This window comes from Paenibacillus faecalis, from assembly GCF_900289175.1.
Lineage (GTDB): Bacteria > Bacillota > Bacilli > Paenibacillales > Paenibacillaceae > Paenibacillus_AQ > Paenibacillus_AQ faecalis.
In genome coordinates this window covers 3,486,308-3,543,978 of the sequence record NZ_LT985747.1, presented here as the reverse complement: position 1 = coordinate 3,543,978, position 57,671 = coordinate 3,486,308, and the positions used below count along the sequence as shown (strand labels likewise).

Genomic DNA, 57,671 nt, shown 5'->3' with positions numbered 1-57,671 from the left:
GAGCAGGAGAAAAATGGGCGAGTAGAAAAAGATGAGCAAGTAAAAAAAGAAGGACAAGAGAAAGAAGAAGAAGACCAAGAGAAATTGATTAGAGAGTATATGCAAGTATTAATAGATAAGCAGCTAAAAATCCCAGTTGTTATATATGTAAAGTCAGGGAGACTGAACGGAAAAGACGAAGAAAAGGTTAATGAATACCCTTTTACTGTTATAGCAAATATGCCCACAACACTAACGGGCAATATGATATCGCTCGCGACTGTATTAGCCTATGAGAAGAAAGCTGGGAAGTAGCGAATATATCAGTGATAGATGTGAGGGCAGTCGTGCTCAATCAGACCTCGTGGAAAGAGATTAGGCAAGGCGACTGCCCTCTCGCTAATAGCTGGAGGATAAGTGCGAATGTGAAGCGAACATGATTTCCCCGGGAGGTTCGCACCTCTAAAAAGCCTAAATAAGTCTATTTTTACAAAAAAAGCAATTGTTTTTCGGTTTTTTTACATATACCGAGTAAATATAAACTAAAAAGTGAATTTTTGAGATGGTTTTGCTCAAAAATCGGAGTCGCACCCTATATGGGTGCGTGGATTGAAATACCAGGCTTATTGTTAGTCACCGATACATCCACGTCGCACCCTATATGGGTGCGTGGATTGAAATGCAATCATGTGATCGGCTTTTTTGAGATTTTCAAGTCGCACCCTATATGGGTGCGTGGATTGAAATAAATATTCCCATAATTAAGTGAAGGATGCTTTGTAGTCGCACCCTATATGGGTGCGTGGATTGAAATCTTGCTTAGTTTTCTCTCAACACTCATGCAAGCTCTCGTTGCACCCTATGCGGGTGCGTGGATTGAAATAGGTGAAACAGTAAAAATAGTATAATTGACTAGTAGCACAGTACATGAATAAATCATCCTCATCAAAACTCTGTTTGCTGCAGCAAAGTATGTCTAAAGTATGGCGATGATTTAATCCGATGGGGCGATGTGGCCTTTCACGCTGTCTTATATACTATAGTTATATCTGAAACGACTTACAGTTTATGGATTAGATATAGCGATATAGGATAGGGCGAGGGAGGCAAAGAACAGCTTGGAAATTCGCGTAACAACGGAAGAACTTGAAGGTTTGCATCGTCGATTCCGAAATACCGAAAATGTATTGCATTAAGTTGCTTACTCCCTGGAGCAAGCTTGGCGTAGTGTGGATTATGAAGGTTCACAGAGGTCCGAACTGGATGCAACTTGGGCCGAAATTGCTTCAATATTCAAGCAACTGATACAAGAGTATGAGCAAATGGCCGTATTTCTCGGCAAGAAAGCTAATGCCTTTGAAGAAGCAGATTATGCGTGGATGCCGTATAATATGGGAAGCCTGATGAAGTGGAAGCCGGTCGTGCTGGCGTCCCTTCCTTTTTTGCCGGTAGTAGGACATTTAAAAGACGTGGCCAGCGCAGCGCTTCGGCCGGAAATATATGTTGGTCAAAAGACCGGGCAAGAGCGGATATTGGCACTGCTTCAGGCTATAAGCGAGGAAGTTCAAGCCAGTGCCAGAGTCATGCAGTTTGTGGCTGAACAGGAAGCAGGAAAGACGCTTTTATTTACAGATCAAGACGGGAACGTCATTGCACAATTCAGAAGCGACTCCAAGCTTGAAGATATATTGGGAGAGTATGCGGAAGATGGGGAAGGCCGTGTGTTCTTCAATTTCGAGAACGGGTCATCGATTCCAGTAAATACGGGAAATCTGGATCGATTACTGAAGGAGTACAAGATATCAAGGAGTTTTTCACTCGCCCTGAAATTTTGTATCAAGGGAGGCAGGGGCGAGATGAATTTTTGGCATATGCACTGTCTCAAGGATATGATCCGATAACCTTTGAGAAGGAACAAGATTTTTCAAACCCGAACGCGCAAGCATACATCGAATTGAATCGTTTTAAGGACGAGGTTAACCACAAGATACATAATGCATCGTTTCAAGATGGTCTGAAACAAGGTGCGAACACCGCGCTGGACATGCTTCCGTTCATTGGTACCGGTAAATCCATAGCGGAGCTATATACGGGAAAGAACCTGATCACAGGCGATAAATTAACAGATACAGACAAGGCACTCACAGTGGTGTCCATGATCCCATTGGTAGGCTTCCTCAAGCCGGGCGCCAAGCTTCTAGGGAAGAGAGATAGCGGGGCTGACGCGATTGGTGGAGTCACTAAGGCAGAAAAAGCGATTGATGATGGTGGAGGAGCTGGGAAGTCTGGGAGTGATTTAGTAGAGGGGACACCAAAAGCTTCGAGTGTTGGTAGTGTAGTTAGGGACGGAAATAAAACGAAATATACGAATCCCTCAGGTAATGAACTGACTTGGGTTGATCAACATCCGAAAAATATTAGTCGTGATATTGATCATAGTTTAACCAGTAAAGACCCGGGAAAAGCTACTGAGGCGAAAGTAGCTTCCGCTGTTAGAGAAAATAAAGAAGTGACAGGATTCGGACAGAAAATTCAATGGGCAGATAATAGTCCAGCGGGTGATTTAGATATAGTGCATGAAATTATTGAAGTTAAGAAATCATTAAAAGCCGTTTACAGATGTTGAACAGTTTGATAAATACGTTAATGTAAATCATAAAAGTTATTTTAACATGATCAGAAGAATGTTATTTTATATATTGATAAGTTATTGACAAATTTACATCCGAACGATCTGAAAAAATTAGAAGCTATTAGATCTAAAGGTGTTACAATCGTAAACTCTATAAATGAACTTAAGGGGGTATTAAAATAAAAATGGGGACACCAGCTGTAATTTTAACGAAGCAAGAGAGATACTCTCCTGAGAAGTTACTAGCAGATACTATAGTTGCGGTCTTTCATTCGGATGCGTCACTCTATTTTCACAACAAAAAAAATTACTCAGATAAAGGTAGCTTTTCGTATACTACACTAAATATTAATAGTAAATCGTTTGCGGAAACAAATGAAGGTTCATTCATATTTTATGTTCATAGTGTTATTAGTCCAAGCATTGATTTTTACTACCACGGAGACTTAGGTTTAGATACAAATTTATTGCTATATCAAGTGGGGCATATTGAAGACATTTATGGTGTTCAAGAGTTAATATTCAATTTTATTTACGAATACCTCAAGTTAAACCCCGATGATTACTTTTGGGTCGCAGATTATAATTGGTTCTATAGTTGGGAAGATATACAGAAATTAAAATCGCTACCGTATGACCCAGATTGGTGCTACAAGAATCCTAAAATGATTTAGAATTTATTGAAGCGGTGCTTCCAGAAACAAACCAAAACTTACTAACATAGTAGACTAACTCTTAAAGGCGATCCCATTGGTAAACAGAGAGTTAATCCTTTCGGCTTTTTTGGTGTCTAAAAAAATTGGAAACGATGAAAATACATATTCCCGCGATAAATAGGACGATGCCTAATGTATAATTGAGTTCTTCTAATATTAAAAAGGTTATGCCAACGGATGAAAGAAAAGTAGCTATATATGTAAGCCATTTTCTTATTTGGGCTGGGTTGCTCATCAACATCATCCTTTCAAGATTATTTTTCATTAGGTCCCAAAGAAAGGTAATTTCAGAAGTTGTTTTCAAGAGCCATGGGGTAAGTGCTAACTTTTTTTATCGTTATAGTAGTTGCGGAAGATTTTCCGAGATTATGTTCCATTTATATGCTTTTGTTGGATCTCTCGGTCATGGAGTGAACTGCGTATTTTACTTATCAATCTATCTTGGTTACAACATTATTATTGAAAGGTCCAAAATTTCGTTTTAGTGGTTTCGTTTTGAAAGTTTGTGGATGATACAATTTTTAATTGTAAGAATCAATATTTGAGGTATAAGCACACATGTTATAAAAAGCAAAATAATAAATGGAAGAGATGCAGAAAAAATGGCGGCACCTTGGCCTTCTCTACTTTCAATAAAAAAATACCATAATGGGATGGCTACAATCCACATTAAAAGTGTAGAGATGAATAAATAACGCAAGTTTCTCCAAAGTAAAGCAAATGAGAGCATAATCAATATAGGGATAAGCCAAGAACCTTCACCGATACTTAATATAGTAAAGACAGCAATAGGATATAACATAGTAATTATAACTTGAATTTGGATAGTTTTATTTGTTTGAATCTTCAATCACACTCCCATAAAGTGTTCATAAGATCGCATCGTACCAAGTATATCGAAAAATTTTTTTATATGCACTGTAGTTTAGTATCAACACACCAGTATCTGAATGTAATTTTCTGTATATATTATATATCAATTTTTTTATTGTCTCAAAATATTTTGGATAGAGATGTATGGTATGATTTATTCAGTTAGTGCCTTTTATTAAAAATTAGTGCTAATGTGAAGCGAACATGAATTTCCCGGGGATTCGCACCATAATTTCCATTAATAATTGGGTTTTATGTTAATTATTACAAAGTTGTTTATCTCCTAATGAGCTATTAATCTAACGTTTTTAAGGGAAAATACAATTTTTGACCTGTTTAGGTTTGAAAAATCGGAGTCGCACTCTATATGAGTGCGTGGATTGAAATTTTCCGGAATTATACTGCTAGCTGTTTTACAGCGTCGCACTCTATATGAGTGCGTGGATTGAAATCCAATCTGGCTCATTAGGTTTTGGGTCTGGTTTAGTCGCACTCTATATGAGTGCGTGGATGGAAGTAACAGTGGGTACTGGATCATAAATGTTGAACCCTGGCACTTGAATTTATGATAATTGCAGGGTGCGGTTTTTTACTAGTCCTTGAGCCCTTAATGAGGGCTATACACCTCAAAAAAACCGAAAAACTTTTTTTGAAAAACCCCCTCACCATTCATCTGAATTTGTTTTTTTGAACAAAAAATCCTCATCCTTGCTGAGGAATGAGGATTGCATTTTATCGTTTTCCGACAGAAGACTCCCACTTTAAGGAATGTGTAGGGCGTAGCCCAATGAGTAAGTGAGAGATGAATGTCAGTTAGGCGTAAGGCTAAAAGTTGTCTCTTTTTTACGCTATGATATAATCAGTCTTATACAAAAGAAAGGCTGATTATATCCATGAAATTAGATAGTAATAACCATTCAGTGTTCTTGATGTACTACCACCTTGTATTCGTTGTTAAATACCGTAGAAAAGTCTTTGACGACGAAATGTCTGACTATGCAAAAGATATGTTTATAAAATTAGGCAAGAAATACAACATATCATTAGTTGAATGGAATCATGATTTTGACCATATTCACATTCTATTCAAAGCACATCCAAACACTGAATTATCAAAATTCATTAATGCTTACAAGAGTGCAAGTTCTCGAATGATTAAAAAGGACTTTCCACAAGTAAGAAAAAAATTATGGAAAGAAATGTTTTGGTCAAGAAGTTTTTGTCTACTAACTACGGGTGGTTCTCCCATCAACATAGTTAAAAAGTATATCGAAAATCAAGGACTAAAGTGAGGTGAAAAGCAATGTTGGTCAACAAAGCATACAAATTCCGTATCTACCCAAACAAAGAACAAGAAATCTTAATCGCAAAGACTATTGGCTGTTCTCGTTTCGTATTTAATCGCTTTTTAGCACGTTGGAACGATACATATAAGGAAACAGGCAAAGGATTAACTTACAATTCATGTTCTGCCGAATTAACGCAGTTGTATCGATTCTTGCTGAAACAGAAGTGCAACCATTAGAAGAAACAGGTTCTTCTGTCGGTATTGACGTTGGTCTTAAAGATTTTGCGATTCTTTCGACAGGGCAAATATTTGGCAACCCTAAATGGTTTCGCACATTAGAAGAAAAACGAGTAAAAGAACAACGTATTCTGTCTAGACGACAGGAATTAGCAATAAAACGAAAATGTAAACTAGATGAAGCAAAGAACTATCAAAAGCAAAAACGTAAAGTAGCGCGTATTCACGAAAAAATAGCTAATGCAAGAACAGACTATTTGCAAAAAATCACTACAGAAATCATCAAAAACCACGATGTAATCGGTATCGAAGATTTGCAAGTGTCAAAAATGCTAAAAAACCACAAGTTAGCAAAAGCAATCAGTGAAGCATCATGGTCGCAATTTAGAACCATACTTGAGTACAAAGCAAAATGGTATGGCAAACAAGTAGTTGCTGTATCCAAAACATTTGCTTCCAGTCAACTTTGCTCGTGCTGTGGCTACCAAAATAAAGACGTTAAGAATCTCAACCTTCGTGAGTGGGATTGCCCTTCTTGTGGCACGCATCACGATAGAGATATTAACGCAGGACAAAATCTTAAAAACGAAGCTATAAGGCTTCTAACCGTAGGAACTACGGGGATAGCCTAATCAATAACTGGCGGTTACGCTGGTGTTCTTAGGAATCACCCACTTCAAACAGCTCGTAAGAGCGTTAAGTGGGGGTAGTTCAAAGATTAATGATCTTTACTAAGCCTGTTTCTTTTACATAAACGGTTTTGAATTGCTCTTGGTCGTTTGCATCTTTAAAAAGGATAATGCGTTTATTTCTATTGTCTTCAACAATATGAGCGCTATAGCCGGATAGATCTGTTTTAGCTGCTAATGTTTTATATTCAGGCAGTTGCGTAATTGTATTTGAAATTGATGCTTTTGTCTCCGGAGCTTCTTGTGTGTTTTTCGCAGTATTTTTTTGGATGTGGTCATTGAAGATTAATCCGCCGCGAAAATCAATGATTTTTAATCGGTCTTCTTTTTTAACGAACACGCTTTTGTAGCGCTCCTTACCGTTTACATCCGTTAGTATAATAACGCGATTATTCGGGTTGTTCTCAGTAATTCTTGAAGTGTAGTTTGATAAGTCAATTTCTGCAGCCAAAGTTTTATATTCAGGCAGTTTTTTTATATCCGATGTTAATTCATTTCCTTGTTCGATATTTTTATTGGAAGGGGAAGTTAAGGTCTTTTGTACGGATGTTTGTGCTTGATCTCCGCCGTTTGCTGCATACATTCCACCTGCAATTAACATGATGGCTCCCAATGCTGCTGCTAATAATGTTTTCATCTGCAATCTCTCCTCGTGGTCGGATATTTTTCTTACCCGATTTATTTTACAGGAGGTTTATGAGAATTCTCTGAGAAAACAAAAAAAGTTTTATTTAAGCGACAAATGCTTACTTTTGGAAAAATGGGGTACCATTATGCAATAACTGTTGTTGAATTCCTTCAAGCTATAGATCATACTTGGGGTATATAGCCCAATTCTCTATTGATACGGGATTTGTGCAAGAGACGTTTCAGCAGGGAGTCAAACAAAACTTATTCGGAAATTTTTTAAAATGTACCTTTTTGGTAGATAAAACGTGTATAAGAGCTGATGATTTTGAAGTGCGAATGTGAAGCGAACATGATTTTCCTGGGGGGTTCGCACCACTAAAATACCTTAATAAGTATATTTTTACAGATGAAGTAATTGTTTTTCGGGCTTTTTAGTCTGTTTTTGGGTGGGAATGATCTAAAATTCTGGTTTTTTGGGATGTTTTCCTCAAAAAACGGAGTCGCACCCTATGCGGGTGCGTGGATTGAAAACTGAACCCCGACTGATAAAGTAGTTGGCCATATCGTGTCGCCCCCTATGCGGGTGCGTGGATTGAAAACTGAACCCCGACTGATAAAGTAGTTGGCCATATCGTGTCGCCCCCTATGCGGGTGCGTGGAGTTGAAAAGTTCAAAGGCTAGTAAAATCGCAGCAGCAATATCGTCGCACCCTATGCGGGTGCGTGGATTGAAATCTGATTCTCCGATGACTCGGATGTTTCCGACACCGGAGTCGCACCCTATGCGGGTGCGTGGATTGAAATTCACATGAATACGACAATATCCAGTCCCAGCAATAGTCGCACCCTATGCGGGTGCGTGGATTGAAATGCATTTCTACCATACACATCCGCGAGTCCGTAAAATGGGTCGCACCCTATGCGGGTGCGTGGATTGAAATCGACAATATTAAAGGCGGTACGACTATTTTCGGAGTCGCACCCTATGCGGGTGCGTGGATTGAAATTATGCTAGAATAAGGTACGAGAACAGTTTTTAAAAGCTGCACCCTATACGGGTGCTCCGTTTGAAATCGCTACTTGAATCCCTAAAGGGATGATTTCTCTATTAGCCAATGCAGAAGGTTGATACTTTCACAGAATATTGGAGAAATGGTTACCAGATTTAGGGCTGTGTCATAAGTCGATTTATAATTTTCTAGCTCCTTTTAGAGTTGAATAAAAAAGGACCTTAATCTCTATGGTGGGATTGGAGGTCCTTTTTGCTTCATTTTTGGGACGCTCCCGTTTTATGCGAACACTTGGGAGACAGCGCAAATTGGTTTGGTTACAGTGAGAAAGGTTGTCACCTAGGCCAGACGATGATTTAGCCTGACATTTGTGCAAATAGAAGTAGAGACACGGAATCCCGCGCCTTCAAGACTTCGTTGCAAAAAATTCTATAAAATCCCATAAAATTCAACAGTTTTCATTTATTCTAAGCCAGTAATCACAAGTTGATATAGAAGAATGGTGATACAGTACTGCCCTGTATCGCCATTTTTATTGAAAAGCCAGTGTATTCCCGGCAAGATTATTTTTAAAACATTCTATATCCGTTTTAATTCATCTTAGGTTGAAGACCTACGATTCCTGCAGATGTCCTTCTTTTCGGATCGAGAAGTTTTAGGGGGTTACGAACTTACAGAAGTTGCTGGTTTAATGGATGGGACTTGCTTGGTTCGCACGCTTGCAAACAAGCTGAACAAAACTAAAGCAAGATTTAATGCAGCATAGCGTGATCCAAAAATACTTTTCGAAGAAGACAACCTGTTCACCTTCCATCATGTATTCTAAGTATTTGTCGTCGTATCCGGATAGACTTTTCATTTTGACTTTGTCAATATTTTTCTTTATAATCCTGGTGTAATAACTATTCTGTATCGTTTAATCCAATCTGTAGGTGAATGAAATGAAAAAGATGAAATCGCCCGCTAAAGAAGGTTCTGAAAGAACTAGAAGATCCATCGTCAAGCTACTCAAACATAACGGATCGATGGATGCGCTCTCATTGGCGAACGAGCTTGGGCTTACCGGGATGGCGGTTCGGCAGCATTTATACAGTCTTCAAGAACAAGAGTTGGTTACCTATAAAGAAGAACCGAGGACGATGGGACGGCCTGCGAAAATGTGGTCTTTGACATCGGAAGCAAATCGGCTATTTCCGGACGGATATGCCGATCTTACGATCAACTTGATCGATTCCATGAAAGAAGCTTTCGGAGAGGAAGGCCTGAACAAATTGCTGGACATTCGCAACCAGAAACAGATTGTGGATTACCAGGGAAAGGTGCCGGCAAATCTACCGCTGAAGGAAAGATTGTTGATTTTCGCGGAAGCTCGAACGTCTGAAGGGTACATGTCTGAGGTTGTAGAGAACTCTGACGGTTCCTTTGATTTTGTGGAGAAGCATTGCCCGATTTGCGAGGCAGCGAAAGCTTGTTCACGTCTTTGCAAGAAGGAAATGGAGATGTTTCAGCATGTCATTGGTGATGATGTTGAGATCACAAGAGGCGACCATATTTTAAAGGGCGATATCCGTTGTGTGTATTTGATTAGTCCGAAGAAGGCTCCGGTGTAATATTGCATAGTCAAGGTAAACGGCTTTACCGTCTTTGACGGGCACAGCTTACGTTTCACGAAAGAAATCTAAGATTAAAGGGCCGTGCCAAACTTATACTTTCTGACGAATTGAAGAAAACGCCCGATTTCGGGCGTTTTTGAATCATTTTTTTGATTTCGTGTCAGTGGCAAGATCCAGGAAAGCAATTATTAAAGACAGAATGACCTCCGTATGCACCATTAGTTTAATCGATCGAAAAAGCTCATCAAGTATAGAGATCATAGCCCAGTTGACAAAGAAGGATATCAGTAAGAAATGGATAGCGACTTGGGCGTGACTCCATTTTTTTGACGTGTTCATGAATGTAACGCATATTTTAACAAACAAATCACCTATTATGGCGAACAAAAAATACGCTAAGACAAACCAAAGAAGAGACCACAGTGAAGTATACTCGACACCGAGTAAACGAAATAAACCTAATATGCCAAAATAAAAGGCTGCGATGACAATAGCAATAGCTCCTGCAATGAGCAAGGTGATTGTCGCAATAACCAAAAACTTGGTACCCCACGATTCTTCCTTGAAAGATTTTTTGTTATCCACTTCTATTCTCCTCAAAAATTAAGAGTCTTTCTTTTATACGCTTCTGTTCAAGGATTGTTTCATATTTTCATTTAAGGAAAAAGAAGGAGACGATAGCCGAACTGTATACCTCCATTCTCAATCCTAATTTCACGCTTTTCGCATATACATGGTATGGAGAGGAGTGTGATTTGGTATGGAGACAGCATTAAAGCGATACTATCAATTAAAGCAAAAGCAGAAAGAAATTGAACAGGAATTAACAGAGTTGAGGAGAGTGGTCATTGATTATTGTCAAGAGCATGATATATCCGATCTGGAGGCAGGTGGCTATAGAGCTAAAATTGTTCTCCAGGAACGACGAGAATATGACGATAACAAGCTGTATGAAGCGTTTTCTGATCTTGAATTGTGGCGGCTGCTTTCGAAGCCGGACCCTTCTAAAATCGCTGGCCTGGTCACATTGAATGTCATTTCAGAAGAAAAGATTAAAGATACATATTCGAGCAAAAGCGTATCCTTGCTGCATGTAAAGAAAAAGTGAATGCTAAAGGCTTTTTCTCATCATAGCTTAGTGGTATAAGTGTGTGCGATAATAGTGGAAGCACGTAAAAATAACGACTTGGAATTGGAACAACATATTCGAAAAAGTCGCATGACGATGAGGAGGATGCTGGATGGAATATCGTAGACTTGGCGCAAGCGGATTGAAGGTCAGTGAGATCAGTCTGGGAAGCTGGCTTACTTACGGTGGATATGTAGAACGGGAAAATGCTGTTCAAGCTATTAAAACCGCTTATGACCTTGGCATTAATTTTTTTGACACGGCGAATGTATATGAGAACGGGGCAGCTGAAGTTTTAGTTGGTGAAGCGTTAAAGGCTTATCCGCGTGAATCATATGTGCTCGCTACAAAAGCTTTTTGGCCGATGGGAGACGGTCCGAATGACCGTGGTCTGTCACGCAAGCATATTATGGAGCAGGCTCATGCCAGCTTGAAGCGGCTCGGCCATGATTATGTCGATATTTTTTACTGCCATCGTCATGATCCGGAAACACCGCTTGAAGAAACGCTGCGAGCGCTGGATGATCTTGTCCGTCAAGGGAAAGTGCTTTATGTAGGCGTTAGCGAGTGGAAGGCTTCCCAGATCGCTGAAGCGATGAGGGTGGCAGATCGCTACTTGCTGGATCGGATTGTCGTGAATCAGCCTATTTACAATATGTTTGAACGCTATATTGAAGAAGAAGTGATGCCGCTTAGCGAGAGCCTTGGTGTTGGGCAAGTTGTGTTCTCCCCGCTGGCACAGGGTTTGCTGACAGGAAAGTACCTTTCGGCATCGGATATTCCGGAGGGCAGCCGCGCCGCGAAGCTGGAATGGATGCGTAAAGGCATTACCGAAGAGAAGATTGCCAAGGTTAAAGAGCTGGCGGTCATCGCGGAGGAACTGGATATGACCGTAGGTAATCTGGCGCTAGCCTGGATTTTGAGTCATTCGAATGTGGCCAGCGCCCTTGTAGGTGCAAGCCGCCCGGAGCAGGTCATTGAGAATGCGAAGGCAGCCGGTGTAAAGCTGAGCGAAGATATTTTAAACCGAGTTGAAGAGGTTCTCAAGGCGTGAGTTGGTGTTAATGAAATGCTCGGATAGAAGCTTGGCTATTGAAATAGGTGCCTTCTGATGTAATCAGGGGGCATTAATTTTATATCCTCTTTCAAGATGAACTACGACACCGTACTCGTAACTACGATTCATAAAATTTATAGCAAAAGGATGAAGGCAACAGGATGATACGTTCGTTTAGATTAGATGATATAGATTACATCATTCATTCGCATTATGATCTTTTTAACAAGGAGTTCAATTACGATTTGTCGTTCCGGGAATTTGTTGCAGAGCGAGTAAAAGGCATTGTGGACAGGTCTGATCGCAAAGAAAACATTTGGATTTTGGATATCGAAGGAAAACAAAGCGGTTCAATATGTATTACAAAGGTGAATGAGGAAACCGCTCAATTAGGTTTATTTCTTGTTGATCCTGATATACGAGGTGCTGGCTATGGGCAGCAGTTGATCCAAACGGCCTTGGATTTCTGTAAGGAACTTGGTTTTAAAAGCATCATTCTCTGGACGAATACCGAACACGTATCCGCAAGACGGATGTATGAGCAAAATGGTTTTGAGTTAAAGGAGACACGAACCGAAACACTTTCTAACAAACAATTAATCGAGGAGAAGTGGGAGTTAATCATAGCGTGACCCACTCATTATTTCCCGAGAAGGAGGGCGTCAATGACCATGGATAAAAACCAATTATCGAAGCGGTTCATTCGATTCGCGGAGGAATGTCAATCATCCAGTACGTTGTACGAGCACTTATCTCATCACATCGCCCACGATGAAGATTTACTCGAATTAAGCTCCTATGCACAAAAAGGTCAGCCGGTTCCGAATTTGTTCTTTGCGGCAGTCCATTACCTATTGTTGAACGGAAAGGAGCATAAACTGAAACAATATTACCCCAGTCTCGTAAAACAACCGGAAACGGAAGGTGTATTTGCTTATTTTAAAGATTTTTGCCTTACTTACAGCGCTGAAATCATCCCCCTTCTGAAGCATAAACTCGTACAGACTAATGAGGTCAGGCGCTGTGCGTATTTGTATCCGTCTTTTTGCTATATTTACGATCAGGTGAAAAAGCCGCTGGCCTTAATTGAGATAGGAACGAGCTCAGGCCTGCAGCTGCTGTGGGATCAATATAGTTATTCTTACGGAACAGGAATCACTTATGGAAATCTGAAGTCGGGAGTTCACATCACTTCCGAGATCAGAGGGAGCTTCTCTCCGTTGCTGTTAAATACGTCTCCACCGGTATCAGACAGAATTGGCGTCGACCTGCATGTGAATGACGTATTAAATCCAGAAGACATGAAGTGGCTTCAGGCGTTGATATGGCCGGAGCATCGAGAAAGACGCGAATTGCTCATACAAGCATCGCAATGTGCAGAGCAAACGCCTGTCCGACTGATTGAAGGAGATGGAGTTGCGATGCTCCCGCAGTTATGTGATCAGATATCTCCAGACTCTCTAATCTGTGTCTTCCATACTCATGTGGCTAACCAAATTCCGGCAGAGGGCAAGAAAAGATTGATGGATACGATTCAAGAGATAGGCAACACCAGAGATATTGCCCACCTGTACAATAATATAAATGATGGCGATCTCCATCTCGATTACATACTAAATAAAAAAGTGCATAACCATACGATTGGAGCGACAGAAGGCCATGGCAAATGGTTTGAGTGGAACATAGAATAAGCGATCTTTAAACGCTTTACATGATCTATAGACTCTTATATACCTCATTCAGTGGTTGATACCACTTTGTTGTTTTTCGAAACGAGCAGTAAATAGCACAGTATCGCCCCTAGATCAGCACCGATGATGACCAGCCCCATGGGAATCGCTGTTCCGCTGCCCATAATGCCTACAAGCGGCATGATCAAAGCACCCAAAATATAAGAAAGCAGCCCTAGCAGCGCAGAAGCACTTCCTGCAGCATGTCCGTAATTTTGCAATGCCAATGAAGCCCCTGCTGTGTTGACGATACCGACACTGGCAACGACGATAAAGAGCGATGGGAGTATAAAGGCAAGTCCTGCTTCGCTTACAATCGCCAAGAGAAGATTAAGGCCGCCAATGGAAGCCAGTGTAATACCGGAGCGAAACAATACTCGTTCATGCACTCGGCCAGCAAGCCTTCCTGTCATTTGGCTGGCAATGATAATGCCGATACCGTTTACCGCAAAGATAATTCCAAAGGATTGAGGCGACACGCCAAAAATGTCCTGCAGCACAAAAGGAGAACCTGAAATATAAGCAAACATCGCTGCACTCACAAAACCTTGGCATAAAGCGAGACTTATAAACCTTCGATCACGAATCAAAGCTCCAAATGTGGATAATGTGCTGGAAATACCGCCTTTGGAGCGTTTTTCCCGGCTTAACGTTTCAGGAAGCCCAAACAATACGGCAAGAAGCATAGCAGCTCCTATAAAAGTCAATACGATGAAGACCCCGCGCCAAGAGGTGAACTTCAGCAACTGTCCTCCAATAATCGGAGAGAGGATAGGCGCTGCTCCATTCACGAGCATGAGCATTGAGAAAAATTTGGTTAGCTCCGTGCCGGAGTACATATCTCTAACAATGGCTCTTGAAATCACAATGCCTGCCGATCCGGCAAGGCCTTGAATAAAGCGAAAGGCGATCAACATTTCAATCGATGTGCTAAAAGCACATAGTAAAGAGGCAGCTCCATAGACGACCATTCCGATCAGCAGTGGAAAGCGTCTTCCCCGTATATCACTCAAGGGACCTGACAGCAGCTGCCCGGCAGCAAGTCCAATGAGGCAGGCGGTCAGACTGAGCTGCGCAAGTGACGTTGTTGTATTCATGGACCCGGCCAATTCCGGCAGGGAAGGTAAATACATGTCTAATGAAAGAGGCCCAAAAGCCGACAACGAGCCCAGGATCAGAATCATCCGCAGTCGGCTTTTGCTTGGTTTATGATGGATCACGGTTTTCATGAATGGTCCGAACCTTTCCTTTCTGTATAAATGTACACATCTATAGACATTAGCACAAAAAGGAACGATATGGCGACAAAAATATATTTGGCAAAACAGGCTGTACAGCATAAAAAAGAGCGGGTATAAAGGAGCACATGCTCCTTAAATACCGCTCTTTCAAACGTTGGAAACTTGCTCTTATTGCTTGTTTACTTTGTTCGTCCATACTGTTTGCTAAAGGAAAGAAGCCGATGATATAAGCTTTTGTCTTTCAAATATTTAGTCGGATAAAACTGAGGCCTTGTATTGACCTCCAAAATCCAAGGCTTGCCGTTTTGATCTAAAGCAACGTCCAGGCCGAGTTCTTTGAAGCCTTTGTAATGCCGATCGAAGTTTTTTCCTACGGAAACACCGAGCTGTTTCAGTTTTTCCTCCATGAACTGAACGGAGGGTTGGTTATACCCTGAACCGGCCATTGTTTTTTGGAAATAATCAACCGAACCGCCTTGATTGTAATTTGTCGCGACTTTGTTCGGTTTACCAACCTTTGTAAACATCCCGGTGCTTACCCAGTTTCCTTGGTTATTCTTTTGAACCATGACCCGAATATCAAAGGGTCTTCCGTTACTTTTGGCCAGGCGAATCCCTTTTTGCAGCAGAAAATCTCTTTTACCCGCAAACCGTTTTAGCTCCTTATACAGTTTGTCTTCTGTCTTATAAGTGGTTTTAGAGCTATTATACTGGGTTTGATACCCGTTTTTCTTTTTTTTGATACGGATGATTTTATTGCCGCCGGAGCCGCTTGTCGGTTTGAAGAAAACAATGGAATGCGAGGAGAGCATGGATGTCAGGTTGCCTTTATTGAAGGGAAGTGTTGCCGGTACATATTGCCGTAAATGTTCTTCCTTCAGAAGCCACTTGGTTTTTTTCCATTTGCTCTTAATGGTGCTGCTTTTATAAGTCATGGCCAAACTGGCCTCCTCTTTTTTTCCAATATACGTATGGCTCCGGGAGCTTGTCACCGCATCTGCCTAGCTTAATGAACCCTACTTTTAAAAATGAGACTGTGTTTTCATTTTATATCTCGATCTAGAAGCTCTTTTATCTATTTATGGAACAGGGATTGTCATTTCCAGTTCCTTTGGAAAAACAGGTTTTTGGTATTCATGCGTGATAAAGACAGGCTGTTGATCTGGACTCATAGCAGGAAATTCGGTGACGTACATATTATTTTGGGCGTCAACCAACTTCGTATTGGTTTCTGTGTCTGGAATGATGTGTATATCCCATGGTTTAAAGTCGTATTCTTTCTCCAAATCTTCCATGATCAGCTCGGCTTGATGAAGGGGGTCATGCCCCTCTTTTGTATAGTGTACGACTGTTTTGTCCTTTAAGTGCTCTACTTTTGTAACCAGCAGGCGGCCTAATTCTCCTTGAGGAATCACTAGAGGCTGAGCATCTGATGGCTCATGTTCCATCGGAACTTTGATCCCATACTTTGTAACATCCCCGTGTAAGTATGGACGGAACGTGATGGACTTCGGTGTAACACTCGGCAATTCAAAAAGAAAAGTCCCTGTCTGGATATGCGTTTCGTCTTCCACATAGCCATTTCCGCGCATACTAATGCTTTTTAATTCAATACCCGTGTTGGTAAAGGCCTGAATGTTATACATCGGGTCTTGTGCTTTGGATGCCGGGCGCCGATATTCGAACTCAACATCCATCGAACCTGGTTTAAAGCTTATTTTTTTAATGAGCAAGCTGGTTTCTCCATCGGTTGCACTCATCATAGGCAGCCATGTTTTGATGTTGGAGACGGTCTTTTTAACGGGGATTGAAAAGTCCCATTGTCCCTGAACTCCTGCCACAGCGTTTACTTCGATTCCTAGCTCGAATTCATCTGGCAGCTTTTGATAGAAAGAATCCAAAGTAATTTCTCCTGCTGAAGTTTTGCTATCGATTGGAAAAGGGCCGCTTCCGCCTATGAAACCGTTATAATTTTTGCTTTCGCTTGCAGAAGGGCCGCTTGCGAACTTGGGACTGGTATAAGGTTTGCCGTCAATCTTGAATTGGATTTCTTCCAAAGGGCCGCCCTGATTGGAAAATTGGCCCTCTGTCTGCTGTATATAACCGATGGAGAGGCGGTCGCCATCATACATCACTTCCTGAATTTGCAGTGTGATTCCGTTGTCGTGCACACTTTGTCCGACATGAGCGGTCATTCCTTTTTCAGACGCTGTCTTTAAATTGTAAGAATCGTGAACATATTGGAATACGGAGCCTACGAGCGGAATTTCTTGCAGTACCGAAGCCATAACCGGAGAGGCAAAACCGCTGCCGATTACAATTGCAAAAGCTGCGACACTTCCTGCTATCGTAAATGCCAATCGGCGTGAAAGCGGGTGTGAACGTTTGTTATGAACCATGCCGCGCTTGGTTGTTCGATCACGATTTGCAATATGGTTTTGGACTTGCTGCATTACTTGATCTACATCTGTCTCGATAGATTCATAGGAACGTTTTGCATTCTGGATCTGTTTGTCGATCATGAGTTTCTGCCTCCTTTAATGATAGTTTCAATCGGGCTCTTCCTCGTGCCAATCTTGATTTTACGGTTCCTGTTGGAACATCGGTAATATTTGCGATTTGCTGGACGCTCAGATCTTCAAAATAGTGAAGGACGATAGGAATACGCATCATCTCCGGCAACTTTAAAATTGCTTCATACATTTCGTCACGAGTGGATAAACGCAAAATGGTCTCTTCCGTACTTGAAGAAAATCGTTCCGGAAGAAGGTTTGTGACGATCTCACGAAAACTCCGACGCCTCGCCATTTTACATTCGTTAATGACGATTTTCGCCAGCCATGGAAAAGGATCTCGCAGTTCATCGAACGTTTCCATCGCGTAATACGCCTTGATAAATCCGTCCTGGACCCGATCATCCGCTTCAGCTTTGCTATGAGTCAAGGTATACGCAAGTCTGTGCAGACGGTTTGTATATTTTACCATCCAGTCTCTTAATCTTTCTTCCTGATCCACCAATCTCACGCTCCTTTCACATGTAATATGCAGGTCAGCTGCTTTCGGTTCCCGGGTAGGGTACTGATTATTTGATAGAGTTCGTATATATTGGATAAGAATGCACATTAAAAATGATAAAGAAGGTATTTCAGATCATGAGTTTATTGATACGCGAGAAGACGTTTTACAAAAGTTTCTTTTGGCTGACGCTGATTATCGGACTGCAGAACATTATAGCTCTTGGAGTCAATCTATCAGATAATCTGATGCTTGGCGGATACAGCGAGTCAGCATTGTCCGGCGTGGCGCTTGCGAACCAGATTCAATTTCTGCTCCAGATGCTTGTGATGGGAGCGGGTGAGGGCGTTGTTATCATGGCATCAAGATTTTGGGGCGCGAAAGATATCGGAACGATCAAAAAGGTTTCCAGCATCGGTATGAGCTTGGCCATCGTGTTGAGCATATTGTTATGGGCCGTGGTATTTTTCTTTCCGCACGCTACTCTTTCAATATTTACGAATGGGGAAAGCGTTATTGATGAAGGGGCCAAATATTTGCAGATCATATGCTTTTCCTATGTATTCTTTGCAATAACAAGCCTTCTGCTCGCTACTTTGCGCAGTGTAGAGACGGTCAAAGTCGGATTTATCGTATCGTTGTCTACCCTTGTGATCAATGTCGTGTTGAACTATGTGCTCATTTACGGACATTTTGGATTTCCGGAGCTCGGAGTCAAAGGTTCTGCGATCGCAACGTTAATAGCGAGAATGATTGAAACAGCTATTGTTTGTGTGTACATCAAGAAATATGACCGAAAAATTTTGCTGAAACTGAAGGATTTCTTCCATATCGATCTTAACTTGTTTAAACAGTACATTAAAGTCGGCTCACCAATACTGTTGTCCAATATGATCTGGGGACTTGCCATGGGAGCGCAAACCGCCATTCTCGGGAATATGGGTGAGGCCGTGATCGCGGCTAACAGTATTGCAACGACGATATTCCAGCTGGTGACGGTTGTCATCTATGCTTCAGCCAGCGCAACCGCCGTTCTGATCGGCAAAACGATCGGGGAAGGTCATGTTGAAAAGATCAAAGCCTATGCCAAGACACTTCAGATTCTTTATATATTTCTCGGCTTGTGCACAGGCGCGGTTTTATTTATTCTCAAGGACTATGTATTAGGGTTTTACACTATCTCTATTGAAGCGAAGGAGCTCGCTCTGCAATTTATGACTGTATTATCGATTACCGTTGTCGGAAGCGCATATCAAATGCCAGCGCTGACAGGTATTGTACGCGGAGGCGGAGATACGAAATTTGTTCTGTACAATGATTTGATTTTTATGTGGCTGATCGTTCTTCCGTTCTCATTCCTTAGCGCATTTGTATGGCATCTATCGCCGCTGGCTACATTTATTTTTCTCAAATCAGACCAGATCTTGAAATGCTTTGTAGCTATCGTTAAAGTGAACCGCTTTAAATGGATTCGATCGTTTGGATCATAATTACATAGAAGAAAAAGATAACGTATGTTAACCCTAACATGGGTTGGCGTACGTTTTTTTATGGTATCCCTTCCATATTACTGACTTTTTGTAAAAAAGTTTTTTGAATCCATCAGTTTGCCTTCGTCAAACGTTATATCAACGAGAGAAGATAAAACGTAAAGTTGAGAGGTTGGCTAATGGAAATATGTGATCTTTACGAAAATCTGAAAGCTGATGTATACCGTTATGCCAGATCCCTTGTTAAGAATGAGTTTGAAGCTGAAGATCTGGTTCAGGATGCTTTTATGAAAGCCATGAATGAGCCAAAGCTGGCAGGTTTGCCTGTGCACAAGCAAAAATCCTGGTTTTTCAGAGTCATTAAAAATCGCATGATTGATATTAGCCGACGGGAGAAGCGGTTTGTATCTTGGGAGGAGGATAGGGACCTAGACGCAGCTACGTTTTTTCCTGTTTCAAGCAGCAATATCGAAATGACAGAATGGCTCGCGCGCCTTCCGCCTTCACAGAGTGATATTGTGTTCAAACGATACTGGCTTGGCATGTCCAGTCAGGAAATCGGGAAACAGCTTGGCATTCCTGCGGCAACCGTTCGTTACAAACTGCAGACGGCCATCAAAAAGCTCAAAAAATTATGGGAGGATGATATGAGATGAGTAAGGTGATTGGGAATGTTGGACTGTTGGATCTTACACAAGCAACAGAGGAAAGTGTGAGAAGCATTGATCGAATTGGTAACATAGGGGCTGTTATATACCGGGCAGAAACGGCTCACTTACTAACTCTTCTGAAAAATGCCGGAAATATCGGCAAAACACTAGAAATACCGAAGGACCATCGTTATTACAGTGGGATGCTTTATTTAAATGAAGAATACTTTAAGCTTATGGAGCCAGACAGTGTATTTGTTAAAGGGGTCGTTTTCATCGATCAGCAAGTAACACTTGAGACGTTCCAGCAAGGAAAATTGCAGCTGGCTGTATATGGTGAAGTTTACACACCTCAGCACTTGGCCGGGGCGGTTACATCGTCACTCCTTAAAGCAGGAGCAGCCCATGCTGAAATTGTTTCGTATACATCGATGCCTCGGTTTGAATCCGGGACATTCCAGCTGACAAATACCTTTTTTGCTTCAGCCTTAGAACCGGTCAATCTGGTTGTTAATGGGGTGTTGGAGCTAGATAGAAATTTGGATATGGAACGGTTTGCAGCAAGGACGGAATATATCCGGATTAACGGAAAGGCGATAATTTATGAAGAGCAATCTTCTTGTTTTTATGAAAATCTGAAAAGTATAAATGGAATGGTTGAAGTCATTCCTGCCGGTTTTCAACATTTGACCAAGCCTCTTCGGCTGAATGCCCGCACGATCCGACGATTTAAAAATGAAAAGTTATACACGCACGATCCGATCATGATCGAAGCCGATGTATCCCGGGAAGCTTTAAGCAGCGCGATAGCACAGATCAAATCCACTTCATTGATTATTTGCAGTGAGGATGTAGAGGACCTGATGTGGGAGAGATGCTGTGACTTGAATACGGAAATCGTAAGTTATGAGCAGGCCTATGTGTTTATTGCCGGGGAGGAGACGTGGTCGAAGGATCAGCTATTGGCTATGGATCATCCTGTCAATTTTATTGTGGACGGTACACTGAATCTGGACGATGACGTGACAGAGGAAGTGTTAAAGGATAGTGTTCATTCCATTGACTTATTTGGTGAAATAGTCGTTGCAGAGCAACGAATGAAGGGCGTATTATACCGGTATTTAAGAGCTGATACAGGTGTGATTAGATTGAAGGGGATGGATGAAAAAATGGAGGGCATTGGTAATATCGGTATGTTGACGCTGTAAGGAAATGAGGGGTGAGCCTTGCATAACATTAATGAGGATATAGTTAAACAGCATTTGAACGAGATTCATCAGGAAATGGAACGCTACATTTTATTACAGCAAGCTCGGAATTCTCGCAATCAATTAACTGCACTATCGGTTAGTGACACAAAACCAGCAGGAAAATGGAGATCACTGCTTGAAAGCATTATGATGATGGGACGAAGAATGTTTTGAGGGAACGAAACTTAACGGTTTCAAGGGGATGTCTTTTTCTTAATGAAGGGTCAACCAGAGCACACCTGGTTGGCCTTTTAATGATTCTATGGTGGTGAAAAAAATTAGGAAATTCAGGGGCAAGAGCGATTGTAAGGACGATTCGTACTCGAAGCGTCATTGAATCCCCCTCTACATATTGACATAGAAAAATATAACGTGTTAAATAAAAGTAGTGTTGGCACTCTCGATAGAGGAGTGCTAAAAAATCATTATGCATTGAAGGGAGATTCATTCATGGCTAAAAAGGAATTTAAAGCGGAATCCAAACGATTGCTCGAAATGATGATTAACTCCATCTATACGCAGCGTGAAATCTTTCTCAGAGAGCTGATTTCGAACGCAAGTGACGCAATCGACAAGATTTACTATAAGGCGCTCACTGACGATAATCTAGTATTTAATAAAGATGACTATTATATCAAAGTAAAAGTAGATAAAGACAATCGCACGCTGACGATTACCGATACGGGGATTGGAATGACCCAGGAAGAGCTGGAAAACAATTTGGGTATCATCGCGAAGAGTGGTTCCCTTGCATTTAAAAACGAGAATGAGGCGAAGGACGGGCATAATATTATCGGTCAATTCGGTGTCGGATTTTATTCGGCCTTTATGGTAGCTGATGTGGTGACTGTAACAAGTAAAGCACTCGGCAGCGATCAAGCATTCCGATGGGAATCCTCCGGCGCTGATGGATATACGATCGAGCCTTGTGAGAAGGATACGGTAGGGACGGAGATCGTTCTGAAGATTAAAGAAAATACAGAAGATGACCAGTACGACGAATATCTTGAGGAATATCGACTGAAGGCCATTATTAAAAAATATTCGGACTTTATCCGCTATCCGATCAAGATGGATATGAAAGGCCAGCGTCCTAAGGAAGGCACGGAGAATGAATTTGAGGAATATGTTGAAGAACAAATCGTCAACAGCATGGTTCCGATCTGGCGTAAAAATAAAAGCGAGCTAACAGATGAGGATTACGAGAACTTCTATGCCGAGAAGCGCTATGGCTTTGATAAGCCGCTCAAGCATATCCATATTAAAGCGGACGGGGCCGTTGTATACAATGCGATCATGTTCATTCCGGAAAATACTCCGTTCGATTACTATACGAAGGAATACGAGAAGGGACTTGAGCTGTACTCTAACGGTGTTCTAATTATGGACAAGTGTGCAGACCTGCTTCCGGATTATTTCAGTTTTGTCAAAGGTATGGTTGATTCTGAGGATCTGTCATTGAACATTTCAAGAGAGATGCTGCAACATGACCGTCAGCTGACGATGATTGCAAGAAACATTAAAAGCAAAATCAAAAGCGCACTGCAAAGCATGTTGAAAGACGAAAGAGAAAAATATGAGAAATTTTATCAGTCCTTTGGCAGACAGCTCAAATTCGGTGTGTACAATGATTTTGGTCAACATAAGGATGTGCTGCAAGATCTGCTGATGTTCTATTCTTCCAAAGAGAAAAAGCTGGTTACGCTAGATGAATATGTATCGAGAATGCCTGAGGATCAGAAGTATATCTATTACGCTTCCGGTGAATCGATCGAACGGATTGAGAAGCTGCCGCAGACAGAGCTAGTAGCCGATAAAGGGTATGAGATTCTGTATTTCACCGATGATGTGGATGAGTTCGCGATCAAGATGCTGATGACTTATAAGGAAAAAGAGTTCAAGTCGGTATCAAGCGGCGACCTTGGCATTGAGCCGGATGCGGATGATAAAGCAAGCGAAGCGGAAGAAAGCGAGAACAAAGAGTTGTTCGAGTCGATGAGCAGCATTCTGGGGGATAAGGTAAAGGGTGTTAAAGCATCCAAGCGTCTGAAGTCCCATCCGGTATGTCTGAGCGCCGAAGGCGAATTAACAATTGAGATGGAGAAAATCCTGAGTGCGATGCCGAACAACCAGGATGTTAAAGCGGACAAAGTGCTCGAAATTAACATCCATCATGAAGTGTTCAAGTCTTTGAAGGACGCTCATCAGAACGATAAGGAAAAATTGGCGCTGTACACAAACTTGTTATATAATCAGGCGCTGTTGATTGAAGGCCTGCCGGTTTCAGATCCGGTTGAGTTCACCAATGATATTTGCAAAATCATGGTATAAATAAACGGTACGTGCAATAAACCAGACCTTTGCTTAAGGGGTCTGGTTTATTGTTTATTCAATATCGACAGCCAAAATCATAAGCGGGCCGGTTTCGGCTGCAACACGTTGAAGAGAATGAAATCACAACAGATGAAGGGATGCCCAGATCTGAAAGATCTTAGAGACACCCCTTCCATCAAACGTTATGTTATGTAATCGCAAAGGCTTAGGCGCGAGAGCCATCCCACCATTTATAATAAACCTTGATCTGTCCGGTTGGACTTGAGATGAGCGGGTCAATAACGAGCGTTTTTCCGCTTACTTTCAGCTGAATTTCTTTTTTGTTTTTTACTGCGGAATCGACTTTGGTTAAAAGATATTTCTTATCGATTTTGAAACCGTATAAATCCAGTACGTCCCACAGCATATTGCGCTGCGTGCTATCGCTGCTGTTGGATAGCGTTACACTGCTGAAAGACATGATCTGAGGCTCAAACTGTACGGTGACTGCGTGATCGACCTGACCTTGCTGCTTCGTGCGGGTCATGACGACACCATTATTACCGTCGTCGTAAATGCGATATCCGCTGTATTTTGAAAATACGTTCTGACGGATGACCATATACATATTGTCCCGGTATAAATCCCATTCGGTCGGGAGCTTAGGAAGACTGGCTGCCGGGCTGCTTTCAATCGGACGATCATACAGTATGGACATGCCGCGATCTGTTAAATTTTTAATGAGCTGAAGCACTTCTGCCCGGGTGATCGTTTCGTGGCCCATATATCCGCGGATCGTGTATTCACCTTTAATCCGTCCTTTTGCATATTTTTTACCAAGCACATATTGGATCGCCTGATCTCCTGAATAATTGACTCCATCTGCGCTGGATACGAGTTCTGCAACCTGGGTACGTGTAATATACTGACTTCGGATTTTTTTGTCTGCAAAACCGCGAACCGGATAGTTTTTGAAATAAAGATAGTTATAGTATTTATCAGACCAATATTCAGTCAAATATGATTCTTCCAGATCCTTACCACTGATGCCAACTACAAGCATACGGATGAACTCCGCTTCGGTTACATTTTGATTAGGCATAAATGTGCCGTTAGCATACCCGTTTACGATGCCTTTCTCGACGCCCCACTCGATGGTCGCTTTCGCCCAGTGGTTGTCAATATCGTGAAAAGTTACACCCGCAAATGCCTGATTCGGGTTCAATCCCAGAAATAGGGAAAGGGCTAAAAGCAGGGGTGCAAATCGTCTCAGTCTCAACATGTACAATCCTCCATCTAATATTTGCTAAATTGCTACAAAATACATTGTATAAGTCGATATTTCGAGTGGTCAAGCATATACAGAAGCAGATGTATAAAGTTGGTTATTTGTAACTAGGAACATTTTGGAACTAACATCTAAAGGACTAACCCTTGTTTTGGCAATGGGGAAGAAAAGGACTAATTTGGAATGGGACGCTGGAAGGTGATGAAGAACTACCTAGTAGGCCACCATTGCTTCATATTGCTACAATATTCGTGCCCTACTTTCTAACTTCAGTCATAAAAGGATACAGGAATTGGCCGTTTGAAGGAGAATTGTTGTAAGCAGGATGAAGAAGCAACTACTAATACATAAGATGAAAAGAGGGGTTTCACTTGATGCAACAAGAAAAACTTAATGTGCTTCTGATTACGGTAGATCAAATGCGAGGGGATTGCTTAAGCGCAGCTGGACACTCTGTTGTGGAAACGCCGAATTTGGACAAGCTGGCGAATCGAGGCGTTTTTTTCAAAAATGCCTATTCTGCGACTCCGAGTTGTATCCCTGCCCGTGCTGCTATTTTCACAGGAATGAGCCAGCGATCGCACGGACGTGTAGGTTATATGGATCAGGTTCCATGGACATACCCTCATATGCTGCCGGGGGAGCTGGCTGCTGCCGGATACCACACTCAATGCGTTGGCAAGATGCACGTATATCCGACCCGGAACTTATGCGGTTTTCATAACGTAGTGCTTCATGATGGCTATATGCATTACAATCGGGATAAAAGCCGTGTCCATGTTCTTGAGCACTATGATCAATGCGATGATTATTTACACTGGCTTCGAGGTCAAGCTGGCGTAGATCAGGACCTGATCGATCATGGTTTGGACTGTAATGCGTCAACGGTCACCAGACCGTGGCATTTGGAGGAGAAATATCATCCGACGAATTGGGTTGTTAGCGAGTCTATTGATTTCTTGCGTCGCCGGGACCCTTCGAAGCCGTTCTTTTTATGGACATCCTTTGTTCGGCCACATCCGCCTTTTGATCCGCCACAGGTATATTTCGATATGTATAAGGATCTCGATATTCCACTGCCGCCTGTCGGAAGCTGGGTTGACTCGGAAGCAGCTGCCAAGGGAGATACTTCTCCGGAAACAGCTTTCGGTAAGCTGAAGGAAGCGCGATTGAAGCGTGCACTGGCAGGATATTATGCATTAATTACTCATTTGGATGATCAAATCGGACGTTTGATGAATGCGCTTTCCGAGCATGGGGTTTTAAATGATACGGTGATACTTTTCACCTCAGATCATGGTGAGCTGATGGGGGACCATCATTACTTCAGAAAATCTCTGCCTTATGAAGGCAGCGCCAAAGTGCCATTTTTGTTGTATGACCCGGGCAACCGGCTGTCTCTCAAAGGCGGTTCTACAATAGATCATGTTGTGGAAATGCGGGATATTATGCCGACTCTGCTTGAAGCCGCCGGAGTGCCGATTCCCGACTCGGTTGACGGAAAAAGCGTATTAGACCTATGCCGCGGCGAGGTATCCGAATGGAGAGAGTACATTCATGGTGAGCATTCCCTTGATCATCTCTCCAATCACTACATTACGGATGGGAAAATGAAATACATCTGGTTTTCTCAGTCCGGCCGCGAACAGCTGTTTAACCTGATCGACGATCCGCATGAAGTGACGGATTTGGCGAATTCCCCGTCTATGGCATCAGAACTAGTCAAATATAGAAATATATTGATTCAAGAGCTGGCAGGTCGGGAAGAGGGGTATTCGGACGGAACTTCGTTAATCGTAGGACGAAAACCGCTGGCGTGTCTCAGCCATTTGCTTCATCAGTCGTAATGTGGACAGGCAGTGTGTTATGATAACCGGGTAGCGGATGTTCCGTATATAGATCAGGAATAGGAGTGTTCAACATGACCAGAAGCGGGAAGTTATTAGCAAGTGCCCGGCTTATGGAGCAGAATAAAGCGTTGTTTCGATGTCCGATATGTCGAGATGCGCTGGGCGTAGATGAGGTAAAAAGCTTGCTTTGCGTAAACGGTCACCGGTTTGATCTCGCTAAGCAGGGCTATGTCAATATGCTCACCAATCCGTCCAGGACAAAGTATGACAAACGGATGTTTGAAGCGCGAAAAATGATCAATCAAGCGTCTTTTTTTGAGCCGCTGCTGGTCCGGTTGAGTGAAATTATAAGTGAGCGGCAGGAGTCGATGGGAAACGATAAAGTCGTTCTTCTTGACGCGGGATGCGGGGAAGGCTCTCACTTGAGCGCCCTTCGGGAGAAAGTAAGCTCTCTTCTAGAATCGGACGTATTGGGAATCGGGATCGATATATCCAAAGAGGGAGTGCAGATGGCCGCGCGGGATGACGGCTCTAACCTATGGTGTGTTGCTGACCTGGCAAAATGCCCGTTTGCCGATCAGTCGTTTCACGTCATTCTGAATATTTTATCGCCTTCCAATTATGCGGAATTTGAGAGACTGCTAACAGATGACGGGCTTCTGATCAAGGTTGTACCAGACAGCGAATACCTGAAAGAGCTGAGAAGCTTGTTATATACGGAAAGTGAGCGCCAGGCGTATTCCAATGAGCAGACTGTGGAACTGTTCAAGCAAAGCTTTGAGCTGCTTCATCAGGAACGGCTTCAATATAAGGTTCATCTCGATCCGGTGCAGCTGGAGCATCTGGTGTACATGACCCCGTTATCCTGGGGGGCGGATGAGCAGCAGACCCGGCAGGTACTGAGTAAGCACCTGAATGAAATCAGCTGTGACTTTTTGATTTTGATCGGAAGGAAAAAATAATAGTAATAGTTCATGTGCAAAGCGCCTGATTCATAAGAGAACCGGGCGCTTTTTGATAGTATGCTTAGAAAGGTAAGTATGTTTGATCTCTACTAAAATCCTTGTAGGATGAAACGATCGAACATGCGAATCAGGAGAATCGGCTGAGTCCGGTTCTTTTTGTGTCGGTTTAGACGAATAAATTATTCTTTTTTAAAAATAAAAAAGGAAAAATACTCCCGAGCGGTGCTTTTCTATGGTAAACTGAATCCAACTGGTACTGCTGAAAACATATTTATGAAAACGTTATATAAGGGAGTGCTAATACGTGGAAAAAAAGATCGTATACTTGCCGCTGGATGAAAGGCCGTGCAACTATGAGTACCCGTCGCTATTGATCAAGGGGACTGGATTTCGTATGATTCGTCCGGCACTGGAGATGATGGGACGCAAGAAGCAGCCGGGTAATACCGAACGTCTTGGATCATGGCTTGCGGAAGAATGCAAGAGTGCAGACGGCGCAATCGTTTCATTGGATACGTTGTTGTACGGCGGCATCGTTCCCTCACGCCTTCATCATCTGGATGAAGAGGAAATCATGAGACGGATGTCTCTTCTACGTGAACTGAAGAAACAGAAGCCGGATTTAAAGCTGTATGCGATGCATCTTATTATGCGTTGCCCACAATATTCCAGTTCGGATGAAGAGCCGGATTACTACGAGATGTATGGGCGTGAGCTGTTCCGTAAAGGTTACATCACTCACCGTCTGGAGCTGGGGCTGGCAACCGAAGCGGAGATTGAAGAACTGCGCCAGATCGAGAAGGTGCTGCCGGAAGAGGTGGAAAGTGACTATCTTGGGCGCAGGGCACTTAATCGTGCTGCCAATCAGGAGGTACTTCGATACGTCGAGGAAGGGGTCATCGATTTCCTTATCATTCCGCAGGATGATTCGGCGCCATATGGCTGGACGGCCAAAGATCAGCAGCTGCTGAGAGAGGAAATGATGCTCAGGAATGTGGAGCTGTCCGCCTTGATGTATCCGGGTGCGGATGAAGCCGGCTGTACGCTCACCGTTCGAATGATCAATGAGATGAATGGCGACATGCCTTTTGTGTATCCGCGTTTTTCAGGTACAGGGGCCCCCTTTGTAATACCTCTATATGAGGATAGGCCGCTGTTTGAAAGCGTGAAATATCAAATTTTGGCTGCCGGCGGTCAGGTTGCTGCAAGCGCCCAAGAGGCTGACATGATTCTGCTTATCAATGCCCCTGGTGAAGAGATGACCGAATCAAACAATCAGCCTGCACCAGAGGCATCCTATCAAGTACAGCGCAATACCGCGGAGCTTGTGGAATACGCTAACTTCATTATGAAAAGATATCGAAAGCCTGTCGCGGTTGCCGATGTAGCCTATGCCAATGGAGGAGATTTGCAGCTGTTAAAGCTGCTTCGACAGAAGGGCATATTGTTTGAACTCGCCGGATATGCGGGTTGGAACACAAGCTCTAACACACTTGGGACGGTAATTGCCCAGATGATGCTTTTTGCTAGGTATGGAACAACAAGAGAACATTTGGATTTTCTGGCCCTCCGTTATGTAGAGGATTGTGGTTACTGTGCTTCTGTCCGTCAACAGCTGTCACAAAATCAGGTGAAAGAAATGGGATACTCCTATTTTGAAATTGACGGAACCCGCGGCCATATCGCGTCACTCGTTAGAGAAAATCTGGAGCAGTTTGCTCGTGATCATGTGGATACAGACAGAATCAAGGTGAAAATTACTGATTTGTATATGCCGTGGAATCGAATGTTCGAGGTTGGGGTAGCGGTGGAAACGTCTGAAACGGTTGAAAAATAGAACTGTGTTCGTTAAAAAAGGTTGGTTCTCTGTTACAGGAGATCAACCTTTTTGCAATATGTACAAAAATCACATAATCGTCCTTGACGTTCGCGTTTATTCGTAAACATATACACTCGCCTGAAGCCAGGGAGTTATTTTGTTAGTACCAAAGTATGAATTCAACTTTTTCATATTGGAGGACAAGTTTTTATTAGGTAAAATATCCCTTGGATTCCTTAAATGAGATAAAGCGAGGGGATTGTTTCATGAAAACAAAGTTTCTGTACAAATTCATGCTTATGACGTGTGCGCTTTTGATGGCTATGGCTGTCATATTGCCTGCTTCTTCCGTTGAAGCTGCGGACCAGAAATGGATCAAGCAGGTTTGGAGCGACTACAAAGCTTACAACAAGAAAACCGTCAATGCCTATAAAGCTTATCAGAAGAAGATCGACAAGGAGTTTCAGCAATTCAAAGACTCCAGAAACGATGCATTAGACGCATTGGAGAGCAAGGTTCACGCAGACCAGAAATTATGGATAGATAAGCTGGAAGCTGATCTGGAACAGCTTGAGCAGATGTACCGAAATGATCGTGCAAAAGCGAATGATTTAAGAAAGTACAGAAGCTATATCAATCCTTCGAATTTGACTAGTCCGATGTGGAAGTACAGCAAGGCAGCAACTCGCAGTCATCTGAACAGCACGCTATGGAAGCTTGATAAAGCGTTAACGGACTCCTATTTGAACAGTTACATGTGGTCATACAAGCAGACGATCAATCCGGCAAGTTTGAACAGCGCCGCTTGGAAAATGAAAAATAACGTATCGGATGCTTCTTTAAACAGTAACATGTGGAAGCTGCGCATCAGTTCCAATGCTGGCTCTTTAAACAGTCCGATGTGGAAATATCGTGTAGGGAAAATAAGCAAGACCGAAGCGAAGAAAAGATACAATAAGTCGCATAAAGAACTGACCAAGGCAATCGCCCAGTATAATGCCAATCGAAAAAAGGAAATTGCAAATAAGGCTGCAAGCACGAAGAATAAAGTAGATCAATTGTTCCAGGAAACGATTCAGGCGCTTGAGAAGCAGCGTGAAGAGACGTTGCGAGATATATCCGACCTTCGGAAACAGATCACTGGAGAGGGATTGACGTGGGAGCCGCTGCTTGTTACATCTTAAATAAGCATATTGCATGAAGTAGGAGGCTGTCACAAAAGTAGTTTTACTCACTAGACGAGAGTTGATGAGTAAATTATGCAAAAACTAATGAAATGGCGGTGCCAAGGAGGTTATCCCTGCGCGGCCATTGCTGCTTTTTGGTCTATTGCTGCCTTTTTGAGCAAATTATGGGCAAGCGAAAGAGAACGAAGCAATTCTGGAAAAGCGGTAGCGGTCGCCTTTGTCCTCGATATATCTTCCCTTGTAAAATGAATTCAGGATATTCGGGGGCGAGAGCGATTGGAGGAATGCTTCGTTCCGATAGCGTCCTTAGAACAGACAAAGGAGTCGCCCCGGGTCAATGGATCTCTTGGGACAGCATGCATAGATTATGGTATAGATAAGGATACTAAACTATAAAACAAAATAAAATTATCCCTACCAGATAAGTGTGATATAATGGTGTTAAAATTTTCCGAAAGAGGGATTAACATGCCTTTAGAAACGTTTAAAGCAACAGCACATCTGCAAAAAGGAACGCTAGTGAAAGCGAAATCAAGAAACTTTGAATTAACGATTGATGAGCCGAAGTCTTTAGGCGGTACCGATGAAGGAATGAATCCGGTTGAGATGGTATTGTGCGCGTTGGGAGCTTGCCAAGCGATTGTAGCCAGTGTGTATGCTGGGAAATTCAAAATTGATCTGAAGGATTTCTGGGTGGAGGTAGAAGGAGATCTGGATACAGATGGATTTATGAATAAATCCGATGTTCGGCGCGGCTATTCGGATATAAGATATAACATTCATATTAAGACTGACGCACCACGGGAAACGGTTGAGGAGTTTGTCGATTTCATCGAACGGACTTGCCCTGTTGGGGATACGATCAGCAATCCGGTTCATGTGCAGTTAAACAAGATCATTATTGAGGATTAAGATTAAACAACATAATGAATATAAAGAAGAAACGCTTTGCATCCCATATAAGGATCAAAGCGTTTCTTTTGCGTATTATTTTGAAGCTTGGTAGTTTGCCAGATGCTCTTTTACCTTCGCCGGATCGGCTTTTAACTCGTTGCCGGTTTTGACCAGCGGGCTGAGCGTGGAATAGGCTTTAAGCTTGTTATTGTTGTAGTAAGCTAAAATTTCATCTTGGTTGATGGAATACAGAACCGCTTTTCTCAGGTCTTCATTTTGTGCCACATCACGGTTCTTCGTGTTGAAGAGAAGATAGGACACGGCGTTGCTTTCAATCGTCTGAAGCTTCAGCTTGCTATCGCCTTTAACGACATCATATTTTGTTTCCGGAACGCCGTAGTACAGGTGAATCTCGTTGCTGCGAAGCGCAGACAGCGTGCTGTCGGCATCTTTGATAAAGCGTACTTTTACCTGATTGATTTTTGGCTCATGTTCGGTTCCCTTCATATAACCAGGGTTTTTGTAGAAAACAGCTTCGTAATCATTTTTGTAGGCCATGATGTAAGGACCGCTGGCGTACAGCGTATTGTTGTACTTGTCACCTTCGGTCACCGTGCTTTGATCTCCGTAAGGAATGTCTTTGTTGACATCAAAATTGGCAACGTCATAGGTGTTGATGCCTTCAACTTGCTTTTTGGACACGATTCCGGCGGATTGGTGTGCCAAATAATTTAACACTTGCGGGAACGGCTCCGTTGTTGTCAATTTGATAACCTGGTACTTTCCATCTTTGTTGCTTACTTCATTTTTGTCGGCAACGAGGGTTGAAATTTTGGTATCTAGCCCTTTCTCCAACGCTTGTTTTACCGTTTCGTCGCTACCGGATACTTTTACAGCATCCAGGGAACTCAAGTCCTGAACGATCTCTACGTCTTGAATATGCTCATGCAGTGTATATGTCCGGTGATCTGGAACAGAGTTTTTATCCTTCGCACGGTTTAGAGAGAATACGACGTCCTCAGCGCCGACACGTTCGCCGGAATCAACAGCCAGTTTGTTCTCCACCTTGGCAAAGTTAATATCATCTCTAAGGATGAAGTAGTATTCGGAATTGCCCTCGGCAATGCTGTGATTGTACGATAGTGAGCCTTCGGACGTAATTTTATCGTCATCGGTCAGGTTGATTAGACGAACGTTCATGTTTGTGTTAATTATATTGATCGATCCATCGTTCCCCTTGATTGGGTCAAGGGAGGTCAGGTCGGATATCGATTGAGACAACACGAGAGGCTCTTTGTCGCGCTTGGATTTGTCTTTAAAATCTACAGCTTCCCAAGGCAGCGAGCGGGATTTGGACAGACGGACAGAGTTTTCGTCAAGAATGTCCTTGTTGAATGCTTGACTCTTTAGCGAAGTATGAAGTGGCGCAATATAAGCTTTATCTGCTACGAGACGTTGCTCCAGCTGTTTGTAAGTTTCCTTCGCTTCTTCTGGTGTTTGCTGCGCAGCCAGGTCAATCAGTTTGTCAACCTCTTCATCAGACATGATGCTGTAGTCACCGCCCGTTTTGAACAAGGAGCGCACCGCGTAGTCGGGGTTACCGGTTACGGTTGTCCAGCTGGAGAGGACAACATCATAGTTGCCTGCATCCTGCTGAGCTTTATAGCTGCCATAGTCGGGTTGAAGATTGAGTTTGACATTAAAGCCGTTCTTGGTGAGCTGGTCACGGATGATATTCGCATCCGATTGTTGCGAGCTCATGGCGAGCAGTTCAATCGGAACAGCCGATGGGTTGGCAGGCTGCTCACCTGACGGCTCGGATGGCTGCTGCGATACTTCATCTTTCGTTTTTACAGTGCAGCCGCTGATCACGAGCATTAATGAAAGCAGAAGCAGTATAATCGTTCTTTTTTTCATCTTGATTTCCTCCTGGTCTGATGTGAATTCAAAAGTATAATAATGATCATTAATCCAGCTTGGGATCGAGCGCGTCCCGCAATCCATCACCCAAAAAGTTAAAGGACAATACTAGGGCAATGATGGCAAGTCCCGGGTAAATAGCCAGGTATGGGTTGGTTTCCAGATATGTGCTGCCGATCTTCAGAATATTTCCCCATTCCGGGATATGAGGCTCCACCCCGAGGCCCAGATAGCTTAAGCTGCTGGTGGAGATGACCGCTCCCCCGATGGTCAAGGTGGATTTGACGATCATAGGAGCCAGCGAGTTTGGAACGATATGTTTGAAAATAATCGACAGATTGCTCGAACCAAATGCACGCGCCGCATCTATATACTCATAAGTGGAAACGAGCAGTACGTTCGCTCTCATCGTTCTTGCATACGTCGGAATAGCGCCGACGCTTAGCGCGATGATCAGGTTGACCGTATTGGCTCCGAAAGCGGCGATAATGGCGATCGCCAGCAGGATACCGGGAATCGCATAAAGGACATCCAGCAAACGCATGATAATATTGTCTGTATGGCGGCCATAATATCCGGAAATCGCGCCGAGAGCCCCTCCGATGATTACCGGAATCAACGTGGACATAAACCCGACGATCAATGAAATACGGGCGCCGAAAACGATTCTTGAATACAGACATCTTCCGAAGTCATCCGTTCCAAGCGGGTATGCCAAACTTGGCTGCTGCAAAATTGCAGAATAGTTGTTATCCACTGCGAAACTGTATTCAAACGTAAGCAAGCTGGACACGGATATCGTAAACAGGAAGATGATGAAGAACAATCCAAGCATAGCTGTGTTGTTGGCAGTAATCTTCACCCAGACGTCCGCCCAGCGGGTGACCGCGGGATTGCCGTTTTTGCGGATTTTGGACAGCAGGTTGATGCCGAGAATAAGGGCGAAGATATTGCCCGTTGCCGCCGTCAGGATGAGCGGCAGCGCAAGCCATTTCAGCCTTGAGTCCGCATAATGTCCGTTTACGTATTTAGCAATGAGCAGCAAGGTGGCCAGATGGAATATCGTGACAAATAGCAGCACGACCATTCCAATCAGGAACGTATTGGACACATAAGGCTTAAACATATTTATCGCTGACAAGGCGATAACGAATATTTGCGTCAGTAGCATATATACGGCGATTGTATATTCGGGATTCTTTTCTTTTTTAATAAGATGAAAACCAAATGTTGCAACAAACACATTACCGCTAAAAATACTGAGCAGCTGGATATAGCCGAGTGCACGGGTTGAACGTCTGATCTCTCCGTCACGGATTAGATCTTTTCGGATCCGTGTCGTGATGAAGACCTGCAGCAGTGTAAACAAAGCGTACACAATGAAGGCGATAAATATATACGGCCTTAAACTTTCGTTCCCAAAACTGTAGCTGTTCAGCAGCAGGATCAGTGTTAATGTTAGAGAGACGACCCACGTAAACCCAGCCTGGCTGTACTCCGAAGAGGACTTTAGCTGATATGGGGTATCGCGATGGTTAAATAGCTTCTTAATCATGAGTACACCTGCTTTAGTATTGTTTCATCCTGGAGCGGATACGCGGATCGAAAAAGGCATACATAATATCGATAATGACGTTGACCAGCGATATGGTGATGGCCGTATACACGACCCCGCCCATAATTGCCGGAATATCGGGAATGAACTGTTTATCCACAATGTAGCTGCCAATACCGCTGATGTTAAATACTTTTTCCGTCACTGCCGCCCCGCCGAGCATACTTCCGAACTGCAATCCGATGACGGTTATGATCGGGATCAGAGCGTTGCGCACAGCGTGCTTTCGAAGCACCTGCCGCTTGTTCAGTCCTTTGGCTTTGGCGGTCAAAATATAATCTTCATTAATAACCTCCAGCGTGGAGGAGCGCGTCATTCTGGCAACCGCTGCGGTGAGCCCTGTACCCAGCACGATGATCGGCATAATCATGGAAAGCCAGTTCTGCGGATTATACGTAGCCGGCAGCCATTCCAGCTCGATGGAGAAGGTAAGGATAAAGATCAATCCTTGCCAGAAGTTTGGAATGGATAAGCCTAGCAACGCGATAAACATGAATGTATAATCAAAAAATGAATTCTTTCTAGTAGCCGAGATAATACCGGCTGGAATCGCGATGATCATGGCGAGCAGCAGTGAAATGATCGTCAGCGTCAGGGTCACCGGAAATTTTCTGGCGATGCTGTTCGTAATATCTTCATTGCCGGAGAAGGATTTTCCAAGGTCAAATGTGAAGATGCCTTTAATGTTATTCCACAGCTGGGTCAGATAAGGCTGATCCAGTCCATGTATTTGATTGAATGCCGCAATCTGTTCTGGAGTGGCCGTTTCTCCTAATATGTTCGCTGCCGGATTAAGCGGGGACAGGTACAAAATGGTAAATACGAGAACAGCTACACCAAATATGACAAACACCGTCATAATAAGTCTTTCGAAAATAAACTTTAAATACGGTCTGCTAAACAAAAAAATAAGTATGTACATGAGCAGACCCGGGGCCCATGAAACTGCGAAAAAGACAGGATTCGCAATCAGCGATTCAAAGGTATCCGCAAACGTCAGGCGCTTCTGACCTGTAAGCTCAAGTTGTTTACGAGTATGTTCCTCTACCGCCTCTTGGAACCTGGCTTCCGTTAAAGCTTCAAGCTCTCGATTCAGCTTGTCCTCACTAACCTTCTGCTCGAAAAATTCATGTTTTCGTTTAAGCTGTTCCAGCTGCTGCGACTTCAGCTTGTCACGGTAGCCGGAAGAGATCAGATGAGCCTGAACTTTGGCCTTTAATGTAGTGTACGCGTCCTTCTTACTCTGGAACATATAAACAAGGAAGACCACCAGATTTACTGGTGCTCCCAATAATAAAAGTAAGTATTTATATGAAGGATTTAGAAGGATTTTACGGTACGTGCTGCTGATGTTACTGATAAGCCTGCGCTGGCTTGATGCTTCCGTCACCCCCATAAGGTGTTGTGCCTCCTTCTTTTAAATTGCATTATTCCGACCGATATAGTATATTTTATTTGAGCCTATTTTAAAAGTCAATAGATTAAGAGAGTTCCTCTCTTACTTGGAAATATAAGTACGTTCATCGACGTATTTCAAAGAAGATCATCGCATGAAAAGGCAGGCGAAATACATATGGAACCGATTCTACAAGTAAAAAATCTGAGCGTATCCTTTCAGTCCCGGGATTCAGAATTTCACGCCGTCCGAGGGGTCAGTTTTGAACTGAACAAAGGCGAAACGCTCGGCATTGTTGGCGAATCCGGAAGCGGAAAAAGTGTAACGGCACGTTCAATCATGCGCTTGCTGCCTTCTCCCCCCTCATTGATGAAGGATGGGGAGATTCGCTTTCTTGGTGAGAATCTTGCAGACAAAAGCGAGAAGGAAATGCAGAGCATTCGGGGCTGTGATATGGGCATGATCTTTCAGGACCCGATGACCTCTTTGAATCCGACAATGCGAATTGGCGAACAAATCGCCGAAAGTCTCATTAAACACCAAAAGCTGTCTCAAAAAGAAGCGAAAAAGCAAGCGTTGGACATGTTGAAGCTTGTTGGCATACCGAACAGCGAAACAAGATACAATCAATACCCGCACGAGTTCTCCGGCGGCATGCGTCAGCGTGTGATGATTGCAATTGCGCTGGCCTGCCGTCCGGCGCTGCTTATCGCGGATGAGCCGACAACGGCACTTGATGTTACGATTCAAGCGCAGATATTGAATCTGATGAAGGATATGCAGGAGCGCTTCGGCACATCGATCATTCTCATCACCCATGACCTGGGTGTTGTCGCCGGCATGTGTGACCGCGTTGCTGTCATGAAAGACGGGGTCATCGTGGAGACCGGAACGACAGAAGAGATTTTTGAGAAGCCTCAGCATCCTTATACACTCAAGCTGCTCAATGCTCTTCCGCGGCTTCATGAGAAGAAGAAGCCAAAACCGGTTCCGCTCATTCTGACTGACAAGGACCGCGAGCGTCCTTTGCTTGAAGTGCGCGGATTGAAGCAGCATTTTGATATGGGAAAAGGTCATGTGCTTAAGGCTGTGAACGATATCAGCTTTCATATGCAGGCTGGAGAAGCGCTGGGTCTTGTCGGCGAATCCGGAAGCGGAAAATCAACGACCGGACGAGCTATTCTGCGGCTGCATCAGCCGACAGGCGGTGAGGTACTGTACCAGGGCATGGCGGTTAATCGTTTGAAGAACGCGGAGATGAAGACGATGCGGCGGTATATGCAGATGATCTTTCAGGACCCGTATGCATCGCTGAATCCTCGGTTTAAGATCGTTGATATTATCGGCGAGGCGCTGGATGTTCACAAATTATCAGGAAGCAAGCGAGAGCGCAGAAAGCGGGTCGAAGAGCTGCTTGAAATGGTTGGCCTCAATCCTGCTTTTGCCGATCGTTATCCGCATGAATTTTCGGGTGGACAGCGTCAGCGGATCGGGATTGCCCGTGCGCTGGCTGTGGAGCCGAAGTTTATCGTTTGTGACGAGCCGTTGTCTGCACTTGACGTATCGATCCAGTCGCAGATTGTAAAGCTGCTTGAAGAACTGCAACAGCAGCTTGGTCTAACGTATCTGTTTATTGCTCACGACCTTTCTATGGTCAAGCATATCAGTGATCGTGTAGCCGTTATGTACCAGGGTAAAATCGTTGAGCTTGCGGAAAGCGAGGAGCTGTATTCTAATCCGCAGCATGATTATACTAAATCATTATTGTCAGCGATCCCGATCCCCGACCCGAAGGTAGAATCCAGAAAGAAGCGGGTCTTGATGGAAGAGCGTACCGGGGCGGATATTTACAATCTGGAGCACTCCGAACTGGTTGAGGTGTCCAAGGGTCACTGGGTTGCCCAGCCAGTCAAAACGTCAGCGTATAGCGTAGTATAATTCAATCCCGAGGAGTTCTAAGCCAGGTTCATTTCGACACCTGAAAATAGAGCTCCTCTTTTTTTATGCTGACGTGGGAATTTGATATAATTAGGAGTGAAGCAATATGACTGAAAACGAAATGAACTAGGTGAAGGTCTACCTGTGAAGGAGAAGAGAAATGATGCGATTGAAGAAGGATGACATTGTACTGTTTCAAGGCGACAGCATCACCGATGCCGGCAGAGACCGATATGATCTGAAAGATCTTGGCAAAGGCTACCCGTTGTTAACGGCGGGGCTGGTCGGCATGATGTATCCGGAGTTGAACATCACCTTTTTAAACCGGGGAATCAGTGGGGACAGGGTCAAAGATTTACAAGCGAGATGGCAGGAGGATTGTATTGATCTGAAGCCGACCTGGGTTTCGGTCTACATCGGCATTAATGACTGCTGGCGCCGTTACGATGCTCAGGACCCGACGAGTGTGGAGGATTTCAAGACGGGTTACCGCGAGTTGCTCAAGCAGACAAAGGAAAAGCTTGATGCGAAGCTTATTCTAATGGAGCCATTTGTGCTGCCTTACCCGGAAGATCGTAAAGCGTGGCGCGAGGATCTTGATCCGAAAATTATGGCGGTAAGGGAACTTGCCGCGGAGTTTGATGCTCTGCTTGTTCCGCTGGACGGTTTGTTTGCGGCAGCCGCTGCTAGACGTGAGCCGGCTTACTGGACACCGGATGGTGTGCATCCAACTCCTGCTGGTCATGCCCTGATTGCGCAAGCTTGGATGGAGACGATGGGAATTGGTTTAAAGTAAAGAAGATCGGGCGCACTTGTCATATCAAAGCTTATACTGGCCTTGACAGGAAAAAAATCTTGTCAGGGCTTTTTTTTGACTGCTCTAAGAGAGATTGGATTGTCGAGTTACCTTTAAGTTCGAATAGACTTTGCAGGATCATTATTGACGGGCACAACTGGCATTGATTATCCTTGTAGAAGTGGCTTTAAACAATCCACGAAAGGGGACTCATATGAAAAAGAATACTTTTGTGCAACCGGACCCTCAGAGCTGGTTGGACTCATTCCATTTCTCTATTCCGATCAAGATTCGATATTGTGAGACAGATATGTTGGGGCATGTGAATAATGTGAGTTATTTCATGTATTTCGAGCAAGGGAGGATTGAGTACTTCGAGAACCTGGGACTGACGGATGAACTGTTCGGTGAAGATGCCGTATCGGTTGTCGCCGATCTGGAGTGCCAATACATGGCGCAGTTATATCTCAAGGACCCGCTGATGCTCCATATAAAAGTAGCAGAGATTGGCCGTTCCTCCATGGACGTGCAGTATGCGATCGTGGTGAATGGTGAATTGAAAGCTGCCGGGCGAGGAGCGGTTGTGCTTATTGATACGAAGAGTGGGAAGAGCAAGCCGATTCCTGAAGAAGCACGAAAGGTCATCTCCTCTTTTGAAGGATGGGAATAATCGTGTACAACAAGGATTTCAAATAACACAGGAAAGAAGGCGATGATTCTTGAAAGTACGCTTTGGCATTATCGGCACCAACTGGATTACGGAACGTTTTATACAGGCTGCCCTTGAAACCGAGCAGTTTGTTTTGACAGCAGTATACTCCCGTTCAGAGGAGAGGGGCACTGCCTTCGCAGCACAGTACGATCAACCCATCGCTGTGTTTACAGACCTGCAGCAGATGGCGGCAAGCGATGTGCTGGATGCTGTTTATATTGCGAGCCCCAACTCTTTTCATGCAGAGCAAGCGATCCTGTGTATGAACCATGGAAAGCATGTGCTGTGTGAGAAGCCGATTGCCTCCAATCCGCGTGAGGTGCAGCTGATGATTGAAGCTGCCCGGCGGAACAAAGTGCTGCTTATGGAAGCGATGAAATCCACATTGATGCCGAATTTTAAGGTGGTCAAGGATAATTTGTACAAGCTTGGCCGGGTACGCCGTTATTTTGCAAGTTACTGTCAGTATTCTTCACGCTATGATGCTTTTAAACAAGGAAAGGTTCTCAATACCTTTAACCCGGAGTTTTCGAATGGTTCGTTGATGGACATTGGGGTGTATTGCATTTATCCGATGGTCGTCTTGTTCGGCAGGCCAGAAACTGTACAAGCTGTAGGGGTCATGCTTTCATCCGGGGTAGATGGGGAAGGCAGTTTGCTTCTTCGCTATCCAAAAATGGATGCGGTCATCATGCACTCCAAAATCAGTCACTCTTACGTTCCTGCTGAAATTCAGGGTGAGAATGGCACGATGGTTATAGATAAAATCAACCAGCCTTATGACGTGAAGATTTATTACAGGGATGGAACGATCGAGGATATTACACAATCACAGACGCATGAGTCGATGTATTACGAGGTGAAGGAATTTATCGAGCTGCTTGAAGCCGGCAAGAGGGATAGTGTAATTAACTCTTTGGAACATTCACTGATTACAGCCGAGATTGCTGCGGAAGCGAGAAGACAGATCGGACTTTCGTATCCGGCTGATGACAAGGATATATGAGCGGTTTAATGTTTATGAGCAAAAGCCGGTGATCTTTTCGATTACCGGTTTTTTTGTAAATAAAATGAATTTTTATTCCTTTTTATGTATAATAAAATGGGAAAAACTTATAAAAAAATTGATTCTATAAAAAAATATGCAAAAATAAATGAGGTTGCTCTGTAAATCTATGCATCAAATCTGTATAATATAGAATGATTGCCCAAAAGTCATCGTTAAGGAGGAGGACGAACGTTGTATGGACCATATGGTTTTTGAAGTTGGAACGGCCCTTATACTGATTGCCCTTGTTTCACTTTTGGCAGGTAAGTTGAAATTTTCGATCATTCCGTTTCTTATTGTGCTGGGAATGTTAGTTGGCCCCCATGCGCCTGCGATCGGAATTATTGACTTGAGGTTTATTGAAAGTCAAGAGATTATCGAGTTTTTAGGGCGCATAGGGGTTTTGTTCTTATTGTTTTATTTGGGTTTGGAGTTTTCAGTTAGTAAATTGGTTAGATCGGGTAAAAACATTGTGTTTGGCGGCGGCATCTATGTCGTATTGAATTTTGTGGCTGGACTTGCGTATGGATTTCTGTCCGGTTTGCCGCTGTACGAGGTTCTGATTATTGCTGGGATGCTATCTGTTTCATCAACTGCGATCGTGGCCAAGGTTCTGGTTGATTTGAGACGTACGGGTAACTCGGAAACAGAATTGATCCTTGGTATGGTTTTGTTTGATGATATTTTCCTTGCGGTATTTATGTCCGTCATGTCAGGCCTGTTACTTGCAGGATCTGCTTCGGTAGGATCAACGATACTGGCTGTATCGATATCCATAGGATATATGCTATTATTCTTCTTGATTGCGAGAAAAGGCACACCGATTTTAAATAAGATGCTGAATATCGCATCGAGTGAAATATTTATTATCGTTATTTTTTCAATGTTATTTTTCGTCGCTGGATTTTCTGAAACACTTCATGTGGCAGAGGCGATCGGTGCGCTGTTGTTCGGGTTGGCTTTATCAGAGACCGAGCACAGCAAGCGAATTGAACAGCTCGTTGTTCCATTTCGGGATTTCTTTGGTGCCATCTTTTTCTTCAGCTTCGGCTTGAGCATCGATCCATTAACCTTGGGAGATGCGTTCTGGCTAGCTATTGGAGCTATCATACTGACGATTATTTGTAACGTTGTCGCCGGAATGATTGCAGGTCGAAAAGCAGGTTTGTCCCACAAGTCTTCCTTTAATATCGGACTTACGATCATGGCAAGAGGGGAATTCAGCATTATTGTAGCTAACTTGGGAATAGCCGGCGGATTGGCTCCTATCATAAAGCCATTCTCTGCTTTGTATGTTCTGGTGCTTGCGATACTAGGTCCATTGTTAACGAAAGGATCAAAACATATTTACAAAGCTACGAATAAGGTGTTTAAATGGAGTGAGCCGCAAAAAAATGTAAAAGAAAGTGGCTAAAAAGTTCAACTAGACTGCGAAGTGTGTTATCTTTGTGTGAAAGCAAAGTGAATGGGAGGATTCAAAGAATGAGTATGATCAGAGAATCCGATCTGCCTGGGATCGGTAAGAAATTTCAAGTGAATACGAGATCCGGAGATAAACTGGTGATTGTTATACATGATGATGGCCGAAGAGAGCTGTATCATTTTGAGGATAATGATCCGGATGAGAGCATCTCCATGGTTTCACTGGAGGACGATGAAGCCCGTCAAATCGCTGGAATTATCGGAGGAATGACGTATAAGCCGAAAGCTTTAGAGACGATCGAGGTATCATTGGAAGATCTGATTATTGAATGGTGCCGGGTAGAACCCCATTACAAATCCGTAGACAAAACGATTGCAGAGCTGCAAATTCGTCAGCGCACCGGAGCTAATGTTCTGGCCATTGTGAAAAAGAATGAGCAGAAGATTAATCCCGGTCCCGATGATCGTTTAATCGCCGGCTCTACACTCGTACTCGCTGGAGAACGCAAACAGATTATGGAGCTGAAGGAGCTTTTAATCCATGGCTGATGACAGTCATGTTCCTTGAAGCAAGGCCCTTTTTGAACAGAGGGGGCCTTGCTTTTTTGTCTTTAGAGGATTGGACAGGGCACGAGCAGCTCGCAGCGTGCTTTCTAACGTCCTATGCCACTACAAGATGCTGTTATTATTTACTGCTTACAAGGAAATATCTAATATGAAGGCTTGTGAATATAAATTTAAGCAAATGTTAAGAAGTTAGGAACGATAGTGTTAAGAACTATCCGGTATAGTTAAGGGGAAACCGCTTGTTAAGCGGACAACTTGGTTATACCGGAGGGAACAAGCGATGATCAATAGATCTGGTTTACTGAAAAAGCGGGAAAACATCCCCGAGTTGCAGCTAGTACGGGCATTCGCTATTTTAGGGGTACTGTTTGTCCATTCTACTTCATATGCAACTTTAGAAATGACGGGATCTCAATATTATTTTGTCTATAACTTTTTAAATATTTTTATGAAATTCGGGACGCCAACGTTTATTTTCTTGAGCAGTTTTGTCCTGTTCTATAATTATTATGAACGGTCGTTGACGAAAGAGTTGATCACTGGATTTTACAAGAAGAGAATGCTGTATATTATTATTCCTTATGTAGTGTTTTCCATATTCTATTTCGGACTGCTTCATGTCATTCACTATCCGGATCGCTCATTGGCAGATACGATTGAAAGTTTTGTAAGGAAGCTGTTGACGGGGAAAGCTTATACCCATCTATACTTTGTATTTATCAGCATTCAATTCTATATTCTGTTTCCGCTGATGTTATGGTTGTTTAAAAAGGTTCCACAGTTGACCCGTTGGGCGATTCCGATCGGTCTAGCCATTCAATGGGCTTTTGTACTCATGAATAAATACTATTGGCAGGTGCCGAATAAGGGAAGCTGGTCACTTTCTTATATGGCTTATTTCATGCTCGGTGCTTGCATCGGCATTTATTATCCCAAGCTGAAGGGCTGGCTGACTTTAAGCCGGGTTCAGGCGACCTGGTCACGTCTCGGAAGCTGGGTCATCTTATGGTCGGGTTGGGCCTTGGCCGGACTAACTCATGTTTACTTGTACTACAATAGTCGATTGTACGGTACCAGCTACAACTCAACCTTATACGAGCTGATGTGGAATCTGCATACGTATCTAGGAACCATCGTATTGCTGCAGCTGGCTATTTTGCTGTACAGAAAAGCACCGAACGGCTTAACTTCCATATTGGAACGGATCGGCGCGCTTTCCTTTGGGATATATTTGATTCATCCGTTCTTTCTGTTGGTATATCGACAATTCCCACCGCTTAGCGGCAGTTCGATATTGATGCATCTATGGTATGCAGGCGGGTTTATCGCTGCGCTGGGTTGTTCATGGCTTGTTGTGTCGCTTACAGTACGATATGTTCCTTTCTCATGGGTTCTGTTCGGCAATGTGTCAAAAGTTAAGAAGAATAAGAGAAATGACAGCCGCATGGAAAACAGGACAAACAGCTCTGCAACTGTAGAAAAGCAGTAAATCTACGAACAATTCATATTTTGATGAGGAGGACATTATGTCTGGAGTAACAATACTGATGGTGGATGATGAGGCTGAAATTATAAAGCTCATGGATATTTACCTCAAAAATGAAGGTTATACGCTGCTTAGCGCATCCAATGGTGTGGAAGCACTGGATATACTCAGAAAGCATCACGTTGATCTGATCATTTTGGATGTCATGATGCCTCAAATGGACGGGATACAGGCATGTATGAAGATTCGGGAGGAGAATAATATTCCGATCATCATGCTGTCGGCCAAAAGCCAGGAGATCGATAAAATCGCCGGACTCAGCATCGGAGCGGACGATTATGTTACCAAGCCGTTTAGTCCACTGGAGCTGATTGCGCGAATCAAATCCCAGCTGCGCAGATTTAATCAGCTCAACACCAGTCCGGTTCAGGATGAGAACGAGATCCGGATCGATGATTTGGTCATTAATGCCGCCTCACATCGGGTAACGGTTGCCGGTGAGGAAGTTAAACTGACGCCGAGGGAGTTTTCCTTACTGCACATGCTCGCTGTTAATCGCGGGCTTGTGCTTAGTATGGATAAAATTTACACAGAGGTGTGGAACGAGCCCTTCATGGAGTCCAAAAATACAGTAATGGTACATATCCGCAAGCTCCGGGAAAAAATAGAGAAAGACCCGCAGCAGCCCATATACATAAAAACAGTTTGGGGAATCGGTTATAAGATGGAGAAACTATAGGCAGAGGTGACAGAAGTGAAACGAGTCCAGCTTGATAGCATCCGTAAGAAAATGGTGCTTATGCTGCTTGCCAGCATCGGCGTTACAGCGGCCTTGCTTATTATTCTCTATGCGCTAAGCACACTTATTATAAATATTCCGGTGATCAATGTACCCCTGGCCTGGATCATCAATAATATCGGCTCACAGCCTGTCATCATTGTGATGGGCATCATTCTTTTTTTGACCAGTTACTACTTGGGAACGAAATGGTTTGTCCCTGATCTGCGTCAGATTGAAGCCGGGGTGCAAGAGGTTGCAGGTGGGAATTTTGATTATAAAATCAGACTTGAATCTCAAGATGAACTGGGCCGCATAGCTGCCAGCATTGATTTAATGACAGATCAGCTCAACGATTATTTGGCGGAAATCACCCTGGGGCTCCGTGAAATTGCCAAAGGCAACTTTCATACGGTCATTCCAGTTCAGCCTGGAAATCAGCTGGGTGAGGTGGCAGCCAGCATTAATCAGATGAGCAGGCAGCTGCACCAATCCATACTTGAGGAACGGAAGGCCGAGAAAACCAAAAACGATCTAATTACAGGTGTTTCGCATGATTTACGGACTCCGCTGACATCCATCCTTGGGTTTCTGGAAGTGATTGAAGAGGATCGATATCAGGATGAGGTGGAGCTGAGGTATTTTGTGAATATCGCTTATGAGAAAGCAAAAAATCTGAAGAAGCTGATTGATGATTTATTTGAATATACACGGATTAACAATGGATTGCCGCTGAACATGCAGGAGATTGACATGACTGCGTTCATTCGTCAGCTGATCGAGGAGTCGGTTCCGATATTAGAGAAGTCCGGCGTGGAATGCTTCCTGGAGGCTCAGGAAGGTCTCGTCATAATGGCCGATGGTGATCAGCTTGTTCGCGCTTATGAAAATTTGATGTCCAATGCGATCCGGTACGGAAGATCAGGCAAGAAAATTGAAATTTCCGTTCGCAGTGACGGGGATCAGGTGCGGGTCCGTTTTACCAATTACGGCGATCCGATACCCGAGCAGGATATCCCTTTCATATTCGATCGCTTCTATCGTGTGGAGAGTTCGCGCTCGAAGGAGACGGGGGGAACCGGACTGGGGCTGGCGATTACCAAGAGCATTATCGAGGTTCAGGGCGGAGAAATTAGCGTGCAGAGCGATCAGCAAAGCACAACGTTTGAGACCCGGTTTAACAAAGTGATATAGAATTGTGGGGAAACGAAGGGAGGAAAGGGGGTGAAAAGATGAAAGACAGCTGCAATCCGGTCATTCGACGGCTTGTTTTCGTTTTATTGACCGTTCTGGTACTTGCACTTCCATGGTGGAGTATAGGCGGCTTCGTTTCGGCGGATACAGCCGGAGCTGCCGGGGTTCATGATGAAAACAGGACCAATCATTTGAAACTGACGTCCTCCAAGGCTGCCTATGTATTTAACGGAAAGACTGGATTGGCTGCACAACCGATAATAAAAAGAGATGGGTATCATTACGTACCGCTTCGTACAATGGCCAAGCTGTATGGGCTTGGCTTAAGCTATAGCGCCAAGACAAAAGAGACTACAGTACAAGGGGAGGAAGGCCGGTGGAGCTACAAAACCGGCAGCGCCAAGGCATTTAGCAACGGTACACCGGTTGTACTGAATGCGAAGGTTATTTCTTACCGGGGCAGCACAATGGTATCTATACGCGATTGGGCCAACCTTACCGGGAGTAAGCTGGTAACCAAAGGAGGGAATTTTACGCTGTCCTGGGAGAGGGATGCAGCCGAAGTTTCGCCTCCGGTTGCAGATTTTACAACGGACAAGCCGGAATATCGACTCGGTGAACCGGTCGTTTATAATAATTTGAGTTATGACCCTCAGTATGAAATGGTTAAAGAAACGTGGACGGGCAATGAACCTGCTTTCTTCACACCTGGAGAGCATGAAGTCATGCTTGAAGTTGAAAACAGCAAGGGAGCTGTAGCGACGGTTCGAAAAACGGTAACCATCCTTGACGAATGGTTGTATACGAGAGAGCAGTATGACCAATTATATACGCCTGTAGGTAAAAAGTTCGAAATTGACGGTAATTCTGTATTGATGATGGACTCCATACCGTATACGGTTATACCTGAAGAAAACAAGCAGTTCATTCGCAGTAACAGTCCTGAACATCTGATGGATGAGGGCATCGCCTACGAGGATATCATTTCGGGGAGTGTCCGCGTCAATATTCATAACCAGAATCGTGCGAACAAAAGTCTCTCGGTTTATCTAATGGCTACGAATCCGGGGGATTCGGATATCGTCATAACAACAGGGCCGATAGGTATGGGCGGACCGGCTCGATATGTATCTTCCAGCGGTAAAGCTGCCGTTACCCGTTATTTGGAGGCTGTCAGCTCCGGGACCGAAGTGGCGAACATACAATTAGCACCGGGAGAGACGGTTGTTTTGCTGCCGGAAAAGAGCAAGACCCCGTTAAAGCCGGGTCAGGTCAGAACGTTGTATACAGATCTGCATGTGAAAGGTGAAGTTCGCCTTTCCGTTGTCGCAGCCGACCCGTCACGTGACCCTGTTCAAGCGCTGAAGGAGCTGCCTATGCTGCCGCGAGATGGCAAGCATGTCCGCGGTACGTTTGAAGGCGCCAACCGAACGATAGAAGTTGAAGATGTGATCGGGGAGGAGCCGCAACGTCTGGTTTTGGGAGATCCAGAATTGGATGGATATTTGGAAGGCGTTGATGCCGTAACCGGAGCATTGGAAACGAATGTCGGAAATACCGGTGTGTTGTATTCGATGAAGCTTCGTATTGCGCCGAATACATTGGTAGCTCTCAATGCCCGAGGCGGTCATTATGCGGGGGCCTTGCTTGTGAACGGCAAGATTGTGCAGATGACAGACGGCAGTATTTTGAAAAACCAGGCGGAAGCCGGAGTCCTTTATCGGACAGGAGATCAAGCGGAGAGTGTTACTTTCAAGTTTATGCCGGCTTCCGGCAGCAATTTACCGGTCCATATGCTGTTTATACCATTGCCGAAATCATAGGAAGTCTTAAAACGATTGGGGCCGGTCGTAAAATTCATTTAAGTTGCATTAACAGGTTTTTGCCGAAAAGGAAAAAGGCAGGTCGCTCAAAGTTCATCTTTGAGTGACCTGCTTTGTTTTATAGTTCACGAGTGCTCTATTTAGCATACCGCTTTGTCTGGTCGCTACACTTTCCTTACATCCCAAGTTCTTACCAGTTTCTTATCTTTGGAATGCAATTGTTCATGATCGTTTAAGGGATTTTTAAGTATTTCCTACCATGGGCGTTAAGATGTCTTCCTTATACTTTCTCCTAGAAAGCAAACAAGGAGGCAATTCAGATGAAGCTACTACATAAAATTGTGCCTGTATCCAGGCTTGTAAAGGTATGGCCTGTGTTTTTGTTGGCTCTTATCTTTTTCGTTACGGGGTGTGCGGGAAATTCCGTACCGAAAGAAGTGACTCTATTGCTAGATGGGAAGGAGTTCAAGGAACCGAATGCAGAGATTCATGAGGGCCAAGTGATGGTTCCCGGTTCTTTTATCAGCAGTGCTCTTGGCAAAAAGGTAGAATGGATTGAAGAGTCAGTGTCAGACAAAGAAGAAGGAGAACAGAACCAATCTGTATATTATTCGGATCAGGTCGCTGTGTTGATGTATCATCATATTATGGAAACGCCGGATCGAGACGATATTCTGTCGGCAGAGCAGTTTAGACAGCAGATGGAGTTGCTCCAACAAGAAGGGTTTCAACCGATCGGAATGGAGCAGTATCTGGATTTTATCATAGAGGGAAAGTCTGTGCCGGATAACGCGGTTTTGATTACTTTTGATGATGGATATGAGAGTTTTTATGAACATGCGTTTCCTGTTTTAAAAGAGTTTGATTATCCTGCGGCCAACTTTATTATCGTGTCTTCCATTGATTCATCAGGCACGGAGAAGACTCCGAAGCTGACTTGGGAGCAGATGCGGGAGATGAAGAAGGAGAAGATTGATTTTTATAGTCATACATACGATATGCATCGTTATGGGATGATCGATGCCAGTGGCAAACGAAAGCCTGTTACAACTCGTAACCTGTATCTGGAACAGGAGAAGAGAACTGAAACGGATGAGGAATATGAACAGCGGGTAAGGGAGGATCTGTTGCGTGCCGAAGAGCGTCTCAAAGAAGAGCTTGGGAATACGCGAAGTGTGCTGGCTCTGCCGTATGGCGCGCATCATGACAAATTGCTGGAGATCATGGATTCTGTAGGTATTGAGGCATCCTTTACTGTAAAAGAAGGTATAAATGACCGCGAAGATCGCAACGGATTTCGGATCAACGGTGGCCGCTCTGATCAAAGCCCCGAGACGGTTATCGCTAAACTGAAAGGGCAGGATGTTCAGCCGAATGTACTCGTCAAGGGTGAGGAGGCGAAGCTTCGAATCGATGGTTCATCTGTTGAATTTTCAAAAGTGTTCAAGGGAGATACGCCGGAAGATACTCTTGTTCCTCTGCGGGAAGTTTGCCGTGAGTTTGATATAAAAGTGGATTGGAATCATAAGAAGAAGCGGGCGGTTCTAACTTCCGCTAAAACAACGACCGCTGAGAATAAACAAGAGTAGCCGGCAGGTTTTCGGCAATCGCGCGTTCGCTTCTGGCGCTCGGTGTGGTGTCGCATGGCTGCGGTTAACCCTATCGTTTTTGATGAGAGCTTCCTATAGGGAGCTTTCTTTTTTTGTTATTCTAGTACCAAATGATGGAACTAATGTGCCTGATAAGACGTTTAATCTGTAAGCGGTCCAGATCAGAAAGGATGGTTCTATTGAATTATGAGAATCGCGTTCGTCATATCTGCCCAATTTTCATAAGTTATTTTCCTTTTTTTGTAGAATATATTGGCAAAAGATAAGGAGGGGTGCGTTATGGAAAGATGGGTAGGATTAGGGATAATTCAGTTATTCAGTTTGTTATTGCTCTTACTTCATATTTATCTGGTATTTAGTGTCATTGGGCATATCAATCGATCGAAAAGACATGATGAGGAAGTTATCAAGATACTGAATGAAATGAAAGAAAACAAATAAAAGTTGTGTGTAAGCCGCATGTCCTCGAATGTTCATTAGGGTTTATTTTCCGTTTTGAAATTTCGAGGACAAGAGCGATTAGGCAGGTTACGTCATACGTGGTTTTATATGAGCGAAAGAATCGACACTGCTACAAAGCGCTTGCCTTTCTTACACCATACGGGATAGTACAAGTCCGCCATATGCAAAGGCCGCAATGATGACCAGTGCAGGGTGGATTTTGCGTATATTGATAGCCCAGAAAGCAACGGCAGCGATAGCCAGCGTTTGGATAGCGCCAACGGAAGCAATGGAGCTTTTGCTCATCTGCAAGGTCAGCGTAAGCATCATGATCGCAATGACTGGCTGTACGAGCAGGGTCATCCCTTTTACGACGGTTGATGAACGGTATTTCTGAAGCAGCTTCAAAAGCAGGATGAGAGCGGCAGCTGACGGTAACACCGTAGCAGTCAAAGCGGAAATCACGCCGATCCAGCCCGATACGTCATATCCAACGTAGGCAGCGATTTTGGTAGCAATCGGTCCCGGCAGCGCATTTCCTAAAGCAAGCATGTTGGAGAACTCCAGGTTACTCAACCATCCCCGCTGTGTGACAACCTCCTGGTACATCAGCGGGATTGAAGCGGGACCGCCGCCATAACCGAGGATATTGGCAGTAAAGAAACTGATGAACAGCTCAATCCACTCCATTTATTCAGCCCCCTCCTTTTCCCGTCTTTCTTTTCTCATCTTGGATACGAATTTATAATGCACGGCTCCATATGCAAGGAACAGGACAATGACAATCGCAGGATGGATATGGATCGCCTCAAGCAACAGGAATGAGAGTATACACAGGCCGATGCCTGTGTATATTCCCAGTCCCTTAACAGCTTTTTCGCCGAATTCATAAGCCATTGTGCCCAGCATGACCGCGATCACGGGGGTGACGCCGGCGATCATGCCGGCTATGATCTTGGAGCTGCTTAAATATTGCACAGCGGATAGCAGGGCGACCATAGCGATGCAGGTTGGGAGGATGTGCGCCAAAATGGCCACGACGGCGCCTAAAGTCTTTTTTTGCCGATAGCCCAAATAGGCGGCCATCTTTGTCGCGATCGGTCCTGGCAGCGCATTAGCTAGCGCCAGCACTTCCCCGAATTCATCGCTGCTCATCCACTCATAACGAATGACAGCTTCGTGACGAATCAGCGGGATGACCGAGGGGCCTCCTCCATAACCAAGAATGCCTGTACGAAACATGGCGATGGTAAGTTGTATGTATGTATTGTCATTTTTGCTCAAGTGTATAATCCTTTCTCCGGTTGGCGTTAATCTTTATGTTTAAAATATATCGAGGTTGCCCGATGTTTTCAATGTAATAAGGCTGCGGGGACAATGAGCAACTACGATCCGTTTCCTTCGGAATCGCTTCTCCTGCAAAAAAACAAATAAAATTTGGGCTCAATCTTGTAATCAGTTCTTGACATAAAAAGCAAAGTAGCGAAGGGGATGGAATCGATCTGAAGAAGCGAAGCGTTCGCCTTTGTCCCCGAATTTCATCCACTTAAAAGTTGATTCATAAGAAATTTGGGGACAACAGCGATCGTAAGAACGATCCATACACGTAGCGGCTTCATTGCTTATTGCAAGCACTGATTTTGGATTTGAGTCAAAATTTGAAAAAACTATTGAAATTAGAAATAAAATTTCACTATGATAAGGGTACATCGTGATATTTGACTTCATAAGTTCAACGATTTCTTAAAGGAGGAGGTGAGCCACCTTTACCTGTCAGGCAACAGGTTCTGGAGTACAGCAGCATCGATCCAATATTGAAGGAGTGAATTGATGAATGTTGAGTAGACGAAAAAAGAGATACAGGCAGACGCTTATATGTTGGACAATAGCGATGATGATGACACTTGGTACAGCTTTCTCAGGTATGGGAGCATTACCAGGAGAGGCATTTGCGGAGTATGGAACCAAAGAAAACTCGGCTCTTTCAACTGATGTACCCTTGGAGAATCAAAAGGAAGTTCCTGCTGAGAATGAAATGCCAACAGAAACACCCGTTAACCCTGACCCGGCAAATCCCCTATCAGATCCTCCTGTAGAAAATCCAACAGATCCGTCCAATGATCCGACAGACCCGATTGATACTCCTGTAGATCCACCGGGAGATGTCCCGAGTGATCCGGTCGACACGCCAGCAGATCCTCCGGTAGAAAACCCAGCAGATAACGGGTCAGAGACAAATCCTTTGCTCCCCTTGCCCGATGATTCGGCAGTATCGAATTCTTCCTCCGGGGTAATAGAGGAATTCGAAGATCTTTCGGGTTTGACAGCATCAACGGCTCTGGCAGCAGCAGAGCTAAGTCTGGCAAGTAGACCGGAGACAATATACTACGGATATCACGCAGCCAGGCTGTCATATGATTTTACGGTTTTTCAGCAAGGTACTTCAGCGGCTTATATTAATTTTAAGGACCCGGATGGAAGTACAGGCAGAACTCTTTCCGGAAACCCTAAGAGCATGGGGCTTTGGGTTTATGGAGATGGCGGCAATCACTGGCTGAGAGCTGTCGTACTTGGAGCGAGTGGAGAAAAATCAACCATAGACCTTACATCATCCAGCGGGCTAAGCTGGAACGGCTGGAAGTATGTTACCTTTGATCTTCCTTCTCATCTATCCTCTCCGATGAAACTGTCACAAATTTATGTAGTCGAAACGAATGCCAACAATAAAAACAAAGGCGCGATTTATTTTGATCGTTTGACCGCTTTATACAGCGATTCCAAGGTGTATGCTCTGGATATCACAGGTTTGACTCCGATGCAGACGGGGGAATCCCAGCGAGCGATCATCCATGAGACATATGCTGGTTTGACAGAGCCTGCTGTGGTAACCGAAGGAGTGAAGCTGAGCAGCAGTGATGAAAGCATTGCGATGGTAACAGGTTCTGCACATGATACTGTTGAGGCACTAGCACCCGGTGAAGTGACGATTACGGCACAATATGGTGATGCGCCTGCTACAACGTTTCATTTGAAAATCAGTGATGAAATGACAGCTCCCCATAGTCTGGAATTGTCTGGACCTGTTCGTTTGGAAGAGAGTGCTACCGGAAAAATGAAAGCCTATGCAAAATATGATGGTTATGATGACCCGCTTCCGCTAATTGAGGGTGTTGCTTTTAACAGCAGCCATCCCGATATCCTTAGTGTCAATGATGAAGGATATCTGACAGCTTTGTCCACGGGCTCGGTGGTCATAACCGTGTCTTACAAGGGAATATCGGCAGAGCATCCAGTTACGGTAGAGGAAAGGATACCTGTTCTGAAGAGTATAGAGCTTCGTGGTTTGACGGGTGTGGACATCGGCGATTCGTTTGATACGATCACGATGGCATCTTATACATGGATGGAAGAGCCAGTACAGTTAACGGAAGGTGTACAGTACAGCAGCAGCAAACCGGAGGTTGCATCGGTTGATGAGAAAGGGAGGGTGACGGGCCACATGGTTGGGGCATCGAGAATTACGGCTACATACGGCGGGAAAACAAGCTCGCTTTACATGACTGTGAACCAGCCGTCAGAACTGCCAAAGGCTGAAATGAGAGCGGCCTGGATTGCGACGGTGGAAAATATCGATTGGCCTGAAAAAGGGGCTGCTCCTGAAGCTCAGAAGCAGCAATACATCGATCTGCTCAATCAGCTGGAAGCTGCGGGTATGAATGCGGTCATCATGCAGATCAAACCGACAGCGGACGCTTTTTATCCTTCAGAGTATGGTCCGTGGTCGGAATGGCTGACAGGTCAGCAGGGGAAAGATCCGGGTTATAATCCGCTTGCGTTTCTGATCGAGGAAACCCATAAGCGAAACATGGAGTTCCATGCCTGGTTTAATCCTTATCGTGTGAGCATGAAAGACGATATCAACAGGCTTGTGGAAGATCATCCAGCCAGACAGCATACGGATTGGGTTGTTTCATATGGCGGAAAGCTTTTCTTTAATCCCGGCATCCCTGAGGCGCAGAAGTTTATTTTGGACAGTATTATGGAAGTTGTAAGAAATTACGATATTGATGCCGTACATTTCGACGATTATTTCTATCCGTATCCTTCAGGGGCAGAGGATTTCCCAGATGATGATACTTTCGCCAAGTATGGAGGAGAATTTACGGATAAAGGGGATTGGCGCAGAGATAATGTAAACCAGTTCGTCAAGGATGTAAGCGAGGCGATTAAAGCCGAGAAAAGCTATGTGAAGTTCGGGATCAGTCCGTTTGGGATTTGGAGAAACAAGAGTACCAGCGTTCCGGATGGATCTGATACAAATGGTCTCAGCAGTTATGATGCGATTTTTGCAGATTCGAAAAAATGGATCGACGAAGGTTGGATCGATTATATAACGCCTCAAATTTACTGGTACAGAGGTTACTCACCGGCAGCTTATGATAAATTGATTGAATGGTGGAGCGACGTCATTGAAGACAAGAACGTCCATTTATACAGCGGTCAGGCCATTTACCGGGTCGGTTCGGGCAGCGGCTGGCTCGATCCGGAGGAAATGCCCAATCAGATCAAATACAACCGAAGCTTTGAACAGGTGAAGGGCAGCATGTATTTTAGTGCAAAATGGTTTGAGGATAATCCACTGGGATTTACAGACCGTCTGCGAGAAGATTTATACCGCTACCCGGCTTTGGTTCCGACCATGCCGTGGTTGGACGATGAGGCCCCGGCAGCACCAGCAGGTCTTACAGCACGTGACGGGCAAGAAGGTGTAAGGCTGAGTTGGAAATCTAAAGGGGATGAGGCCTATTACGCGATTTATCGATTTACAGACAAGGAACAGAGGGATGTTCACGATCCGGCTAATTTGTTAAAAACGGTACGTAAACAAGAAGGTTCCGACCAATCATTCATGGATACTACGGCAGCTGACAATGGAAAATATACTTATGTCGTCACGGCAGTTGATCGTCTTCATAACGAAAGTAAAGGAAGCAGCCCTGCTACAGTTCATGTTAGAAAGGGCGGAGGTATTCCAGCAGAGCCTGAACCTCCGTATATACCACCGAGCACAACACCTCCTGCCACGACACCTGTAACGCCAACTCAACCGGGTACACCGCAGACCCCTCCGGACACATCTGAAACACCGGTTAAACCGCCTGCAGAATCAACGAAACCAGCGGTATTCAAGGATGCGGACCAGGTTCCTTCCTGGGCAAAAGAGGCCATGGACGAACTGACAGCAACAGGTATTATGAAAGGCTTTGGTGACAATACGATCAGGCCGCTGAAGCCCGTCACACGCGCCGAGTTTTTGGCGATGCTTGTTCGTGCTTTTGAATTGACAGGAGAAAGCGCATCGGTATCCATGAAGGATATCAAACCTTCCGATTGGTATTATGAGATCGTAGCAGCAGGTTTAGAATCCGGCATTGTGAAGGGCGTCGGGGGCGATAAGTTTGAACCGAACCGTTCGATTACCCGAGAAGAGATGGCAGTGATGAGTGCTAATGTCCTGAAGCAGATGAAGGGAATGGGAGCAGTTGATGCAGATCAAGCTCTTTCCAAACTTAAGGATAAGGAGAAGATTGCTCCATATGCGAAGTCTGCCGTTGCCTTGCTTTGGGAAGAAGGGATCATGAACGGAACGGGCGCGGACCGTTTTATGCCAAAAGGGATCGCCAACCGTGCTCAGGCGGCGGTGGTGATCTGGAATCTGCTCCATGTAAAATAACGAAATAAAAGAGGCGACCTGTCTGATTAGACAGGTCGCCTGCTTTTTTTGAAAACCAATACTTATGAAGATTACACGTTGTACATTTTTTTAAGCGCCTTTATCCGATATGAGGTTCACAGTTATCTCTTTTGGACTCAGTAGTCATAAGCGGTGTGCCCTCGTCTTTCGTGTTGCTGTTTTCGGATGTGTCAAATGTATCGGATTTAGACGTATCTTTCGAATAACGGAACCATTGCCATACTTCTTTGACGGCAGATTGGTCCAGGCTATATATTTTTCCGTCATACAACCCTGTCATAAGATTTACCTCAAATGACAACAGGTTTCTCTTGCGCTGCCAGCGGCTCCCGAAGACTTTAAGGCTAATGATCTGTGGACGGCGGATGTATTTGGTCGTACGGGCAATCAATCGAGACCTGATTGTCAGCTGTTTGCCCCGAATCGCCATGCCTGTATCTTTGAATGTCACAATTGCCAGCAGGATGGTGAGCGGAAACAACAGCAGTGACCATAAACCCGCTTCCTTGAAATACCAGATGAGCCCGGCACATGCAGCAGCTGTAATAAGTATTTCATAACGCAAGTACAGCCAGATCGCTCTCCTGGGAGGGACGATATCCACCGGGTTCACGCTGTACTGTGGAACGATTTTCTCAAGCAGCTTCGCAATATCTTTTATCGGAATCATAGGATGAAGGATCAGATTTTTTTCGGATTCTGAAGTAAGGACGTGAAGCTTTACCTCAGCATATCCAAAGGGCTGTCTGAGCACTCCTTCCTTGACGGATACAGCCTGTACCCGTTGCGGTGAGAAGAACATCTGCTTTCGTTCCAGCAGGCCGCATGTAATGGCAATCTGTTTGCCAACACGCTCTACTGTAAATCCCGCATACTTGATCGTATACAGCACAGCTGATAGTAGCCAGGCGAGAATGATGCCAACGGCGATGAGTGTGATCCACCCACCGGGAAGAAAATGACCCGCTTCCTCATAAATCGTCGTATACAGATTTTCCGGCAGGATATCGTCGGCAAAAGAGATCACACCTGCAACAAAGGCAATGGCTAACGATATGTTCAGCGAAGTAAGTGCTGCAATCAACAGTTGCTTTGTTGATAATTGCAGCAGTACGGTTCGTTCCTCGGGAGCAGCCTCCGTTTCATGGACGGAATGACTGGAAGATGAGGCTTCGCTCATTTCGCACCGATCAGGAGCTGCTGTATGACGGTCGATTACTGTGGGCTGATGAACTGGCTCAGCATGGATTATATCGTCACTGGCCCCATCTGCCTGCATGTTATTAAGCAGCGCCTTATCACTTGTAATGATGTCATCAGAATGAGGCAAACCTTCAACATGAACATCATCGCTCCGTCTCAAGGCGGACCCTGCCGCCGTTCGTTCCCGAAGCCAGCGCTGCAAACGTTCAGCCTCTGCACTGGAGACGGCGGGAAGCTTGCCACCATCATTGCTTTTTCCCGGCGTATCAATTTTCACCTGTGTTAAACCGAGAATACGCTGCAGCAGCGGCTGTTCCATGTTCATACTGTGTATACGCCCCGTGTAAATCGAAAGTTCTTCCCGGAAGAACACACCGCGGCGAATGACGATTTTGTTATCCTCCAGCACATATTTGAAACGTC

General features: G+C 44.2%; 47 protein-coding genes, 1 pseudogene and 2 CRISPR repeat arrays (2 of these 50 running past the window's edge). Of the genes and pseudogenes, 34 read left to right on the top strand and 14 right to left on the bottom strand.

Translation table 11 applies throughout. From position 1 onward, the window contains the following. The 4 genes from C8268_RS16695 to C8268_RS16680 form a co-directional block, all read left to right on the top strand. A protein-coding gene (locus C8268_RS16695; RefSeq protein ID WP_106768716.1) for a hypothetical protein crosses the window boundary here: on the top strand, positions 1–294 show its final stretch. The gene continues 819 nt to the left of window position 1, outside the view; only the last 294 of its 1,113 coding nucleotides appear in the window; the start codon falls outside the window, past its left edge; its stop codon occupies positions 292–294. A 269-nt stretch (positions 295–563) separates the two neighbouring features. Then, a CRISPR array of direct repeats spans positions 564–862; the repeat unit is 32 nt; unit sequence GTCGCACCCTATATGGGTGCGTGGATTGAAAT. Between the two features lie 346 nt (positions 863–1,208). After that, a complete protein-coding gene (locus tag C8268_RS16690; protein WP_106768715.1) occupies positions 1,209–1,880 on the top strand; it encodes a hypothetical protein in 672 nt (223 codons plus the stop codon). Beyond that, on the top strand, positions 1,844–2,605 hold the full coding sequence (locus C8268_RS16685; RefSeq protein WP_106768714.1) for a pre-toxin TG domain-containing protein: 762 nt from the start codon (positions 1,844–1,846) through the stop codon (positions 2,603–2,605). Before C8268_RS16690 ends, C8268_RS16685 begins: the two co-directional genes overlap by 37 nt. Before the next feature lie 191 nt (positions 2,606–2,796). Further along, entirely contained in the window at positions 2,797–3,285 is a 489-nt protein-coding gene (locus tag C8268_RS16680; protein WP_106768713.1) for a hypothetical protein, read from the top strand. A gap of 523 nt (positions 3,286–3,808) precedes the next feature. Here C8268_RS16680 and C8268_RS16675 read toward each other — a convergent pair. Next, complete coding sequence (locus C8268_RS16675) at positions 3,809–4,177, bottom strand: hypothetical protein (RefSeq protein WP_234032855.1); 369 nt, start codon at positions 4,175–4,177, stop codon at positions 3,809–3,811. A gap of 916 nt (positions 4,178–5,093) precedes the next feature. On the opposite strand from C8268_RS16675, the gene tnpA reads away from it, so the two are divergent. After that, a complete protein-coding gene (gene tnpA / locus C8268_RS16665; protein WP_106768712.1) occupies positions 5,094–5,492 on the top strand; it encodes an IS200/IS605 family transposase in 399 nt (132 codons plus the stop codon). Between the two features lie 11 nt (positions 5,493–5,503). Beyond that, positions 5,504–6,357, top strand: a pseudogene (locus C8268_RS16660) (RNA-guided endonuclease TnpB family protein). Positions 6,358–6,436: 79 nt separating this feature from the next. Here the strand turns inward: C8268_RS16660 and C8268_RS16655 are convergent. Beyond that, on the bottom strand, positions 6,437–7,051 hold the full coding sequence (locus tag C8268_RS16655) for a hypothetical protein (RefSeq protein WP_106768711.1): 615 nt from the start codon (positions 7,049–7,051) through the stop codon (positions 6,437–6,439). A gap of 492 nt (positions 7,052–7,543) precedes the next feature. Next, positions 7,544–8,050: direct repeats of the CRISPR family, unit length 32 nt; unit sequence GTCGCACCCTATGCGGGTGCGTGGATTGAAAT. Positions 8,051–8,994: 944 nt separating this feature from the next. Here C8268_RS16655 and C8268_RS16650 point away from each other — a divergent pair. After that, entirely contained in the window at positions 8,995–9,663 is a 669-nt protein-coding gene (locus C8268_RS16650) for a helix-turn-helix transcriptional regulator (RefSeq protein ID WP_234032854.1), read from the top strand. Between the two features lie 144 nt (positions 9,664–9,807). On the opposite strand, the gene C8268_RS16645 is transcribed toward C8268_RS16650, so the two are convergent. Continuing rightward, on the bottom strand, positions 9,808–10,251 hold the full coding sequence (locus tag C8268_RS16645) for a YrvL family regulatory protein (protein WP_158702750.1): 444 nt from the start codon (positions 10,249–10,251) through the stop codon (positions 9,808–9,810). Between the two features lie 175 nt (positions 10,252–10,426). On the opposite strand from C8268_RS16645, the gene C8268_RS16640 reads away from it, so the two are divergent. The 4 genes from C8268_RS16640 to C8268_RS16625 all read left to right on the top strand — a co-directional run bounded on the left by C8268_RS16640 (position 10,427) and on the right by C8268_RS16625 (position 13,543). Next, on the top strand, positions 10,427–10,774 hold the full coding sequence (locus C8268_RS16640; protein ID WP_106768709.1) for a hypothetical protein: 348 nt from the start codon (positions 10,427–10,429) through the stop codon (positions 10,772–10,774). A gap of 133 nt (positions 10,775–10,907) precedes the next feature. Beyond that, on the top strand, positions 10,908–11,849 hold the full coding sequence (locus C8268_RS16635) for an aldo/keto reductase family protein (protein ID WP_106768708.1): 942 nt from the start codon (positions 10,908–10,910) through the stop codon (positions 11,847–11,849). Between the two features lie 164 nt (positions 11,850–12,013). Beyond that, positions 12,014–12,484 (top strand): GNAT family N-acetyltransferase, encoded by a 471-nt coding sequence (locus tag C8268_RS16630; protein ID WP_106768707.1) that lies wholly within the window; start codon positions 12,014–12,016, stop codon positions 12,482–12,484. A gap of 39 nt (positions 12,485–12,523) precedes the next feature. Next, positions 12,524–13,543, top strand: coding sequence for a DUF2332 domain-containing protein (locus tag C8268_RS16625; protein WP_106769994.1), 1,020 nt, complete (start codon positions 12,524–12,526; stop codon positions 13,541–13,543). 44 nt (positions 13,544–13,587) lie between these two features. Here the strand turns inward: C8268_RS16625 and C8268_RS16620 are convergent, their stop codons facing one another. From C8268_RS16620 to C8268_RS16605, 4 genes are all read right to left on the bottom strand, one after another. Continuing rightward, positions 13,588–14,811: a multidrug effflux MFS transporter gene (locus C8268_RS16620; RefSeq protein ID WP_106768706.1), complete on the bottom strand. Its 1,224-nt coding sequence runs from the start codon at positions 14,809–14,811 to the stop codon at positions 13,588–13,590. Positions 14,812–15,002: 191 nt separating this feature from the next. Beyond that, a complete protein-coding gene (locus C8268_RS16615; protein WP_106768705.1) occupies positions 15,003–15,758 on the bottom strand; it encodes a YheC/YheD family protein in 756 nt (251 codons plus the stop codon). A 144-nt stretch (positions 15,759–15,902) separates the two neighbouring features. Then, positions 15,903–17,345, bottom strand: coding sequence for a DUF4179 domain-containing protein (locus C8268_RS16610; protein ID WP_106768704.1), 1,443 nt, complete (start codon positions 17,343–17,345; stop codon positions 15,903–15,905). Next, the gene (locus C8268_RS16605; protein WP_158702749.1) at positions 17,305–17,838 is read right to left on the bottom strand and encodes an RNA polymerase sigma factor; all 534 of its coding nucleotides are present in this window, start codon (positions 17,836–17,838) and stop codon (positions 17,305–17,307) included. The genes C8268_RS16610 and C8268_RS16605 overlap by 41 nt, the downstream gene beginning before the upstream one ends. Before the next feature lie 137 nt (positions 17,839–17,975). On the opposite strand from C8268_RS16605, the gene C8268_RS16600 reads away from it, so the two are divergent. The 5 genes from C8268_RS16600 to htpG all read left to right on the top strand — a co-directional run bounded on the left by C8268_RS16600 (position 17,976) and on the right by htpG (position 23,559). Further along, positions 17,976–19,328 carry an MATE family efflux transporter gene (locus tag C8268_RS16600; protein ID WP_106768702.1) on the top strand — a complete coding sequence of 451 codons (1,353 nt, stop codon included), beginning with the start codon at positions 17,976–17,978 and terminating at the stop codon, positions 19,326–19,328. Between the two features lie 179 nt (positions 19,329–19,507). Next, positions 19,508–19,984, top strand: coding sequence for an RNA polymerase sigma factor (locus C8268_RS16595; protein ID WP_106768701.1), 477 nt, complete (start codon positions 19,508–19,510; stop codon positions 19,982–19,984). Next, on the top strand, positions 19,981–21,186 hold the full coding sequence (locus tag C8268_RS16590) for a hypothetical protein (protein ID WP_106768700.1): 1,206 nt from the start codon (positions 19,981–19,983) through the stop codon (positions 21,184–21,186). Before C8268_RS16595 ends, C8268_RS16590 begins: the two co-directional genes overlap by 4 nt. Before the next feature lie 18 nt (positions 21,187–21,204). Then, positions 21,205–21,402, top strand: a complete 198-nt coding sequence (locus C8268_RS16585; RefSeq protein ID WP_106768699.1) for a hypothetical protein — start codon at positions 21,205–21,207, stop codon at positions 21,400–21,402. Between the two features lie 276 nt (positions 21,403–21,678). Next, positions 21,679–23,559 (top strand): molecular chaperone HtpG, encoded by a 1,881-nt coding sequence (htpG, locus tag C8268_RS16580; protein WP_106768698.1) that lies wholly within the window; start codon positions 21,679–21,681, stop codon positions 23,557–23,559. Between the two features lie 208 nt (positions 23,560–23,767). Here the strand turns inward: htpG and C8268_RS16575 are convergent, their stop codons facing one another. Then, positions 23,768–24,823 carry an S-layer homology domain-containing protein gene (locus C8268_RS16575; RefSeq protein WP_106768697.1) on the bottom strand — a complete coding sequence of 352 codons (1,056 nt, stop codon included), beginning with the start codon at positions 24,821–24,823 and terminating at the stop codon, positions 23,768–23,770. 380 nt (positions 24,824–25,203) lie between these two features. Between C8268_RS16575 and C8268_RS16570 the strand changes: the two genes are divergently transcribed. From C8268_RS16570 to C8268_RS16550, 5 genes are all read left to right on the top strand, one after another. After that, positions 25,204–26,676, top strand: coding sequence for an arylsulfatase (locus tag C8268_RS16570; protein WP_106768696.1), 1,473 nt, complete (start codon positions 25,204–25,206; stop codon positions 26,674–26,676). Between the two features lie 74 nt (positions 26,677–26,750). Beyond that, positions 26,751–27,641: a putative RNA methyltransferase gene (locus C8268_RS16565; RefSeq protein WP_106768695.1), complete on the top strand. Its 891-nt coding sequence runs from the start codon at positions 26,751–26,753 to the stop codon at positions 27,639–27,641. 307 nt (positions 27,642–27,948) lie between these two features. Beyond that, entirely contained in the window at positions 27,949–29,481 is a 1,533-nt protein-coding gene (locus C8268_RS16560; RefSeq protein ID WP_106768694.1) for a DUF4127 family protein, read from the top strand. Between the two features lie 248 nt (positions 29,482–29,729). Beyond that, the gene (locus C8268_RS16555) at positions 29,730–30,647 is read left to right on the top strand and encodes a hypothetical protein (protein WP_234032852.1); all 918 of its coding nucleotides are present in this window, start codon (positions 29,730–29,732) and stop codon (positions 30,645–30,647) included. A gap of 471 nt (positions 30,648–31,118) precedes the next feature. Next, positions 31,119–31,562 (top strand): OsmC family protein, encoded by a 444-nt coding sequence (locus C8268_RS16550; RefSeq protein ID WP_106768693.1) that lies wholly within the window; start codon positions 31,119–31,121, stop codon positions 31,560–31,562. A 75-nt stretch (positions 31,563–31,637) separates the two neighbouring features. Here the strand turns inward: C8268_RS16550 and C8268_RS16545 are convergent, their stop codons facing one another. Genes C8268_RS16545 through C8268_RS16535 form a run of 3 tightly spaced genes read right to left on the bottom strand, consistent with a single transcriptional unit; the run spans position 31,638 to position 36,475 of the window. Then, entirely contained in the window at positions 31,638–33,461 is a 1,824-nt protein-coding gene (locus tag C8268_RS16545; protein ID WP_106768692.1) for an ABC transporter substrate-binding protein, read from the bottom strand. Between the two features lie 49 nt (positions 33,462–33,510). Beyond that, positions 33,511–35,019: an ABC transporter permease gene (locus C8268_RS16540; RefSeq protein ID WP_106768691.1), complete on the bottom strand. Its 1,509-nt coding sequence runs from the start codon at positions 35,017–35,019 to the stop codon at positions 33,511–33,513. Between the two features lie 13 nt (positions 35,020–35,032). After that, the gene (locus tag C8268_RS16535; protein ID WP_106768690.1) at positions 35,033–36,475 is read right to left on the bottom strand and encodes an ABC transporter permease; all 1,443 of its coding nucleotides are present in this window, start codon (positions 36,473–36,475) and stop codon (positions 35,033–35,035) included. A gap of 177 nt (positions 36,476–36,652) precedes the next feature. Between C8268_RS16535 and C8268_RS16530 the strand changes: the two genes are divergently transcribed. The 12 genes from C8268_RS16530 to C8268_RS22745 all read left to right on the top strand — a co-directional run bounded on the left by C8268_RS16530 (position 36,653) and on the right by C8268_RS22745 (position 50,290). Continuing rightward, positions 36,653–38,413 carry an ABC transporter ATP-binding protein gene (locus C8268_RS16530; RefSeq protein ID WP_106768689.1) on the top strand — a complete coding sequence of 587 codons (1,761 nt, stop codon included), beginning with the start codon at positions 36,653–36,655 and terminating at the stop codon, positions 38,411–38,413. A gap of 160 nt (positions 38,414–38,573) precedes the next feature. Further along, the gene (locus tag C8268_RS16525; protein ID WP_106768688.1) at positions 38,574–39,209 is read left to right on the top strand and encodes an SGNH/GDSL hydrolase family protein; all 636 of its coding nucleotides are present in this window, start codon (positions 38,574–38,576) and stop codon (positions 39,207–39,209) included. Positions 39,210–39,423: 214 nt separating this feature from the next. Next, on the top strand, positions 39,424–39,879 hold the full coding sequence (locus tag C8268_RS16520) for an acyl-CoA thioesterase (RefSeq protein WP_106768687.1): 456 nt from the start codon (positions 39,424–39,426) through the stop codon (positions 39,877–39,879). 49 nt (positions 39,880–39,928) lie between these two features. After that, positions 39,929–40,927, top strand: a complete 999-nt coding sequence (locus C8268_RS16515) for a Gfo/Idh/MocA family protein (RefSeq protein WP_106768686.1) — start codon at positions 39,929–39,931, stop codon at positions 40,925–40,927. A gap of 238 nt (positions 40,928–41,165) precedes the next feature. Continuing rightward, the gene (locus C8268_RS16510; RefSeq protein ID WP_106768685.1) at positions 41,166–42,383 is read left to right on the top strand and encodes a cation:proton antiporter; all 1,218 of its coding nucleotides are present in this window, start codon (positions 41,166–41,168) and stop codon (positions 42,381–42,383) included. A gap of 68 nt (positions 42,384–42,451) precedes the next feature. Then, positions 42,452–42,940 (top strand): cation:proton antiporter regulatory subunit, encoded by a 489-nt coding sequence (locus tag C8268_RS16505; protein ID WP_106768684.1) that lies wholly within the window; start codon positions 42,452–42,454, stop codon positions 42,938–42,940. Positions 42,941–43,238: 298 nt separating this feature from the next. Continuing rightward, positions 43,239–44,447, top strand: a complete 1,209-nt coding sequence (locus C8268_RS16500) for an acyltransferase (RefSeq protein WP_106768683.1) — start codon at positions 43,239–43,241, stop codon at positions 44,445–44,447. A 37-nt stretch (positions 44,448–44,484) separates the two neighbouring features. Next, positions 44,485–45,183, top strand: coding sequence for a response regulator transcription factor (locus C8268_RS16495; protein ID WP_106768682.1), 699 nt, complete (start codon positions 44,485–44,487; stop codon positions 45,181–45,183). 51 nt (positions 45,184–45,234) lie between these two features. Then, positions 45,235–46,416 carry a sensor histidine kinase gene (locus C8268_RS16490; RefSeq protein WP_420094284.1) on the top strand — a complete coding sequence of 394 codons (1,182 nt, stop codon included), beginning with the start codon at positions 45,235–45,237 and terminating at the stop codon, positions 46,414–46,416. Positions 46,417–46,454: 38 nt separating this feature from the next. Further along, the gene (locus C8268_RS16485; RefSeq protein WP_106768681.1) at positions 46,455–48,239 is read left to right on the top strand and encodes a stalk domain-containing protein; all 1,785 of its coding nucleotides are present in this window, start codon (positions 46,455–46,457) and stop codon (positions 48,237–48,239) included. Positions 48,240–48,559: 320 nt separating this feature from the next. After that, on the top strand, positions 48,560–49,828 hold the full coding sequence (locus tag C8268_RS16480) for a polysaccharide deacetylase family protein (RefSeq protein WP_106768680.1): 1,269 nt from the start codon (positions 48,560–48,562) through the stop codon (positions 49,826–49,828). Between the two features lie 300 nt (positions 49,829–50,128). Beyond that, positions 50,129–50,290 carry a hypothetical protein gene (locus C8268_RS22745; protein WP_158702748.1) on the top strand — a complete coding sequence of 54 codons (162 nt, stop codon included), beginning with the start codon at positions 50,129–50,131 and terminating at the stop codon, positions 50,288–50,290. A gap of 150 nt (positions 50,291–50,440) precedes the next feature. Here C8268_RS22745 and C8268_RS16475 read toward each other — a convergent pair whose 3' ends face one another. Beyond that, complete coding sequence (locus C8268_RS16475; protein ID WP_106768679.1) at positions 50,441–50,980, bottom strand: chromate efflux transporter ChrA; 540 nt, start codon at positions 50,978–50,980, stop codon at positions 50,441–50,443. Further along, positions 50,981–51,574, bottom strand: a complete 594-nt coding sequence (locus C8268_RS16470; RefSeq protein ID WP_272939335.1) for a chromate efflux transporter ChrB — start codon at positions 51,572–51,574, stop codon at positions 50,981–50,983. It abuts the gene before it with no gap. A 550-nt stretch (positions 51,575–52,124) separates the two neighbouring features. On the opposite strand from C8268_RS16470, the gene C8268_RS16465 reads away from it, so the two are divergent. Continuing rightward, positions 52,125–56,024 (top strand): family 10 glycosylhydrolase, encoded by a 3,900-nt coding sequence (locus tag C8268_RS16465; protein ID WP_234032850.1) that lies wholly within the window; start codon positions 52,125–52,127, stop codon positions 56,022–56,024. Positions 56,025–56,124: 100 nt separating this feature from the next. On the opposite strand, the gene C8268_RS16460 is transcribed toward C8268_RS16465, so the two are convergent. Next, a protein-coding gene (locus tag C8268_RS16460) for a PH domain-containing protein (protein ID WP_106768678.1) crosses the window boundary here: on the bottom strand, positions 56,125–57,671 show its 3' portion. Its footprint extends 208 nt past the window's final position; only the last 1,547 of its 1,755 coding nucleotides appear in the window; its start codon lies off the right edge, out of view; its stop codon occupies positions 56,125–56,127.

Excerpts from the sequence above, each read along its gene's own strand:
- C8268_RS16680 (WP_106768713.1), top strand. The coding sequence starts at position 2,797 with ATGGGGACACCAGCTGTAATTTTAACGAAGCAAGAGAGATACTCTCCT.
- tnpA (WP_106768712.1), top strand. The coding sequence starts at position 5,094 with ATGAAATTAGATAGTAATAACCATTCAGTGTTCTTGATGTACTACCAC.
- C8268_RS16655 (WP_106768711.1), bottom strand. The coding sequence starts at position 7,051 with ATGAAAACATTATTAGCAGCAGCATTGGGAGCCATCATGTTAATTGCA.
- C8268_RS16650 (WP_234032854.1), top strand. The coding sequence starts at position 8,995 with ATGAAAAAGATGAAATCGCCCGCTAAAGAAGGTTCTGAAAGAACTAGA.
- C8268_RS16640 (WP_106768709.1), top strand. The coding sequence starts at position 10,427 with ATGGAGACAGCATTAAAGCGATACTATCAATTAAAGCAAAAGCAGAAA.
- C8268_RS16635 (WP_106768708.1), top strand. The coding sequence starts at position 10,908 with ATGGAATATCGTAGACTTGGCGCAAGCGGATTGAAGGTCAGTGAGATC.
- C8268_RS16630 (WP_106768707.1), top strand. The coding sequence starts at position 12,014 with ATGATACGTTCGTTTAGATTAGATGATATAGATTACATCATTCATTCG.
- C8268_RS16625 (WP_106769994.1), top strand. The coding sequence starts at position 12,524 with ATGGATAAAAACCAATTATCGAAGCGGTTCATTCGATTCGCGGAGGAA.
- C8268_RS16620 (WP_106768706.1), bottom strand. The coding sequence starts at position 14,811 with ATGAAAACCGTGATCCATCATAAACCAAGCAAAAGCCGACTGCGGATG.
- C8268_RS16615 (WP_106768705.1), bottom strand. The coding sequence starts at position 15,758 with ATGACTTATAAAAGCAGCACCATTAAGAGCAAATGGAAAAAAACCAAG.
- C8268_RS16610 (WP_106768704.1), bottom strand. The coding sequence starts at position 17,345 with ATGATCGACAAACAGATCCAGAATGCAAAACGTTCCTATGAATCTATC.
- C8268_RS16600 (WP_106768702.1), top strand. The coding sequence starts at position 17,976 with ATGAGTTTATTGATACGCGAGAAGACGTTTTACAAAAGTTTCTTTTGG.
- C8268_RS16595 (WP_106768701.1), top strand. The coding sequence starts at position 19,508 with ATGGAAATATGTGATCTTTACGAAAATCTGAAAGCTGATGTATACCGT.
- C8268_RS16590 (WP_106768700.1), top strand. The coding sequence starts at position 19,981 with ATGAGTAAGGTGATTGGGAATGTTGGACTGTTGGATCTTACACAAGCA.
- htpG (WP_106768698.1), top strand. The coding sequence starts at position 21,679 with ATGGCTAAAAAGGAATTTAAAGCGGAATCCAAACGATTGCTCGAAATG.
- C8268_RS16575 (WP_106768697.1), bottom strand. The coding sequence starts at position 24,823 with ATGTTGAGACTGAGACGATTTGCACCCCTGCTTTTAGCCCTTTCCCTA.
- C8268_RS16570 (WP_106768696.1), top strand. The coding sequence starts at position 25,204 with ATGCAACAAGAAAAACTTAATGTGCTTCTGATTACGGTAGATCAAATG.
- C8268_RS16565 (WP_106768695.1), top strand. The coding sequence starts at position 26,751 with ATGACCAGAAGCGGGAAGTTATTAGCAAGTGCCCGGCTTATGGAGCAG.
- C8268_RS16555 (WP_234032852.1), top strand. The coding sequence starts at position 29,730 with ATGAAAACAAAGTTTCTGTACAAATTCATGCTTATGACGTGTGCGCTT.
- C8268_RS16550 (WP_106768693.1), top strand. The coding sequence starts at position 31,119 with ATGCCTTTAGAAACGTTTAAAGCAACAGCACATCTGCAAAAAGGAACG.
- C8268_RS16545 (WP_106768692.1), bottom strand. The coding sequence starts at position 33,461 with ATGAAAAAAAGAACGATTATACTGCTTCTGCTTTCATTAATGCTCGTG.
- C8268_RS16540 (WP_106768691.1), bottom strand. The coding sequence starts at position 35,019 with ATGATTAAGAAGCTATTTAACCATCGCGATACCCCATATCAGCTAAAG.
- C8268_RS16535 (WP_106768690.1), bottom strand. The coding sequence starts at position 36,475 with ATGGGGGTGACGGAAGCATCAAGCCAGCGCAGGCTTATCAGTAACATC.
- C8268_RS16530 (WP_106768689.1), top strand. The coding sequence starts at position 36,653 with ATGGAACCGATTCTACAAGTAAAAAATCTGAGCGTATCCTTTCAGTCC.
- C8268_RS16525 (WP_106768688.1), top strand. The coding sequence starts at position 38,574 with ATGATGCGATTGAAGAAGGATGACATTGTACTGTTTCAAGGCGACAGC.
- C8268_RS16520 (WP_106768687.1), top strand. The coding sequence starts at position 39,424 with ATGAAAAAGAATACTTTTGTGCAACCGGACCCTCAGAGCTGGTTGGAC.
- C8268_RS16510 (WP_106768685.1), top strand. The coding sequence starts at position 41,166 with ATGGACCATATGGTTTTTGAAGTTGGAACGGCCCTTATACTGATTGCC.
- C8268_RS16505 (WP_106768684.1), top strand. The coding sequence starts at position 42,452 with ATGAGTATGATCAGAGAATCCGATCTGCCTGGGATCGGTAAGAAATTT.
- C8268_RS16500 (WP_106768683.1), top strand. The coding sequence starts at position 43,239 with ATGATCAATAGATCTGGTTTACTGAAAAAGCGGGAAAACATCCCCGAG.
- C8268_RS16495 (WP_106768682.1), top strand. The coding sequence starts at position 44,485 with ATGTCTGGAGTAACAATACTGATGGTGGATGATGAGGCTGAAATTATA.
- C8268_RS16490 (WP_420094284.1), top strand. The coding sequence starts at position 45,235 with ATGGTGCTTATGCTGCTTGCCAGCATCGGCGTTACAGCGGCCTTGCTT.
- C8268_RS16485 (WP_106768681.1), top strand. The coding sequence starts at position 46,455 with ATGAAAGACAGCTGCAATCCGGTCATTCGACGGCTTGTTTTCGTTTTA.
- C8268_RS16480 (WP_106768680.1), top strand. The coding sequence starts at position 48,560 with ATGAAGCTACTACATAAAATTGTGCCTGTATCCAGGCTTGTAAAGGTA.
- C8268_RS22745 (WP_158702748.1), top strand. The coding sequence starts at position 50,129 with ATGGAAAGATGGGTAGGATTAGGGATAATTCAGTTATTCAGTTTGTTA.
- C8268_RS16475 (WP_106768679.1), bottom strand. The coding sequence starts at position 50,980 with ATGGAGTGGATTGAGCTGTTCATCAGTTTCTTTACTGCCAATATCCTC.
- C8268_RS16465 (WP_234032850.1), top strand. The coding sequence starts at position 52,125 with ATGTTGAGTAGACGAAAAAAGAGATACAGGCAGACGCTTATATGTTGG.